This window comes from Leifsonia shinshuensis (assembly GCF_013410375.1).
In the GTDB taxonomy this organism is placed as follows: Bacteria; Actinomycetota; Actinomycetes; order Actinomycetales; family Microbacteriaceae; genus Leifsonia; species Leifsonia shinshuensis.
In genome coordinates this window covers 2,305,212-2,361,857 of record NZ_JACCFL010000001.1, presented here as the reverse complement: position 1 = coordinate 2,361,857, position 56,646 = coordinate 2,305,212, and the positions used below count along the sequence as shown (strand labels likewise).

The 56,646-nt window shown below is 70.3% G+C and carries 53 protein-coding genes and 1 pseudogene (2 of these 54 running past the window's edge); 22 read left to right on the top strand and 32 right to left on the bottom strand.

Features of this window, described 5'->3' with window-relative positions:
• Positions 1–1,030, bottom strand: the 5' portion of a protein-coding gene (locus tag HNR13_RS11465; protein WP_382312953.1) for a gamma-aminobutyraldehyde dehydrogenase. 428 nt of this gene lie to the left of the window's left edge; the window shows 1,030 of its 1,458 coding nt (coding positions 1–1,030); it begins with the start codon at positions 1,028–1,030; its stop codon lies beyond the left edge, outside the window.
• Positions 1,031–1,119: 89 nt separating this feature from the next.
• Between HNR13_RS11465 and HNR13_RS11460 the strand changes: the two genes are divergently transcribed.
• The 3 genes from HNR13_RS11460 to HNR13_RS11450 all read left to right on the top strand — a co-directional run bounded on the left by HNR13_RS11460 (position 1,120) and on the right by HNR13_RS11450 (position 4,498).
• Positions 1,120–1,602: an Lrp/AsnC family transcriptional regulator gene (locus tag HNR13_RS11460; RefSeq protein WP_179605872.1), complete on the top strand. Its 483-nt coding sequence runs from the start codon at positions 1,120–1,122 to the stop codon at positions 1,600–1,602.
• Positions 1,603–1,604: 2 nt separating this feature from the next.
• Positions 1,605–3,020 (top strand): aspartate aminotransferase family protein, encoded by a 1,416-nt coding sequence (locus HNR13_RS11455; protein ID WP_179605871.1) that lies wholly within the window; start codon positions 1,605–1,607, stop codon positions 3,018–3,020.
• An 89-nt stretch (positions 3,021–3,109) separates the two neighbouring features.
• On the top strand, positions 3,110–4,498 hold the full coding sequence (locus HNR13_RS11450; protein ID WP_179605870.1) for an FAD-dependent oxidoreductase: 1,389 nt from the start codon (positions 3,110–3,112) through the stop codon (positions 4,496–4,498).
• A gap of 16 nt (positions 4,499–4,514) precedes the next feature.
• Here the strand turns inward: HNR13_RS11450 and HNR13_RS11445 are convergent, their stop codons facing one another.
• From HNR13_RS11445 to HNR13_RS11435, 3 genes are read right to left on the bottom strand one after another with little or no spacing between them, the layout of a single operon-like run.
• A complete protein-coding gene (locus tag HNR13_RS11445; protein ID WP_179605869.1) occupies positions 4,515–5,294 on the bottom strand; it encodes an AMP nucleosidase in 780 nt (259 codons plus the stop codon).
• Positions 5,295–5,320: 26 nt separating this feature from the next.
• A complete protein-coding gene (locus tag HNR13_RS11440) occupies positions 5,321–6,043 on the bottom strand; it encodes a VIT1/CCC1 transporter family protein (RefSeq protein WP_179605868.1) in 723 nt (240 codons plus the stop codon).
• Positions 6,044–6,094: 51 nt separating this feature from the next.
• Positions 6,095–6,649, bottom strand: coding sequence for a DUF2127 domain-containing protein (locus HNR13_RS11435; protein WP_179605867.1), 555 nt, complete (start codon positions 6,647–6,649; stop codon positions 6,095–6,097).
• 97 nt (positions 6,650–6,746) lie between these two features.
• On the opposite strand from HNR13_RS11435, the pseudogene gdhA reads away from it, so the two are divergent.
• A pseudogene (gene gdhA / locus HNR13_RS11430) lies at positions 6,747–8,097 on the top strand (NADP-specific glutamate dehydrogenase).
• 55 nt (positions 8,098–8,152) lie between these two features.
• On the opposite strand, the gene HNR13_RS11425 reads toward gdhA, so the two are convergent.
• Entirely contained in the window at positions 8,153–10,060 is a 1,908-nt protein-coding gene (locus tag HNR13_RS11425) for a DEAD/DEAH box helicase (protein ID WP_246312748.1), read from the bottom strand.
• Positions 10,061–10,167: 107 nt separating this feature from the next.
• On the opposite strand from HNR13_RS11425, the gene HNR13_RS11420 reads away from it, so the two are divergent.
• The gene (locus HNR13_RS11420) at positions 10,168–10,962 is read left to right on the top strand and encodes an SGNH/GDSL hydrolase family protein (RefSeq protein WP_179605866.1); all 795 of its coding nucleotides are present in this window, start codon (positions 10,168–10,170) and stop codon (positions 10,960–10,962) included.
• 18 nt (positions 10,963–10,980) lie between these two features.
• Here HNR13_RS11420 and HNR13_RS11415 read toward each other — a convergent pair whose 3' ends face one another.
• The 4 genes from HNR13_RS11415 to HNR13_RS11400 all read right to left on the bottom strand — a co-directional run bounded on the left by HNR13_RS11415 (position 10,981) and on the right by HNR13_RS11400 (position 17,828).
• Entirely contained in the window at positions 10,981–13,215 is a 2,235-nt protein-coding gene (locus HNR13_RS11415; RefSeq protein WP_179605865.1) for an acyltransferase family protein, read from the bottom strand.
• A 97-nt stretch (positions 13,216–13,312) separates the two neighbouring features.
• Positions 13,313–15,523: an acyltransferase family protein gene (locus HNR13_RS11410; RefSeq protein WP_179605864.1), complete on the bottom strand. Its 2,211-nt coding sequence runs from the start codon at positions 15,521–15,523 to the stop codon at positions 13,313–13,315.
• A 168-nt stretch (positions 15,524–15,691) separates the two neighbouring features.
• The gene (locus tag HNR13_RS11405) at positions 15,692–16,951 is read right to left on the bottom strand and encodes a D-alanyl-D-alanine carboxypeptidase family protein (RefSeq protein ID WP_343063531.1); all 1,260 of its coding nucleotides are present in this window, start codon (positions 16,949–16,951) and stop codon (positions 15,692–15,694) included.
• Positions 16,952–17,021: 70 nt separating this feature from the next.
• On the bottom strand, positions 17,022–17,828 hold the full coding sequence (locus HNR13_RS11400) for a TrmH family RNA methyltransferase (protein ID WP_179605863.1): 807 nt from the start codon (positions 17,826–17,828) through the stop codon (positions 17,022–17,024).
• 81 nt (positions 17,829–17,909) lie between these two features.
• Between HNR13_RS11400 and HNR13_RS11395 the strand changes: the two genes are divergently transcribed.
• Positions 17,910–18,755, top strand: a complete 846-nt coding sequence (locus tag HNR13_RS11395) for a Sir2 family NAD-dependent protein deacetylase (protein ID WP_179605862.1) — start codon at positions 17,910–17,912, stop codon at positions 18,753–18,755.
• A gap of 32 nt (positions 18,756–18,787) precedes the next feature.
• Entirely contained in the window at positions 18,788–19,387 is a 600-nt protein-coding gene (locus HNR13_RS11390; protein ID WP_179605861.1) for a histidine phosphatase family protein, read from the top strand.
• A gap of 36 nt (positions 19,388–19,423) precedes the next feature.
• On the opposite strand, the gene HNR13_RS11385 is transcribed toward HNR13_RS11390, so the two are convergent.
• A complete protein-coding gene (locus HNR13_RS11385; protein WP_179605860.1) occupies positions 19,424–20,515 on the bottom strand; it encodes a glycosyltransferase in 1,092 nt (363 codons plus the stop codon).
• The gene (locus tag HNR13_RS11380; protein WP_179605859.1) at positions 20,512–21,531 is read right to left on the bottom strand and encodes an alpha/beta fold hydrolase; all 1,020 of its coding nucleotides are present in this window, start codon (positions 21,529–21,531) and stop codon (positions 20,512–20,514) included. Before HNR13_RS11380 ends, HNR13_RS11385 begins: the two co-directional genes overlap by 4 nt.
• Positions 21,532–21,706: 175 nt before the next feature.
• Between HNR13_RS11380 and treS the strand changes: the two genes are divergently transcribed.
• The 3 genes from treS (at position 21,707) to HNR13_RS11365 (ending at position 24,566) form a co-directional block, all read left to right on the top strand.
• Positions 21,707–23,416: a maltose alpha-D-glucosyltransferase gene (gene treS, locus HNR13_RS11375; RefSeq protein ID WP_179605858.1), complete on the top strand. Its 1,710-nt coding sequence runs from the start codon at positions 21,707–21,709 to the stop codon at positions 23,414–23,416.
• A gap of 54 nt (positions 23,417–23,470) precedes the next feature.
• Positions 23,471–24,169, top strand: a complete 699-nt coding sequence (locus tag HNR13_RS11370) for a 3'-5' exonuclease (RefSeq protein WP_179605857.1) — start codon at positions 23,471–23,473, stop codon at positions 24,167–24,169.
• Positions 24,170–24,242: 73 nt separating this feature from the next.
• The gene (locus tag HNR13_RS11365) at positions 24,243–24,566 is read left to right on the top strand and encodes a DUF4190 domain-containing protein (RefSeq protein WP_179605856.1); all 324 of its coding nucleotides are present in this window, start codon (positions 24,243–24,245) and stop codon (positions 24,564–24,566) included.
• Between the two features lie 97 nt (positions 24,567–24,663).
• Here the strand turns inward: HNR13_RS11365 and HNR13_RS11360 are convergent, their stop codons facing one another.
• The 3 genes from HNR13_RS11360 to glgA form a co-directional block, all read right to left on the bottom strand.
• Complete coding sequence (locus tag HNR13_RS11360; protein ID WP_090038270.1) at positions 24,664–24,915, bottom strand: type B 50S ribosomal protein L31; 252 nt, start codon at positions 24,913–24,915, stop codon at positions 24,664–24,666.
• Between the two features lie 134 nt (positions 24,916–25,049).
• Complete coding sequence (locus HNR13_RS11355) at positions 25,050–25,850, bottom strand: ABC transporter ATP-binding protein (RefSeq protein WP_179605855.1); 801 nt, start codon at positions 25,848–25,850, stop codon at positions 25,050–25,052.
• 19 nt (positions 25,851–25,869) lie between these two features.
• Positions 25,870–27,057: a glycogen synthase gene (gene glgA / locus HNR13_RS11350; protein WP_179605854.1), complete on the bottom strand. Its 1,188-nt coding sequence runs from the start codon at positions 27,055–27,057 to the stop codon at positions 25,870–25,872.
• Positions 27,058–27,104: 47 nt separating this feature from the next.
• On the opposite strand from glgA, the gene glgC reads away from it, so the two are divergent.
• A complete protein-coding gene (gene glgC, locus HNR13_RS11345) occupies positions 27,105–28,349 on the top strand; it encodes a glucose-1-phosphate adenylyltransferase (protein ID WP_179605853.1) in 1,245 nt (414 codons plus the stop codon).
• Positions 28,346–29,029, top strand: coding sequence for a phosphoserine phosphatase SerB (gene serB / locus HNR13_RS11340; protein WP_179605852.1), 684 nt, complete (start codon positions 28,346–28,348; stop codon positions 29,027–29,029). Before glgC ends, serB begins: the two co-directional genes overlap by 4 nt.
• A 10-nt stretch (positions 29,030–29,039) precedes the next feature.
• Here the strand turns inward: serB and fabG are convergent, their stop codons facing one another.
• On the bottom strand, positions 29,040–29,750 hold the full coding sequence (gene fabG / locus HNR13_RS11335; protein WP_179605851.1) for a 3-oxoacyl-ACP reductase FabG: 711 nt from the start codon (positions 29,748–29,750) through the stop codon (positions 29,040–29,042).
• 74 nt (positions 29,751–29,824) lie between these two features.
• Here fabG and HNR13_RS11330 point away from each other — a divergent pair, with 74 nt between their 5' ends.
• The 3 genes from HNR13_RS11330 to HNR13_RS11320 are packed head-to-tail and all read left to right on the top strand — an operon-like array spanning position 29,825 to position 31,283.
• Entirely contained in the window at positions 29,825–30,193 is a 369-nt protein-coding gene (locus tag HNR13_RS11330) for a DUF3099 domain-containing protein (RefSeq protein WP_179605850.1), read from the top strand.
• Entirely contained in the window at positions 30,190–30,408 is a 219-nt protein-coding gene (locus HNR13_RS11325; RefSeq protein ID WP_179605849.1) for a hypothetical protein, read from the top strand. The genes HNR13_RS11330 and HNR13_RS11325 overlap by 4 nt, the downstream gene beginning before the upstream one ends.
• Positions 30,405–31,283, top strand: coding sequence for an SURF1 family cytochrome oxidase biogenesis protein (locus HNR13_RS11320; RefSeq protein WP_179605848.1), 879 nt, complete (start codon positions 30,405–30,407; stop codon positions 31,281–31,283). Before HNR13_RS11325 ends, HNR13_RS11320 begins: the two co-directional genes overlap by 4 nt.
• Before the next feature lie 67 nt (positions 31,284–31,350).
• On the opposite strand, the gene HNR13_RS11315 is transcribed toward HNR13_RS11320, so the two are convergent.
• The 6 genes from HNR13_RS11315 to sufB all read right to left on the bottom strand — a co-directional run bounded on the left by HNR13_RS11315 (position 31,351) and on the right by sufB (position 37,156).
• Positions 31,351–32,949: an ATP-binding cassette domain-containing protein gene (locus tag HNR13_RS11315; RefSeq protein ID WP_179605847.1), complete on the bottom strand. Its 1,599-nt coding sequence runs from the start codon at positions 32,947–32,949 to the stop codon at positions 31,351–31,353.
• Positions 32,950–33,064: 115 nt separating this feature from the next.
• Positions 33,065–33,394, bottom strand: a complete 330-nt coding sequence (locus HNR13_RS11310; RefSeq protein ID WP_179605846.1) for a metal-sulfur cluster assembly factor — start codon at positions 33,392–33,394, stop codon at positions 33,065–33,067.
• Between the two features lie 23 nt (positions 33,395–33,417).
• Positions 33,418–34,212, bottom strand: coding sequence for a Fe-S cluster assembly ATPase SufC (sufC, locus tag HNR13_RS11305; RefSeq protein WP_179605845.1), 795 nt, complete (start codon positions 34,210–34,212; stop codon positions 33,418–33,420).
• Positions 34,213–34,216: 4 nt separating this feature from the next.
• Positions 34,217–34,546, bottom strand: coding sequence for a non-heme iron oxygenase ferredoxin subunit (locus HNR13_RS11300; RefSeq protein ID WP_179605844.1), 330 nt, complete (start codon positions 34,544–34,546; stop codon positions 34,217–34,219).
• On the bottom strand, positions 34,546–35,736 hold the full coding sequence (gene sufD, locus HNR13_RS11295) for a Fe-S cluster assembly protein SufD (protein ID WP_179605843.1): 1,191 nt from the start codon (positions 35,734–35,736) through the stop codon (positions 34,546–34,548). The genes HNR13_RS11300 and sufD overlap by 1 nt, the downstream gene beginning before the upstream one ends.
• 1 nt (position 35,737) lies before the next feature.
• Positions 35,738–37,156: a Fe-S cluster assembly protein SufB gene (gene sufB, locus HNR13_RS11290; protein WP_179605842.1), complete on the bottom strand. Its 1,419-nt coding sequence runs from the start codon at positions 37,154–37,156 to the stop codon at positions 35,738–35,740.
• Between the two features lie 326 nt (positions 37,157–37,482).
• Here sufB and HNR13_RS11285 point away from each other — a divergent pair, with 326 nt between their 5' ends.
• Positions 37,483–38,424, top strand: a complete 942-nt coding sequence (locus HNR13_RS11285) for a COX15/CtaA family protein (RefSeq protein WP_179605841.1) — start codon at positions 37,483–37,485, stop codon at positions 38,422–38,424.
• Here the strand turns inward: HNR13_RS11285 and HNR13_RS11280 are convergent.
• Both HNR13_RS11280 and HNR13_RS11275 read right to left on the bottom strand, forming a co-directional pair.
• A complete protein-coding gene (locus tag HNR13_RS11280) occupies positions 38,398–38,940 on the bottom strand; it encodes a GNAT family N-acetyltransferase (protein ID WP_179605840.1) in 543 nt (180 codons plus the stop codon). The genes HNR13_RS11285 and HNR13_RS11280 overlap by 27 nt on opposite strands.
• A 1-nt stretch (position 38,941) precedes the next feature.
• On the bottom strand, positions 38,942–39,865 hold the full coding sequence (locus tag HNR13_RS11275) for a heme o synthase (protein ID WP_179605839.1): 924 nt from the start codon (positions 39,863–39,865) through the stop codon (positions 38,942–38,944).
• 357 nt (positions 39,866–40,222) lie between these two features.
• Here HNR13_RS11275 and tkt point away from each other — a divergent pair, with 357 nt between their 5' ends.
• Genes tkt through pgl form a run of 6 tightly spaced genes read left to right on the top strand, consistent with a single transcriptional unit; the run spans position 40,223 to position 48,380 of the window.
• Positions 40,223–42,316 (top strand): transketolase, encoded by a 2,094-nt coding sequence (gene tkt / locus HNR13_RS11270; RefSeq protein ID WP_179605838.1) that lies wholly within the window; start codon positions 40,223–40,225, stop codon positions 42,314–42,316.
• A 34-nt stretch (positions 42,317–42,350) separates the two neighbouring features.
• Complete coding sequence (gene tal, locus HNR13_RS11265; RefSeq protein ID WP_179605837.1) at positions 42,351–43,496, top strand: transaldolase; 1,146 nt, start codon at positions 42,351–42,353, stop codon at positions 43,494–43,496.
• Positions 43,493–45,103: a glucose-6-phosphate isomerase gene (locus tag HNR13_RS11260; protein WP_179605836.1), complete on the top strand. Its 1,611-nt coding sequence runs from the start codon at positions 43,493–43,495 to the stop codon at positions 45,101–45,103. Before tal ends, HNR13_RS11260 begins: the two co-directional genes overlap by 4 nt.
• A gap of 9 nt (positions 45,104–45,112) precedes the next feature.
• Complete coding sequence (zwf, locus tag HNR13_RS11255) at positions 45,113–46,654, top strand: glucose-6-phosphate dehydrogenase (protein WP_179605835.1); 1,542 nt, start codon at positions 45,113–45,115, stop codon at positions 46,652–46,654.
• On the top strand, positions 46,651–47,613 hold the full coding sequence (locus HNR13_RS11250) for a glucose-6-phosphate dehydrogenase assembly protein OpcA (protein ID WP_179605834.1): 963 nt from the start codon (positions 46,651–46,653) through the stop codon (positions 47,611–47,613). Before zwf ends, HNR13_RS11250 begins: the two co-directional genes overlap by 4 nt.
• Positions 47,610–48,380 (top strand): 6-phosphogluconolactonase, encoded by a 771-nt coding sequence (pgl, locus tag HNR13_RS11245; RefSeq protein WP_179605833.1) that lies wholly within the window; start codon positions 47,610–47,612, stop codon positions 48,378–48,380. Before HNR13_RS11250 ends, pgl begins: the two co-directional genes overlap by 4 nt.
• 75 nt (positions 48,381–48,455) lie before the next feature.
• On the opposite strand, the gene HNR13_RS11240 is transcribed toward pgl, so the two are convergent.
• The 9 genes from HNR13_RS11240 to uvrC form a co-directional block, all read right to left on the bottom strand.
• Positions 48,456–48,821, bottom strand: a complete 366-nt coding sequence (locus HNR13_RS11240) for an RNA polymerase-binding protein RbpA (protein WP_179605832.1) — start codon at positions 48,819–48,821, stop codon at positions 48,456–48,458.
• A 27-nt stretch (positions 48,822–48,848) separates the two neighbouring features.
• Positions 48,849–49,094 (bottom strand): preprotein translocase subunit SecG, encoded by a 246-nt coding sequence (gene secG / locus HNR13_RS11235; RefSeq protein WP_179605831.1) that lies wholly within the window; start codon positions 49,092–49,094, stop codon positions 48,849–48,851.
• Between the two features lie 108 nt (positions 49,095–49,202).
• A complete protein-coding gene (gene tpiA / locus HNR13_RS11230; RefSeq protein WP_179605830.1) occupies positions 49,203–50,006 on the bottom strand; it encodes a triose-phosphate isomerase in 804 nt (267 codons plus the stop codon).
• Positions 49,994–51,211 carry a phosphoglycerate kinase gene (locus tag HNR13_RS11225; RefSeq protein ID WP_179605829.1) on the bottom strand — a complete coding sequence of 406 codons (1,218 nt, stop codon included), beginning with the start codon at positions 51,209–51,211 and terminating at the stop codon, positions 49,994–49,996. Before HNR13_RS11225 ends, tpiA begins: the two co-directional genes overlap by 13 nt.
• A gap of 15 nt (positions 51,212–51,226) precedes the next feature.
• Positions 51,227–52,231, bottom strand: a complete 1,005-nt coding sequence (gene gap / locus HNR13_RS11220; RefSeq protein ID WP_179605828.1) for a type I glyceraldehyde-3-phosphate dehydrogenase — start codon at positions 52,229–52,231, stop codon at positions 51,227–51,229.
• Positions 52,232–52,333: 102 nt separating this feature from the next.
• Complete coding sequence (locus HNR13_RS11215) at positions 52,334–52,960, bottom strand: superoxide dismutase (protein WP_179605827.1); 627 nt, start codon at positions 52,958–52,960, stop codon at positions 52,334–52,336.
• A gap of 115 nt (positions 52,961–53,075) precedes the next feature.
• Positions 53,076–54,056 (bottom strand): DNA-binding protein WhiA, encoded by a 981-nt coding sequence (whiA, locus tag HNR13_RS11210; protein WP_179605826.1) that lies wholly within the window; start codon positions 54,054–54,056, stop codon positions 53,076–53,078.
• 57 nt (positions 54,057–54,113) lie between these two features.
• Complete coding sequence (rapZ, locus tag HNR13_RS11205) at positions 54,114–55,001, bottom strand: RNase adapter RapZ (protein ID WP_179605825.1); 888 nt, start codon at positions 54,999–55,001, stop codon at positions 54,114–54,116.
• A 115-nt stretch (positions 55,002–55,116) separates the two neighbouring features.
• A protein-coding gene (gene uvrC / locus HNR13_RS11200; RefSeq protein WP_179605824.1) for an excinuclease ABC subunit UvrC crosses the window boundary here: on the bottom strand, positions 55,117–56,646 show its 3' portion. Its footprint extends 483 nt past the window's final position; only the last 1,530 of its 2,013 coding nucleotides appear in the window; the start codon falls outside the window, past its right edge — the gene reads right to left on this strand; its stop codon occupies positions 55,117–55,119.

The window sequence follows — 56,646 nt, the reverse complement described above, 5'->3', positions numbered from 1 at the left end:
CGCTCACCTGGGCGAGCTGGTTGGCGTTGTTCAGCGGGCCGTAGAGGATGCCGTCCTCGCGCGGCGCTCCGGTGCGGGCGTTGGCGCGGGCGTACTGGGCGAGTGCCGCGACGAACTCGTCGTGGACGCCCTCCTGCACCAGCAGCCGCGTCGCCGCGGTGCAGTCCTGACCGGCGTTGAAGTAGCCGGCGGCGACGATGCCCTCGACCGCCTTCTCGATGTCGGCGTCGTCGAACACGATCACCGGGGCCTTGCCGCCGAGCTCCAGGTGCACGCGCTTGAGGTCGTAGGAGGCCGCACGGGCGACCTCCATGCCCGCGCGCACCGAGCCGGTGATCGACACCAGCTGCGGCGTCGGGTGGTCGATCATCGCCGCACCGGTGCTGCGGTCGCCGAGCACGACATTGAGCACGCCGGCGGGCAGGAACTCGCTGGCGACCTCCGCAAGCAGCAGCGTGGAGAGCGGCGTGGTGTCGGACGGCTTGAGCACGGTGGTGTTGCCCGCGGCGAGGGCGGGGGCGAACTTCCACACCGCCATGTTGAGCGGGTAGTTCCACGGCGTCACCTGGCCGACGACGCCGATCGGCTCGCGGCGGATGATCGAGGTGTGGTCCGTCATGTACTCGCCCGCCGAGCGGCCCTCCAGGTTGCGGGCGGCGCCGGCGAAGAAGCGGATCTGGTCGACCGACAGCAGGATCTCGTCCTCCACCAGCGTGCCGCGCGGCTTGCCGGTGTCCTGCGACTCGGCGTCGGCGAACTCCTCGGCGCGCGCCTCCATCGCGTCGGCGATGCGGAACAGCGCGAGCTGGCGCTCGCCGGGGGTGGTGTTCCCCCAGACCTCGAAGGCGGCCTCGGCCGCCCGGTAGGCGTCGGCGACGTCCTCGGCGGTGGAGACGGGAGCGGTGGCGTACACGTCCTCGGTCGCCGGGTCGATCAGGGAGATGCTGTCGCTCCCGCGCGCGGCGGTGCGCGCTCCGGCGACGAAGTTGTGCAGTTCGGGTGCTGTTGTCGTGCTCATCGGTGAACTCATGCCGGGGAGTCTACTGATTTCGTCAGTGAATCGGGCAGGAATGTGCGGATTCGCTTGCTAGACCGCCTCGCCACTGACAGAATCGCTCCATGAGTACCCCTCGGGCAACGAACGGCACGAAGGCTGCGGTCATCGACGACGTCTCCAAGGCGATCATCGAGCAGTTGCAGGTGGACGGCCGGAAGTCCTACGCGGAGATCGGCAAAGCCGTCGGTCTCAGCGAGGCGGCCGTGCGTCAGCGCGTGCAGAAGCTGACCGAGTCGGGTGTGATGCAGATCGTGGCCGTGACCGACCCGATGCAGCTGGGCTTCTACCGCCAGGCGATGATCGGCGTGCGCGTCTCCGGCGACACGCTGGTGATCGCGGACAAGCTGGCGGCGATGCCCGCGGTGGACTACGTGGTCCTCACCGCGGGCACGTACGACATCCTCGCGGAGGTCGTGTGCGAGAACGACCTCGACCTCATCACGATGCTCAACTCCGAGATCCGGACGCTCGAGGGAGTGCTCTCCACCGAGACGTTCGTGTACCTCAAACTCCACAAACAGTTCTACAACTGGGGAACGCGATAACCATGACGACAACCGTTGAAACGTTCGGCGAGCCCATCACACCCGATGAGGCAGACCTGCAGGCGAAGGCACGCGACCATCTCTGGATGCACTTCGCACGCCAGTCGGTGATGGAGGAGGGCCACGGCGTCCCCATCATCACCCGCGGCGAGGGCCACCACATCTGGGACGACCACGGCAAGCGCTACATCGACGGGCTCTCCGGGTTGTTCGTCGTGAACGCCGGCCACGGTCGCAAGCGTCTCGCCGAGGTGGCCGCGAAGCAGGCGGAGCAGCTCGCCTTCTTCCCGATCTGGTCCTACGCCCACCCGAACGCGATCGAGCTCGCGGACCGCCTCGCGCACTACGCGCCGGGCGACCTCAACCGCGTCTTCTTCTCGACCGGCGGCGGCGAAGCCGTCGAGACCGCGTTCAAGCTGGCCAAGTACTACTGGAAGCTGCAGGGCCGCCCGACCAAGCACAAGGTGCTCTCCCGCGCCGTCGCCTACCACGGCACCCCGCAGGGCGCGCTGGCGATCACCGGCATCCCGGCCATGAAGGAGATGTTCGAGCCGCTGACCCCCGGCGGGTTCCGCGTCCCGAACACCAACTTCTACCGCGCCGGCGAGATGGGCGCGCCGACCGACGACGTCGAGGCCTTCGGCGTCTGGGCGGCGAACCGCATCGAGGAGATGATCCAGTTCGAGGGTCCGGAGACCGTCGCCGCGATCTTCCTCGAGCCGGTGCAGAACTCCGGCGGCTGCTTCCCGCCGCCTCCCGGCTACTTCCAGCGGGTGCGCGAGATCTGCGACAAGTACGACGTGCTCATGGTCAGCGACGAGGTCATCTGCGCCTTCGGCCGCATCGGCCACATGTTCGCCTGCGACCAGTACGGCTACGTGCCGGACATGATCACCTGCGCCAAGGGCATGACCTCCGGGTACTCCCCCATCGGCGCGACGATCATCAGCGACAGGGTCTACGAGCCCTTCAAGCACGGCAACACGTCGTTCTACCACGGCTACACGTTCGGCGGGCACCCGGTGTCCTCCGCCGTGGCTCTGGCCAACCTCGACATCTTCGAGGAGGAGCGTCTCAACGAGCGCGTCCGGGAGAACTCGCCGCTGTTCCGCGCGGAGCTCGAGAAGCTGCTCGACCTCCCGATCGTGGGCGACGTCCGCGGCGACGGCTACTTCTTCGGCATCGAGCTGGTGAAGGACAAGGCCACCAAGGAGACGTTCAACGACGACGAGTCGGAGCGCCTGCTGCGCGGCTTCCTCTCCAAGGCGCTGTTCGACGCCGGCCTGTACTGCCGCGCCGACGACCGGGGCGACCCCGTCGTCCAGCTCGCCCCGCCGCTCACCATCGGCCCGGACGAGTTCGTGGAGATCCGGCAGATCCTGGAGTCGGTGCTCACCGAGGCGACCAACCACCTGTAAACCGCACCACCGGAACGAGCCCGCGCACCGCACCACTCAGGCGGGGCGCGGGCTCGTCGGCGTATCCGGCGTGCTTTCGAAGGAGTGACGTGGACTACCGCAGTGTCGGTTACTGGTTCGATTCGATCGCGGAGGCCGAGGACGGCTTCCGGCCCCGCCCCGCACTGGCCGGGGACGAGACCGTCGACGTGGCGATCGTCGGCGCCGGGCTCACCGGCCTCTGGACCGCCTACTACCTGCAGGAGCTCGACCCCGGGCTGAGGATCCTGCTGCTGGAGCGGGAGGTCGCCGGCTTCGGCGCCTCCGGCCGCAACGGCGGCTGGTGCTCCGCGCTGTTCCCGTGGTCGGCCTCCGCTCTCGCCGCGCGGTACGGCCGGGACGCGGCCGTCGCGCAGCGCCAGGCGATGGTCGACACCGTCGACGAGGTCGGCCGCGTCGCCGCCGCGGAGGGCATCGACTGCGACTACGTCCGCGGCGGGACGGTCACCTTCGCCCGCGACCGGGTGCAGCTGGCGGCCGCGCAGGCGGAGTTCGCGGAATCCGAGGAGTTCGGCGTCGACCGGGTGTCGCTCGCCGGGACCGAGACCGTGCGCGCCCGGTACGGCGTGCCCGACGCCGTCGCCGCCACGCTCACGCCCGCCTGCGCGCGGGTGCACCCGGCCAAGCTGGTGCGCGGGCTGGCCCGCGCGGTCGAGCGCCGCGGCGCGACCATCGCAGAGGGCACCGAGGTGCTCGGCTGGCAGGACGGCGTGGTCCGGGTGCGGACCGGCGGCGTCGAGCGCACGGTCAGCGCGGGCACGGTGGTGAACGCGACGGAGGGCTACGGCTCGCAGCTCCCCCAGGTCGGCCGCCGCATCCTGCCGCTGTACTCGCTGATGATCGCGACCGAGCCGCTCTCCGACGCGGTGTGGGACCGCATCGGCATCGAGCACGGCCAGACCTTCGCCGACTTCCGCCACCTGATCGTCTACGGCCAGCGCACGGCCGACAACCGGATCGCGTTCGGCGGCCGCGGCGCCCGCTACCACCTCGGCAGCGCCATCCACACGTCCTACGACCGGTCGCCGCGGGTGCGCGACCACCTCGTCCGCACGCTCGGGGAGCTGTTCCCCGCGGTCGCGGGCGTCCGCATCACGCACCACTGGGGCGGCCCGCTGGGCGTCCCGCGCGACTGGCACGCGGCGGTCGGTCTCGACCGCGACGCGCGCGAGGCCTGGGCCGGCGGCTACGTGGGCGACGGCCTCAGTACCACGAATCTCGCCGGGCGTACGCTGGCCGACCTGATCGCGCACCGCAGCACCGGGCTCACGGCGCTGCCGTGGGTCGGGCACCGCTCGCCGCGCTGGGAGCCGGAGCCGCTGCGGTTCCTCGGGGCCAACGCGGGGCTCGTCGCGATGGAGGGCGCGGACCTGGAGGAGCGCGCCACGGGGCGCCGCTCGGTCATCGCGCGCGCGATGGCCCCCCTGACCGGCCACTGACCGCCGAGGCGCGGCGTCAGGCGTCCTCGAACCGCAGGTGCCTGACGCTGCGCCCGTTCCGGCGCACCAGCCGCAGCGACTCCACGCCGATCCGGATGTGCCGCTCGACGAACTGCGCCGTCACGCTGCGGTCGCTCTCGGCGGTCTTGACGCCCTCCGGGATCATCGGCTGGTCGGACACCAGCAGCAGCGCCCCGCTCGGGATGTGGTTGGCGAACCCGGCCGCGAACACCGTCGCGGTCTCCATGTCCACCGCCATGCAACGGGTCTGCCGCAGGTACGTCTTGAACGTGTCGTCGTGCTCCCAGACCCGCCGGTTGGTGGTGTAGACCGTCCCCGTCCAGTAGTCGTAACCGAAGTCGCGGATCGTCGTGGAGACACCGCGCTGGAGCTGGAAGGCGGGGAGCGCGGGGACCTCCGGCGGCAGGTAGTCGTTGGACGTGCCCTCGCCGCGGATTGCCGCGATCGGCAGCACCAGGTCGCCGAGCTGGTTCTTCTTCTTCACGCCGCCGCACTTGCCGAGGAAGAGCGCCGCCTTCGGGCTGACCGCGCTGAGCAGGTCCATGATCGTGGCGGCGTTCGGGCTGCCCATGCCGAAGTTGATCATGGTGATGCCGTCGGCCGTCGCGTTCGGCATCGACTTGTCGGTGCCGCGCACCTCGGCGCCGTACCACTCCGCGAACCGGTAGACGTAGTCGCCGAAGTTGGTGAGCAGGATGTGATCGCCGAACTCCTCCAGCGGCGTCCCGGTGTAGCGGGGCAGCCAGTCCCGGACGATCTCCTGCTTCTCCTTCATCGCTCCCCCTCCCGCGCGCCGGCGGGTCAGCCGATCTTCGTGCCGAGCAGCGCACCGATCGCGAACGTGGCCGCCAGCGCCAGCGCGCCGCCGATGACGACGCGTATCATCGCCTTGCCGCGCGAGGCGCCGCCGATCCACGCCGCGACGTAGCCGGTGGCGGCCAGCGCGATCAGAACGATCACGAACGTGAGCGGGATGCGGATCTCCGGCGGCGTCAGGATCGTCAGAAGCGGCAGGATGCCGCCGATCGTGAACGAGATCGCCGAGGCGATCGCCGCGTGCCACGGGCTGACGACGTCGTCCATGTCGATCCCCAGCTCCGCGGAGAGGTGCGCCCGGAGGGCGTCGTGCTCGGTGAGCTCGAGCGCCACCTGGCGTGCGGTCTCCGGCTTCAGGCCCTGCGACTCGTAGAGGCCGGCGAGCTCGGCGAGCTCCTCGTCCGGCATCTCGGCCAGCTCCGTGCGCTCCTTGGCGATGAGGGCGTGCTCGCTGTCGCGCTGGCTGCTCACCGACACATACTCGCCGAGCGCCATCGAGACGGCGCCACCGACCAGGGCGGCGAGGCCGGCGGTCAGGATGGCCGGGATGGAGGGCGTGGCCCCCGCGACACCGACGACGACCGCCGCGACGGACACGATGCCGTCGTTCGCGCCGAGCACGCCGGCTCTCAGCCAGTTCAGTCGTTGCGAGAGCCCCTCGCGGTGCGGCTCGTCGGGGTGCTTTCCGTTCACGGTCTCCGCGGTCATAGCGCAAGCCTAGGAACGTTGGGCTCCGGTTTCCAGCAAGCGCAGCCGAACCTAACCCGTTGCTGCCTGCGCCCCTTCGGCGGCAGCGGCGCGCCTCGCCTCCCGCAGCCTCCGCTGCACGCGGTACTCGTGCACGGTCAGGACCACGATCAGCACGTCGAACGCGGTCAGGGCGAGCAGGCCCCAGGAGAAGTGCCTGGCCAGCTCCCAGCCCTGCCAGCCGATGAACACGGCGAGGAAGCCGATCATCCACGGGTACGCCCAGAGCTGCTCCTTCAGCACCGCCCAGACCAGCACGACCTTCACCACGCCGTGGAGCAGCAGGTAGACCGCGCCGAACAGCGTGGCCGAGCCGGTGAGGGTGTGGCCGAAGTGGACGATCCAGTTGGAGACCGGGTCGTTCGGATCGTCGCCGAGCTCGTGCTGGGTGAGGAAGACCACGACCGCGTTCAGCCGCTGCGGAGTCAGGAAGAGCAGCAGGACGCCGCCGAGCAGCTCGAGCACCCCGTCGGCGCCCTTCAGCACCAGGGTGATCCGGAAGAGGACCTCCAGGAACCGTTCCCGGCGGTCGACGGTCCCGTGTTCGGCGTCGCGCTCCGTGCTCATCACCCCATCGAACCACCGAAGCCGCACGCCACCCGGCGAGGGCGGAGATTTCCATGAGAGTAGACTCAGAAATCTTACGTAAGAGAAAGGCCCCCGTGTGACCCCCGTGCTCTCCTCCCTCCTCGACGACGTCCTCCGCCGCAACGCCGGCGAGCCGGAGTTCCACCAGGCGGCGCGGGAGGTGCTCGGCTCGCTGGGGCCCGTCATCCAGGCGAATCCGCGCTACGCCGAGCACGCGGTGCTGGAGCGCATCACCGAGCCGGAGCGCCAGCTGATCTTCCGGGTGCCGTGGACGGACGACGAGGGGAACATCCGCGTCAACCGCGGGTTCCGGGTGGAGTTCAATTCCGCTCTCGGGCCGTACAAGGGCGGTCTGCGCTTCCATCCGAGCGTCACGCTCGGCACCGTGAAGTTCCTCGGCTTCGAGCAGATCTTCAAGAACGCGCTCACCGGCCTGCCGATCGGCGGCGGCAAGGGCGGCAGCGACTTCGACCCGAAGGGCCGCTCCGACGCCGAGGTGATGCGGTTCTGCCAGTCGTTCATGACCGAGCTGTACCGCCACCTCGGCGAGTACACCGACGTGCCGGCGGGCGACATCGGCGTCGGCGGCCGGGAGATCGGCTACCTGTTCGGCCAGTACAAGCATCACGAACCGGTACGAGTCGGGTGTGCTCACCGGCAAGGGCGTCGGCTGGGGCGGCTCGCTGGTCCGCACCGAGGCGACCGGGTACGGCGCGGTCGTGTTCGCGCAGCGGATGCTGGCCACCCGCGGCCGCTCCTTCGACGGCGCGCGGGTCCTCGTCTCCGGCTCGGGCAACGTCGCGCTGTACGCGATCCAGAAGGTGCACCAGCTCGGCGGCACCGTCGTGGCGTGCTCGGACTCCTCCGGCGTGGTCTACGACCGCCACGGGCTCGACCTCGACCTGCTCCGGCAGCTCAAAGAGGTGGAGCGTGCCCGCCTGTCCGAGTACGTCTCCCGCCGCGGCCCGTCCGCGGAGTACCGCGCGAACGGCGACATCTGGGCGCTCGCGGCCGAGACCCCGATCGACGTCGCGATCCCCTGCGCCACCCAGAACGAGCTGGACGCCACCGCTGCGACCACGCTCGCGGGCAACGGCGTCGCGGCCGTGGTCGAGGGCGCCAACATGCCCTGCACGCCGGAGGCGGTCCACGTGCTGCGCGCCGCGGGCGTGCTGTTCGCGCCGGGCAAGGCGGCGAACGCGGGCGGTGTGGCGACCTCCGCCCTGGAGATGCAGCAGAATGCGTCGCGCGACGCCTGGACGTTCGAGTACGCCGAGCAGCGCCTCGACGAGATCATGACCTCCATCCACGACAGCTGCGCCGAGACCGCCGAGCAGTACGGAGCGCCGGGCGACTACGTGCTGGGCGCGAACGTGGCCGGCTTCGTGCGCGTGGCGGACGCGATGCTCGCGCTCGGGGTGATCTGAGCCGGGGTGATCTGAGCCGGGTGGGCTGACCGCGCGACCTGATCCGCGGGGCGGCCTAGCGCCCGATCCGCTTGCGCAGCCACTCGATGCGCGCCTGGAGCTGCGTCACGCTCGCCTGGGCCACGGCCGGGCCGCCGCATACGCGGCGCAGCTCGGCGTGGATGAGGCCGTGCGGCTCCCCCGAGTTCTTCGAGTACAGGCCGACCAGGCTGTTGAGCAGCTGGCGCTGCTCCTTGAGCGTGCGGTGCAGCGGCGCGGGCGGATGCCCGTCGGCAGCGGCGGGACGGGACGCGTGCCGCCGGGCCTGCCGCTGCTGGCGCTGCATGAGGAGGTCGTGCACCTGCTCCGGCTCCAGGATGCCGGGAAGGCCGATGAAGTCGAGCTCCTCGTCGGTGCCGGGCTGGGCGAAGCCGCCGAACTCGCGGCCGTCGTACACGACGCGGTCGAAGTTCGCCTCCGAGCCGAGCGCCTCGAACGCGAACTGCTCGGTCAGCGCCTCCGAGGCCCGGCCCTCCTTGTTGGCGTCGGCGACCAGGGCGTCCTCCGGATTCCAGAGGTCGCCCTCGCCGCCCTCGGCCGACGGCCGGTCGAGCGCGTGGTCGCGCTCCAGCTCCAGGGCGTTGGCGAGCGCCATCAGGGTGGGGACGTTCGGCAGGAACACCGAGGCCGTTTCGCCGCGGCGCCGGGCGCGCACGAAGCGGCCGATCGCCTGCGCGAAGAACAGCGGCGTGGAGGCGCTGGTCGCGTACACGCCGACCGCCAGCCGCGGCACGTCGACGCCCTCCGACACCATGCGCACGGCGACCATCCAGCGGGAGTCGCCCGCCGAGAAGTCGGCGATGCGGTCGCTGGCCTCCTTCTCGTCCGAGAGCACCACGGTGACGGGCTCGCCGCTGATCTGCTGCAGCAGGTCGGCGTAGGCGCGGGCCGCGTAGTGGTCGGTGGCGATCACCAGACCGCCCGCGTCCGGGATGGAGTGGCGGACCTCGGTGAGCCGCCGATCGGCCGCGCTGAGGACGGCGGGGATCCACTCCCCGCGCGGGTCGAGCGCGGTGCGCCAGGCCTGCGAGGTGATGTCCTTGGTGTTGCCCTCGCCGAGCCGCGCCTCCATCTCGTCGCCGGTCTTGGTGCGCCAGCGCATCTGCCCGGCGTAGACCATGAAGATCACCGGGCGGACGACGCCGTCGCTCAGCGCGCGCCCGTAGCCGTAGTTGTAGTCGGTGACCGAGGTGCGGATGCCCTGCCGGTCCGGCAGGTAGGAGACGAACGGGATCGGCGCGGTGTCCGACCGGAACGGCGTCCCCGTCAGCGACAGCCGGCGGGTGGCGCGCTCGAACGCGTCGCGGATGCCGTCGCCCCAGCTGAGGGCGTCGCCGCCGTGGTGCACCTCGTCGAGGATGACCAGGGTGCGGTGGGCTTCGGTGATGTCCTTGTGCAGGCTCGGCCGCATGGCGACCTGGGCGTACGTGACCGCCGCGCCCTTGTAGTGCCGGGCGTAGCGGCCGTCGGCGTTGCGGAAGTCCGGGTCGAGGTGGAGGCCGACGCGGGCCGCGGCCTCCGCCCACTGCCGCTTGAGGTGCTCGGTCGGAGCGACCACGGTGACCCGCTCGACGACCCGCCGGGACAGCAGCTCGGTCGCGAGCCGGAGGGCGAAGGTCGTCTTGCCGGCGCCGGGGGTCGCGGCGGCGAGGAAGTCGCGGGGCTCGTTCACGAAGTAGGCGTCCAGGGCTTCGGCCTGCCAGGCGCGCAGCTTGCCCGCGGTTCCCCAGGCGGCACGCTCGGGGAAGGACGGCGACAGGTGCTCGGCGGCGAAGCTGCCCGCCCGGGCGCCGACGCCGTGCTCTGCGGTGTCGGGGTCTGCGTTGTCGGGGTCTGCGGCGTCGGGTTCTGTGGCGTCGGGCTCTGCTGCGCCGACGCCGGGGATGTCGAGTTCGGCGGCTCCAGCGGGTACGACTGCGCCCATCCCGTACTCGTCGGGCGGGGGTGCTGCTGTCGTCTCCACTTGGATCGAATCTACCCGAGCCTCCTGACAATCGTCGTCGGGTCGGCGGCGCGAGGCAGAATGGTGGAATGGTCGAAGCTCAGCATCCGTGGTCCCGTTACGTCGCGCTCGGCGACTCGTTCACCGAGGGCATCGGTGACCCGGAGCCGCTCAGCCCGGGCGGCCACCGCGGCTGGGCCGACCGTGTTGCGGAGGTGCTGAGCAGCAAGACCGACGACTTCGCGTACGCGAACCTGGCCGTGCGCGGCAAGCTCATCAAGCAGATCCTGGACGAGCAGGTGGACGCGGCGGTCGCCCTCCACCCCGACCTCATCACGATCTCGGCGGGCGGCAACGACGTGATCCGCCCCGGCACCGACCCCGATGTGATCGCCGCCCTGTTCGACGAGGCGGTGGGCCGGCTCAGCGCCGACGGCGCGACGGTGGTGGTCTTCACCGGCGTGGACGTCGGCTTCTCCCCCGTCTTCCGCGGCATCCGCGGCAAGGTGGCGATCTACAACGAGAACGTGCGGGCGGTGGCCGCGAAGTACGACGCGATCGTGGCGGACCAGTGGTCGCTCACCGAGATCCAGGACGTCCGGATGTGGGCGCCGGACCGCCTCCACTTGGCGCCGCTCGGCCACCACACGGTCGCTCGCATGGTCCTGGCGGCCCTGAACGTCGAGAACGACCTCCAGCCGCTGGAGCCCGAGCCGCTGCCCGCGCGGACCTGGCGGCAGGCCCGGGCGGAGGACCTGTCGTGGGCGCGGGAGTACCTGGTGCCGTGGGTGCTGCGGCGGATCCGGCACCAGTCGTCGGGCGATCACGTGCTGCCGAAGCGGCCGCAGGCGGGGCCGTTCGTGATCGAGATGGAGGAGGACTGAGGGCCGAGCACGCCGTCGTCACGACGCCGGCGGCGGCTCCGTTGCTTCGCCTCCCGTCAGGGAGACCCCGCTCTCAGCGAGAAGAGCCACCACTGCCGGGGCGATGTGCCGGCCGTATTCGTCCGTAATGTGCGTGCTGTCGAACTTGATAGGGATGCCGTCCGCGAACGCCGGGCAGCGATCGGATACGCAGAAGAGCGGCCTCGAGTCGATGCGGACGCCGTCGAACGCGGCAGCCGTCTTCGCATCCGCCGCGCCGAACGTCTTCCACCGATCGGGCACCGTTGTGACGCATTCCGCCGGTGAGGTGCGCGGCGAATAGCACTCGCGTACGTCCTTGTCGGAGGGCGGTGCAGCGAGGAAGACCACCTTCCCGACATTCGACGCCACGTGCTCGATCGAGCGCTTGAGCCCCGCCTGATACTCGGCGACGCTGATCTCCTTACCCGTCTCGGTGTTCTTGTACGGCGCCGGCGCGTTCGTGACGAACAGCACCTCCGGTCTCAGCGTGGCGAGGTTGGCGATCTCGAGTTCCTTGCGTGCCGGACATGCGGCTTGAAGCGCCGGGTCGGCACTGCTCGTCGGGAGGTCGACGAACGGGCAGCTGTACATCCCGAGCGCGGTGAACCGGAGTTGTCCTCCAGACACCTCGGCGAGCGCCCGGAGCATGGCGACGTAGGCGACCGACGTGGAGTCGCCGACGATGGCCATCGAGTGCGGCGCATCCGCGGCACCCCAGGTGCAGGACTCGACGCCCGGGTACTTGGCGATGGCGCACGCGTGGGTCGCCGGGTCGTGCTCGTAGCCGGCGACGACGCTGTCCATGCTCGGGTTCAGCTCAGGCCAGCTCTTCTCGCCGAGGGCCGTCTTGATCCCGGCGGAGAGCGATTCGAGGGCTGCCCGGTCGCCGCCACCGTCCAGCACGTCGTCCGGAGCCGGGGATGCGGTCTTGCCGGCCGACGCTTCGGGACGCGTCGCGTTCCGGTCCACCGTGAAAGCGAGTACCAGCGCGCCGGCCGTCACCGCCGCCACCGTTCCCAGCGCGATGGCTTTCGCCCGGGAACCCTGCGCGGTCCGCCGCCGTCGCCGCGTCTGCGGCTCCAACCAGGAGGACCGACGCACGGGCTCCTCGATGAAGCGGTACGACAGCGCCGCCAGCACAATGGAGAGCGCGATGGACTCCATCGCAGGAAGGGGCGTCCCATAGACGGACGTCCCGCGCGCGAGCTCCGTGACCAGGATCAGCGCGGGGAAGTGCCAGAGGTACAGCGAGTACGAGATGTCGCCGATGTAGCTCAGGACCGGGTTGTCCAGCGGATTGAGCCACGAGCGCTTCGGCTGCCAGGGGAAAGCGATGAACGCCGCAGTGCTGAGCACGGCGAGCGCCGCCCACGGAGCCGGGAAGCCGGCACCGGAGGGGGTGATCGCGCTCGCGAGGACCATGCCCGCCAGTGCGAGCAGGGCGATGGCCGGACGGAGCGCCGCCGGGAGCTTCGAGAACCACGGCATGCAGAGCGCCACCGCCGCGCCGACCGAGAGCTCCCACAGCCGGGCCGGCGTGATGAAGTAGGCCGTTGCGCTGTCGGCCTGGGTGAGTTGCAGGGACAGTATGAAGAGGGCGACCGTGATCGCGAAGGTGATCAGCGCAGCCAGCACACGCGGCCTCCGCCCGCGCGCGACGACGAGGGCGATGAGGAGGATCGCCGCCGGCCAGACCAGGTAGTACTGCTCCTCCAGGCTGAGCGACCAGTAGTGCTGCAGCGGGGAGGTCTGGGCGCCCTGGGCGAAGTAGTCGGTCTGAACGGCCGCGAACCGCCAGTTGGAGACGAAGAACAGCGACGCAAGGGCGTCCCACGCGGTGGACACGAAACGGCCTGTGGTGAATAGCGCCCACGCACCTACCACCGTGGCGACGAGCACCGCGACCGAAGCGGGGATCAGGCGCCGGATGCGCCGGCGGTAGAACGCGAGGAACCGGATGCGCCCGGTCCGCTCGTACTCGCGGTGCAGCACGGAGGTCATCAGGAACCCGGAGATGACGAAGAAGATGTCGACGCCGACGAACCCGCCGGCGGGCCACTCGAAGGCGTGGTTGAGGACGACGAGTCCGACCGCGAGGGCACGCAGGCCCTGAAGGTCGAGGCGGAATTTCGTAGGCGCGGGGCCGGGTTGTCCGAAGCGGGCGCCGGAGGCGCCGGATCTGCGTCCGTCAGGCCCTGTGCTGCGTGCGCTCCTTCGTGACGAGTCGCTCATTGCTCGCTGCCCTTCTGTTCGGCTGCCTGCGTGATTTGACGGTGCGGCGCCGCGCGCGTTCGGTGGGTCTGCCAGGCCCGCGCCGTCCCCAGGGGCGTCACGACGTCGCGGCCGGTACGCCGTCGCCATCGAGGGTCACGCCCGCCTCGGCGAGCAAGGCGACGAAAGCCGGAGCGATGTGACGTGAGTACGCCTCGGTGAGATGGGTGGCGTCGAACTTCACGGGGATCCCGTCGGCGAACGCCGGGCATCGATTGGAGACGCAGAACAGCGGGCGGGTGTCGATGTGCACGCCGCCGACGCCCTCCACTGCCCGGGCGCCCGAGCTCGCGAAGGTCTTCCACCGCGCGGAGACAGTGCTCACACAGCCGGCCGGGGAAGTCCGCGGAGAGTAGCACTCCCGGATATCGTCGCCAGGTGGCGGCGGCGCCAGGACCACGACTCTACCGACCTCGCCAGCGACTCGTTCGACGGACCGCTGCAGGGCCTGTTGGTACTCCGACGCCGTGATCTCCTTTCCGCTGTCGAGGTCGACGTACGGGACGACCCCGTTCGCGACGAAGAGCACGTCCGGTCTCACGCTGGCGAGACTCTCGACGGCGAGTTCTTTGCGTGCAGGGCAGGCATCGGCGAACTCCGGGTTGAGACTGTTGGTCCGAAGATCGATGAACGGGCAGCTGTACTGCCCGAGGGCCGTGAATCGGAGCCGCCCCTCTGAGCCTTCGGCGATCGTCCGAAGCATCGCGACGTACGCGACCGACATCGAGTCGCCGACAATGGCCATCGAATGGGCCGCGTCCGCCGCACCCCATGTGCACCGCTCCACCCCGGGATATGAAGGGCTGGCGCACGCGTGCGTTTCCGGTTCGAACTGGTACTGGGCGACCACTCTGTCCATGCTCGGATCGAGCTCCGGCCAGCTCTTCTCCGAGAGCGCCGTCGTGATTGCGCTGGAGAGCGCGTCCAGGGAGGTGCGATCGCCCTGGCTCTCAAGTGCGTTCCCCGCGGGTGGGGTCTTCTTCCCAGCCGCGCCTTCGAGGCTCGGTGTCCGGTCGTCCGTCGTGAATGCGAGCAGCAGAAGCGCAGATGTCGCCGTTGCCAGCGATCCGAGCGCGATGGCCTTCGCCTTCGACCCTCGAGCCGGCCGTCGTCGCGTCTTCTTCGGCTCCAGCCACGCCGACTTCCGCACCGTCTCCTCCACGAACCGGTACGTCACCTCCGACAGCCCGAACGCGACCACGATCGACACCACCGCGGGCAGAGCCGTCTTCTCCCCCGGCAGCCCGCGGAACGCCTCCGTGATGAGGATCAGCGCCGGGAAGTGCCACAGGTACAGCGAGTACGAGATGTCCCCCACGTGCGTGAACACCGGGTTGGCGAGCGGGTTCAGCCACGTGCGCTGCGGCTGCCACGGGAACGCGATGAACACCGCCGCGCTCACGACCGCGACCAGCGCCCACGGCGCAGGGAAGCCGGCTCCCGACGGCGTGATGACCGACGCGACCACCATCCCCGCCAGCGAGGCAAGCATGAGGAAAGGCCGCCACACGGCAGGCAGCCGGTCGAACAGCGGCATGCAGAGCGCCACCGTCGAGCCGACCGAGAGCTCCCACAGGCGTGCCGGGGTGATGAAGTAGGCGGTCGCGCTGTCCGTCAGGGTGAGCTGCAGCGACACGACGAACAGGCCGGCCGTGATCACGAGGCACAGCGCGGCGGCCAGCACGCGCGGGCGATGCCGCCCCGCCGCGAGCAGCGCCAGCACGAGCACCGCGACCGGCCAGACCAGGTAGTACTGTTCCTCCAGGCTGAGCGACCAGTAGTGCTGCAGCGGCGACGTCTGAGCGCCCTGTGCGAAGTAGTCCGTCGACACCGCCGCGAACCGCCAGTTGGACACGAAGAACAGCGCCGCGACGCCGTCCCATACCGTCGAGAGGAATCGTCCGGGCCCGAACAGCGCGAAGGCGCCGGCGATCGTCACCGCGATCACCGTCGCGGAGGCCGGGATGAGTCGGCGGATGCGGCGGCGGTAGAACGCCAGGAACCGGATCGTCCCCGAGCGCTCGTACTCCCGGTAGAGCAGCGACGTCATCAGGAAGCCCGAGATGACGAAGAAGATGTCGACGCCGATGAAACCGCCGGCGGGCCACTCGAAGGCGTGGTTGAGGATCACCAGGCCGACGGCGAGGGCACGCAGGCCCTGGAGGTCGAGCCGCTTGACGGTGGGCGGGGTCGCCGGGCGGTTCGTCGTGGTGGTGGAGCGGCGGCCGCGGGATTCGGCGCGCGTGAAGGGCTGGGTGTCAGACGTCATGTGATGTGGGGCCTCAGCGGGTGTGGGTGAACCTCATCACGCTAAGGGGAGGCGCGCCGCCATCCCACCGGTGGCGATCACGAAGCCGCGTGGTCGCGCGGGATCGCCGGATGCCGCCTCACCCCGAGTCTCACCCGCGCGGTCAGCGCGGGCCCGCAGTTGCGGGGATCAGGTCCCCAGTCCCCCCGGATGCGCCAGCCGCCACCCGAACCCCGGGTCTGGCACGTCCTTCGCGAGGGCCAGGTCCACTGTCTTGGTGTCGCCGTTCACCGTGAAGCTGATCCGGCCGACGATGTCGCCCTTGAACCCGGACTGCAGCCGCTGCGTGGTCAGGTCGACCGTGACCGGTGTGTCCGACCACACCACGAAGCTCTGGCCCGAGGTCGCCACTACGTTGGAGGCCGCGCCCCACTTGGTCGTGTACGACCCGAAGACCTCGCCGCTCGTGGCGGCCGTCACCTCATGGAAGCCCGCCTGCATGCTCGTCAGCAGCCCGGAGACGCCGGCCCACAGCGTGTCATGGTCGGGGGCGCCCAGCACGACGCCGAGGACGCGCACCTTCTCCGTGCCGACCGGCACCTGCGCCGAGAAGAGCAGGCAGAATCCCGCCTGGTCGGTGTTGCCGGTCTTGATCCCGTCGACGCCGTCCACGCCGAGCAGCGCGTTCGTGTTGTCCTGCGCGCCCGCTCCCGGGAGAGTGGCCGACTTCTGCGACACGATCGCCGAGAGCGCGGGCGAGGCGAGCACGAGCTTGCCGAGGCCGATCAGGTCCTTCGTCGTGCTCACGTTGCCGGGGTCGAGGCCGTCCGGGGTGACCACCTTCGTGCCGGTGAAGCCCTTGTCCTTGAGCCATCCGTTCGCCGCCTTGAGGTAGGCGCCGGTGGACCCGTAGGCCCAGTTCGCCAGCGAGATCGCGTAGTTGTTCGCGGACGGCAGCAGCATCGCGGTGAGCGCCTGCTTCTCGGTCATCGACGTGCCCGCCTGGACGGGCGCCCACGAGCCGCCGTCGGCGACCACCTCGTGCCAGATGTCGACGTCCTTCTGGGTGAACGAGATCGACGGGCCGTCGGCGTTGCCGTCCAGCGGCTTGGCCTGAAGGACGACCAGCGCCGTGATCGTCTTGGTCATGCTGGCAATCGGCATGCTCGCGTCGCTGCCGTGGTACTCGGTCGCGCCGGGATAGTCCGGAGCGGTGATCGCCGCCGATCCGTAGCCCGGCCAGTTCAGCTGGGCGGCGGCCTGCGTGAGCGGCTTCTGCGGCTCGGTGACCGCGGCGGTGGCCGGCACCGGTGTGACGATCGAGGCGAACACGTAGAGCACGGCGAGCAGCAGCACGCCGCCGACCCCGAAGACGACGATCCGGCGGCGGCGGTAGACCTGCTTGCGGTTCAGACTGCGCGGCGGATCGGCGAGGACTTGCTGGGGCACCCTCGGATTCTAGGGGTGCCCACTGAGGCATCCGCTGAGAACGCGCCAGCGCCCGCGGATGCGGAACCCCTCACCGCACCCGCATCGCCCACAGCACCACGGCGCTCGCGGACGCCACATTCAGCGAGTCCACCCCGTGCAGCATCGGGATGGTCACCACCGTGTCCGCGGCCGCCAGCGCGCGGCGGCTGAGCCCGTCGCCCTCCGAGCCGAACACGAGCGCCGCGCGCTCCGGCGCGCGGGCGGCGTACTCGTCGAGCCCCACCGCGTCGTCCGCGAGCGCCAGGGCCGCGATCTCGAACCCGGCCTCGTGCAGCAGCGGCCCCGCCTCGTCCCATTCGGGGATGCGCGTCCACGGCACCTGCAGGACCGTCCCCATGCTCACCCGGACACTGCGCCGGTACAGCGGGTCGGCGCAGCGCGGGCTCACCAGCACGGCGTCCGCGCCGAGCCCCGCGACGCTGCGGAAGATCGCGCCGACGTTCGTGTGGTCGACGATGTCCTCCAGCACGACGACCCGGCGCGCGCCCGCGAGCAGCGCGCGCGGGTCGGGCAGCTCCGGCCGGTGCATCGCGGCCAGCGCCCCGCGGTGGAGGTGGTAGCCGGTCAGCTGCTCCAGCAGCGCGGACTCCCCCACGAACACCGGCACGTCGGGGAAGTCCGTCAGCAGCGGCGCGACGTCGTCCAGCCACTGCTCCTGCAGCAGCACCGACCGCGGCCGGTGGCCTGCCGCGAGCGCGCGCGTGATGACCTTGGTCGACTCCGCGATGTAGAGGCCGCCCTCCGGCTCGGTCACCCGCCGCAGCGCGACATCGGTCAGGCGGGAGTAGTCGGCGAGGCCGTCGGCGGTCAGGTCGGTCACGCGATGGATCTGCACCCGTCCAGATTGCCAGTAGCCGGAAACAAACTCGAAAAGCGGCCGGTTTAGACTTCGTGAAGGACCGACCGGGAGGTGCCTGTGACCACGCTGACGACCGAGCTCTCGCCCGAGCTCTCGCGCGGCATCGACGAGGTCGAGGGGCTGCTCGCCGGGCGCGCGTTCGCGGTGCTCACCGGCGCGGGCGTCTCCACGGACTCCGGCATCCCCGACTATCGCGGCGAGGGCGCGCCGAAGCGCACGCCGATGACGTTCCAGCAGTTCCTCGCCGATGACCGCTACCGCAGGCGGTACTGGGCCGGGAGCCACCTCGGCTACCGCCGTTTCGCCGCGGCGCACCCGAACGCCGGCCACCGCGCCCTCGCGGCACTGGAGGCGGCGGGCGCGGCGAACGGCGTCATCACGCAGAACGTCGACGGCCTGCACAAGCAGGCGGGAAGCCGCCGGGTGGTCGACCTGCACGGCTCGATGGACCGGGTGGTCTGCCTGGTCTGCGGACAGATCTTCGCGCGCGAGGCGATCACGGCGCGCATCGACGAGGCGAACCCGTGGCTGGAGGCCGAGGGCGCGGTGGAGATCGCGCCGGACGGCGACGCGATCGTCACCGACGTCGACTCCTTCATCGTGCCCGACTGCACGGTCTGCGGCGGACAGCTGAAGCCCGACGTGGTGTTCTTCGGCGAGTTCATCCCGGCGGAGAAGTACCGGGAGGCGAGCGCCCTCGTGCGCGGAGCCGACGCGCTCGTCATCGCGGGCTCCTCGCTGGTGGTGAACTCGGGCATCCGGCTGCTGGAGGAGGCGCGGCGCAAGCGCCTCCCGATCGTCATCGTGAACCGCGGCGAGACCAAGGGCGACGCGCGGGCCACCGTTAAGCTGGACGGCGGGACCACGGAGACGCTGGTCGAGCTGGCACGCCGGCTCGCCTAGACCGCCGCGCGTCCTGCGACGAAAGGACGCGCGTGACCTTCATCTCCCTCGTTCGGCACGGCCAGACCGACTGGAACCTGACCAAGCGCATCCAGGGCTCCAGCGACATCCCGCTCAACAGCACGGGGCGCGCGCAGGCCGACGCGACCGGACGCGCGCTCTCGGGAGGCCGGTTCGACGCCGTGTTCGCGAGCCCGCTCAGCCGCGCGCTCGACACCGCCCGGATCATCTCCGGTCACCTGGGGCTCGGCGAGCCGGCCCAGCTGGCCGCGGTGGCCGAGCGGCAATACGGCGAGGCCGAGGGGCTGACCGGCGCCGAGATCCTGGAGCGCTGGCCGGAGGGCACGCCCGTGCCCGGCCGGGAGACCCGCGAGGAGGTCGTCGGCCGCGCCCTCCCCGCGCTGCTGGAGCTGGGCGACGCGCACCCCGGGCAGAACCTCATCGTGGTCAGCCACGGCGGCGTGATCGGCTCGCTCGTCCGGCACGTGACGGGCCACGCCCTCCCCGGGCCGGGCGAGGTCATCCCGAACGGCTCGGTGCACCGCTTCAGCTACGACGACGGACGGCTCACCCTCGACCGATTCAACCTGGGACCGGAGGACCACGACCTGTTCACGGCATCGGTGCTCTGAACGTCCGCGCTCCGAACCGCTCTGGCGACCAGCCGCTCAGCCCTGCCGCCGCGACGACCGGGCCGCCGTCGCCGTGAGGACCGTGAGCAGGTGCTCAGCCGACGCGGCCCAGGTGAACCGCCCGGCCTCCCGACGCGCCTCCGCCGACCGCTGCGCCCAGACGCCCGGCTGCTCCAGGTGGCGCACCCGGGCCACGAGCGCGTCGGCGTCGTCGGCCGGGAAGTACAGCGCCGACTCGCCGCCGATCTCGCGGAAGATCGGGATGTCGCTGACGACCACCGGCGTCCCGAGCGTCATCGACTCCACCAGCGGGATGCCGAAGCCCTCGTCGCGCGAGGCGGTAACGAGCGCGGTCGCCCGGGCGAGCGTCTCCGCATAGTCCTCGTCGGTAGCCCCGTCGTGGAAGACCAGCCGGGCCGCGGGCGCCAGCGCGGCGAGCCGGTCGCGCTCGGCCGGCGTGACGCGGCTCATCAGGTGGAGCTGGTAGTCGGGGAGCATCCCCGCCGCCCGGACGAGCGTGTCCACGTTCTTGTACGGCATGAACGAGCCCATGTAGACGAGGATCTTGGACTCCGGAGCCTGCCGCGTCGCGCGCTCCTCCGGGATGGCCGGCATGTCCGCCGCGTTCGGCACGACGTAGACCGGACGCCGGGTCAGGTGATGCTCCTCGATCAGCTGCTTCGTCGTCTCCGACACCGTGACCACCGCGTCCGAGCGGTTGAGCAGCATCCGCTGCGGCCACCAGGCCAGGTGGTACAGCCGCCAGAGCCCGCGCACGAACGCCGGCAGGTCGCGCGGCGGCGTCGGGTGGCGATAGTAGATCAGGTCGTGCACGGTGAGGACGAGCCGGTAGCGGCGGCCGAAGCCGCCCATCGTCTGCATCGGCGTGAACACGATGTCCGGCTTCAGCTTGTTCACCCGGCGGGCAACCCACGGCTCCCGCACGGACGTCGGCGGCGACGCCAGCTCCCACGGCAGGTCGGGCAGCAGCTCCAGCTGGCGGTGGTCGCTGATCAGCATGGTCACGGCGTGCCGCCGGGCGAGCGCGCCGACCAGGCCCGCGGTGAACCGGCTGATGCCGTCGTGGCGCCCGATGCGCGTGTAGCGGCAGTCGAAGACGATCCTCACGCGCGGCCCTCCCGGTCCGTGGTGCCGCGGTCGCCGGCGTCCGGGCCGGTGGCACCGTGCTCGGCCGCGGCCCGCTCGGCCAGGAACGCCTCGATCGCCCGCGCGGCCTCCACCGGCTTCTCGTAGTGGATGAGGTGGCCGACGCCGTCGATCTCGACCAGCCGGGCGTCCGGGAACAGCCCGCGCAGCACACGCTCGGCGGCGATCGGCGTGATGTCGTCGTCGACGGCCGCGACCAGCAGCGTCGGCTCCGGGATCCGCGCCGCGTACTCGCGGACGTCGTGCGCGACCGAGGCGCGGAACGCCTGCAGCACGACCCGCCGGTCGCTGAAGGCGGAGAAGTAGCTGTCGTGCTGGCCGTGGATCCACGCCCGCAGCGACCGGTCGCGGGTCTTCGCCATCGCCTCGCTCATGACCCGGACGATGATCCGGTTGCGCAGCAGCGCGAAGCCGAGCCGCTCCGGCAGTACGGCCGCCAGCCAGTAGTAGAAGATCGCGAGGCGGGTGAGCACGCCGCGCGGACCGGCGAGCGCGGGCTGGCCGATCGGGTTGACCAGGACGACCGCGTCCGGGCGGGCCACCGGCGCCGCTCCCGAGCCCTCGGCCAGCGTCGCGGCGACCACGATCGAGCCGAACGAGTGCCCGAGCAGCACGACGCGCCCCGACAGCTCCAGCCCGGACACGAACGCCCGCAGCCACGCCGAATACCCGTCGATGTCGTGGTCGCGCTCGGTCAGCGGTGTGGACTCGCCGAAGCCGGGGAGGTCGGGCGAGATCAGCCGCAGGTCGCCGCCGAGCTGCGCCACCACCGGCTCCAGGCCGTGGTGGTCGCCGCGGAACCCGTGCACCAGCACCAGCGTGGTGGCGGCGTCCGGATCGCCGTAGTCCCAGTACCGCGTCATCCCGCCCAGCAGCGGGAGCTCGGCGCGGCGGACCGGGACGCGGCCCAGCGCTTCCGCGTACGGAGAGGCGGCTTCCCGGTACGGCGAGGCGGCGTACCGTGTCGAGGAGGTCATCGTCGTCCAGTCTAGGCCGGGTCGTCATCCGAACCCGGTGAATGCGGCTTCGGGACTGGACAGCCCACCGCCCGCAGGTCCTAGACTTCTCTGGATGTAATCGCTTGCATGACCCCACCGTGCACGACCCCCGAGCTCGCTGCCCCGACGGCGTGGCCGCTCGAGAAGGAGAACCGTGAGTTTCACCGCGCCCATCACGCTGCCCGGGCTCACCCTCGACCCGCAGTGGTACCGCCGCGCCGTGTTCTACGAGGTGATGGTCCGCTCCTTCGTGGACAGCAACGGCGACGGGTCCGGCGACATCGCGGGCCTGACCTCCAAGCTCGACTACCTGCAGTGGCTCGGCATCGACGCCCTGTGGCTGCCCCCGTTCTTCCAGTCGCCGCTGCGCGACGGCGGCTACGACGTGGCCGACTTCAAGGCGATCCTGCCCGAGTTCGGCACCATCGAGGAGTTCCGCGACCTGGTCACCAAGGCGCACGAGCGCAACATGCGCATCATCATCGACCTCCCGATGAACCACACCTCGGACCAGCACGAGTGGTTCCAGCAGTCCCGCAGCGACCCGGAGGGACCGTACGGCGACTTCTACGTGTGGAACGACACCGACGACAAGTGGCCGGACATCCGGATCATCTTCGTCGACACCGAGGACTCCAACTGGGCGTTCGACGAGGCGCGCAGGCAGTTCTACTTCCACCGGTTCTTCTCGCACCAGCCCGACCTCAACTTCGAGAACCCGGCCGTGCACGACGCCATGTTCGATGTCGTCCGGTTCTGGCTCGACCTCGGCGTCGACGGCTTCCGGCTGGACGCCATCCCCTACCTGTACGAGTCGGACGAGGGCAACGGCGAGGGCGAGCCGCCCACGCACGAGTTCATCAAGAAGCTCCGGATGATGGTCGACCGCGAGTACCCCGGCCGGATGATGATCGCCGAGGCGAACCAGTGGCCCCGCGAGGTCGCGGCGTTCTTCGGCTCGGAGGACGAGCCGGAGTGCCACATGGCGTTCGACTTCCCGGTGATGCCGCGCATCTTCTACGCGCTCCGCAGCCAGCAGGCCTCCGAGCTGATCCGAGTGCTGTCGGAGACGACCGACGTCCCGGACGGCTCGGCGTGGGGCGTGTTCCTGCGCAACCACGACGAGCTCACGCTGGAGATGGTCAGCGAGGAGTACCGCCAGGCCATGTACGGCTGGTACGCCTACGACCCGCGGATGCGCGCCAACATCGGCATCCGGCGCCGCCTGGCGCCGCTGCTCGACAACTCCCGGGCGGAGCTGGAGCTGGCGCACGCGCTGCTCTTCTCGCTGGAGGGCAGCCCGTTCCTCTACTACGGCGACGAGATCGGGATGGGCGACAACATCTGGCTGCCCGACCGCGACAGCTCCCGCACGCCCATGCAATGGACGCCGGACCGCAACGCCGGCTTCTCGACGGCGGACCCCGGCAAGCTGTTCCTCCCGGTCGTGCAGTCGCTCGTCTACCACTACAACCAGGTCAACGTGGAGGCGCAGCTGGCGCAGTCGCGGTCGCTGCTGCACTGGATCCGCAACGTCATCCACGTCCGCAAGGCGCACCCGGTGTTCGGGCTCGGCGACATGCGCGTGCTCCCGACCGACCACGAGTCGGTCCTGGCGTTCGTCCGCAGCTACGCGGGCAGCGGGACGCACTTCGGCGACCAGCCGGAGGACGTGCTGTGCGTGTTCTCGTTCGCGCACAACCCCGTCTCGGTGACGCTGGAGGCGCCCGAGTTCGCCGGCAGCGCGCTCTACGACCTGTTCGGCGGCGCGGAGTTCCCGACGGTGGCGGAGGACGGCCGGTTCACGCTGACCCTCGGCACCCAGAACTTCTACTGGCTGCACATCGAGCCGCGCCGGCCGTGAGTTCTCTCGGCGTGTTTCGGCGGGACTGACGGAGGTCGTTCCTACGCTGGCTGCATGAGCGATTGGCATCACGAACTCGGCGTCTTCGATCTGGAGACCACGGGCGTGGATGTCGAATCGGCGCGGATCGTCACCGCCCACGTCGGACTGCTCGGGGCGAACGGCGAGGTGAAGCACGGTCGCTACTGGCTGCTCGACCCCGAGGTGGAGATCCCGGCGGAGGCCACGGCCGTGCACGGCATCACCACCGAGCTCGCGCGCGAGAAGGGCATGGACGCCGGCGCGGGCGTGGAGGCGATCGTCGACCAGCTCCGCCGGCTGTTCGACCGCGGAATCCCGGTGGTCGCCTACAACGCGCCCTACGACTTCACGCTCCTCGACCGGGAGGCCCGCCGGCACGGCATCGAGCCCCTGTCCTCCCCCGGCCCGATCATCGACCCGCTGGTCATCGACCGCGCCGTGGACCGGTACCGTCCGGGCAAACGCACGTTGACCGTGACCGCGACGCACTACGGCGTGGAGCTGATCGCCGCCCACGACGCGGCCGCCGACGCCATCGCCGCCGGCCGCCTCGCGCAGGCGCTGGCCCAGCGGCACGGCGAGGAACTCGCCATCGGCGCCGTCGAGTTGCACAGCAAGCAGGTGGACTGGTGCCGCGAGCAGGCCGCCGACTTCCAGGAGTACATGCGCCGCGTCCGCGACCCGGAGTTCACCGCGTCGGGGGCCTGGCCGGTGCACGCCTGGCCGGCGTGACCTGTCCTCCCCCGCCCGCGCCCCGCAGGCTGGGGACTGCTGCGAGCGGCGTGGGGTCGCTAGTGTCTGAGACATGAGTGACTCCGACCTGAATCCGCAGCCCCTCCCGCCGCAGCAGCCGCAGCCGCAGTACGGGGCCTACCAGCCGCCCGCGCAGCCCGGCTACAACACGATGTCGATCGTGGCGTTCATCCTCGCGTTCTTCGTGAGCATCGTCGGCATCATCCTGGGCTTCGTCGCCCTCTCCCAGATCAAGCGCACCGGCGAGCAGGGCCGCGGCCTCGCCCTCGCCGCCGTCATCATCGGCTTCGTCGAGGTCGCGATCGGCATCCTGGTCTTCATCCTGGTCCTCGTCGGCCTCGGCATCGCCGCCTCGCACGGCTACCGGAACTACTGAGCGCCACGCACAGACAGGCCCCCGTCGACGACGGGGGCCTGTCCCACGGCACGCGAAAAGGCCCCGCCCTCTCGGAGCGGGGCCTTTTCGGTGCGGCTTACTTGCCGAAGTTCTTGTAGCGCGTGTTGAACTTCTCGACGCGGCCGGCCGAGTCGAGGATCCGCTGCTTGCCCGTGTAGAACGGGTGCGACTCCGAGGAGATCTCGACGTCGATGACCGGGTAGGTGTTGCCGTCCTCCCACTCGATGGTCTTGTCGCTGCTCACGGTGGAGCGGGTCAGGAAGGTCGCACCCGAGGCCAGGTCGCGGAAAACCACGGGGGCGTAGTCGGGGTGGATGCCAGTCTTCATGAGGACTTCCTTGTTGCGTAGTGTTCGGTCGGTCGTGTCCGCGCGCGTCAGCGCGATGACGGGAAGCTTTGCGGTCCGCACCTGCCAGATCGACGGATCGTGCGGGGAACCAGCTATCGAGTTTAGCAGATACCTCAGTCGCTCGTGGCCTGACGCGCCCGGGCGGTGAAGCGGCCCTCGGTCTCGGTGAGCTCCACGTCGACACCGAAGGTCTCGCTGAGGGACTCGCTCGTCAGCACCTCGGCGATCGGGCCGGCGGCGGTGACGCGGCCGTCCTTGAGCAGGAGCGCGCGGTTGAAGCCGAGCGGGATCTCCTCGACGTGGTGGGTGACCATGACGATCGCCGGGGACTTGGGGTCGCTCGCGTAGCCGCCGAGCAGCTGCACGAGCTCCTCGCGTCCGCCGAGGTCGAGGCTGGCGGCCGGCTCGTCGAGGAGCAGGATCTCCGGGTCGGTCATGACCGAGCGGGCGATCTGGACGCGCTTCTGCTCGCCGTCGCTCAGGCTGCCGAAGGTGCGCTCGGCGAGGTGGTCGAGGTGCCACTCGGAGAGCACCCGGCGGGCGCGGCGCTCGTCGATGTCCTCGTAGAGCTCGTTCCAGCGGCCGGTCACCGCGTACGCCGCAGTCATGACCACGTCGAGCACGCGCTCGGTGCGCGGGATGCGCCGGGCCAGCGCGGTCGACGCGAAGCCGAGCAGCGGGCGCAGCTCGGACAAGTCGCTGTGGCCGACCGTCTCGCCGAGGACCACGGCCTCGCCCGACGACGGGTGGATGGCCGCGGCGGCGACCTGCAGCATCGTGGTCTTGCCTGCGCCGTTCGGGCCGAGGATGACCCAGCGCTCATCCGGCTCCACCGTCCAGTCGACGCCTTGGAGGACGGGGTTGCCGTCCCGGACTACGGACACGTCGTGAAGTCGGAGAACACTGCCTGCCATGCGCTCTAGCCTACCGGCGTCAGGAGGAGGTCACGGACCGGTAGATCGCGCGGGTCTGCTCCGCGATCGCCGTCCAGCTGAACTCCCGCTCGGCCCGCTCGCGACCGGCGGCGCCCATCCGGGCCGCGCGCTCCGGGTCGGAGACCACCTCGGTCAGGGCCGCGGCGAGGTCGCGGACGAACGCCTCCGGGTCGGTCGGCGTGCCCGTGCCGTCCTGCAGCTGCTGGATCGGCACCAGCCGGCCGGTCACGCCGTCGACGATGACCTCGGGGATCCCGCCCGTCGCGGTTCCGACGACCGGGAGGCCGCAGGCCATGGCCTCCAGGTTGACGATCCCGAGCGGTTCGTAGATCGAGGGGCAGACGAACACGGTGGAGGCCGTGAGGGCCGCGCGCAGCTCGTCGTTCGGGAGCAGGCGGTCGATCCACACGACGCCGTCGCGCTCGGCCTGCAGTCCCGCCACCAGCTCGGTCACCTCGGCGAGGATCTCCGGGGTGTCCGGGGCGCCGGCGCACAGGATGACCTGCACCTTCGGCGGCAGCATCCGGGCGGCGCGCAGGAGGTACGGCAGGCCCTTCTGCCGGGTGATCCGCCCCACGAAGATCACCGCGGGACGGTCCGGGTCGATGCCGAGCGCCCGCGCCTTGTCCGCGTCGTGCAGCGGCGTCCAGCGCTCCAGGTCGATGCCGTTGTAGACCACGGTGACCTTCTCCGGGTCCAGCGCCGGGTAGGAGGCGAGGATGTCGCGGCGCATGCCGTCGCTCACCGCGATGACCATGTCCGCCGCCTCGAACGCGGTCTTCTCGATCCAGCTCGAGACCCGGTAGCCGCCGCCGAGCTGCTCGGCCTTCCACGGCCGCAGCGGCTCCAGGCTGTGCGCGGTGACGACGTGCGGCACGCCGTGCAGGAGCTTGGCCAGGTGGCCGCCCGCGTTGGCGTACCAGGTGTGCGAGTGGACGACGTCCGCTCCCCCGCAGTCCTGCGCCATCTGCAGGTCGACGCCGAGCGTCGTGATGGATCCGTTGGCCGCCGCGAGCTCCGCCGGCACCCGGTACGCGAACGTGTCCGCCTCGTCCCTCGGCTCGCCGAAGCAGCGGACCAGCACCTCTGTGTCGGTCCTCAGCGCGCGGACCAGCTCGGTCACGTGCACCCCGGCGCCGCCGTAGATGTCCGGCGGGTACTCCTTGGTCAGAAGATCAACGCGCATGTCGAGAACGCTAGTACAGCCCCCCGGTTGCCTCTACTGTGGTGCCTATGGCAGCAGGCAAGAAGATCTTCGGCATCGTGCTCGCGGGCGGGGAGGGGAAGCGGTTGATGCCGTTGACCGCCGACCGCGCCAAGCCCGCGGTGCCGTTCGGCGGACAGTACCGGCTCATCGACTTCGCGCTGTCCAACCTGATCAACTCGCAGCTGCGCCAGGTCGTCGTGCTCACGCAGTACAAGTCGCACAGCCTCGACCGCCACGTCTCGCAGACCTGGCGGCTCGACGGCATGCTGAACTCCTACATCGCGTCCGTGCCCGCGCAGCAGCGCCTCGGCAAGCGCTGGTTCAGCGGCTCGGCCGACGCCATCCTGCAGAGCCTCAACCTTCTGCGCGACGAGCGGCCCGACATCGTCGTCGTCGTCGGCGCCGACCACGTCTACCGCATGGACTTCGGGCAGATGCTGCAGGCCCACATCGACTCCGGGGCGCCTGCGACGGTCGCCGCGATCCGCCAGCCGATCTCGCTCGCCGACCAGTTCGGCGTGATCGAGGTGGACGCGGACAGGCCGGACCGGATCGCCGCGTTCCGCGAGAAGCCGAAGGACCCGGTGGGCCTGCCGGACTCCCCCGACGAGGTGCTCGCCTCGATGGGCAACTACGTCTTCGACGCCGACGCGCTCATCGACGCGGTGATCCGCGACGGCGACCGCCCCGACTCCAACCACGACATGGGCGGCGACATCATCCCCGACTTCGTGTCGCGCAACGAGGCGGCGGTCTACGACTTCAACAACAACGACGTGCCCGGGTCCACCGACCGCGACCGGTACTACTGGCGGGACGTGGGGACGATCGACTCGTTCTTCGAGGCCCACCAGGACCTCATCTCGGCGCTGCCGGTCTTCAACCTCTACAACCGGGAGTGGCCGATCTTCAGCCAGGTGCTCAACTCGCCCCCGGCGAAGATCGTCCGGGACGGCCGAGGAGCCCTCGGCACGACCATCGACTCGATCGTCTCGCTGGGCTCGGTGATCTCCGGGTCGCACCTGGAGCGCAGCGTGCTCGGCCCGTGGGCCACCGTCGCCTCCGGCGCCAAGGTGGTCGACTCCGTCGTGTTCGAGCGCGCGGTCATCGAGCCGAACGCGTTCGTCGGCCGTGCGATCCTCGACAAGGACGTCGTCGTGGCCGAGGGCGCGCGGATCGGCGTCGACCCCGAGCGCGACCGCGCCCGCGGCTTCACCGTCACCGAGTCCGGGATCACCGTCGTCGGCAAGGGAGTGCACGTCGTCCCATGACGTCAGGACATCAACGCGAGGGCATCCGCCCCACCGAGCGGGCCGCCCGCTTCCTCGTCGTCCTCGACGCGGACTCCACGCTCATCCATGACGAGGTGATCGAGCTGCTCGCCGAGGAGGCCGGCTCGCGCACCGAGGTCGCCGACATCACCGAGCGGGCCATGCGCGGCGAGCTGGACTTCGAGGAGAGCCTGCGCGAGCGCGTCCGCACGCTGGCCGGCCTCCCGGTCTCGGTCTTCGAGCGCGTCGGTGAGCGCATCCGCGTCACCGACGGCGTCCCGGAGCTCGTCGCGGGCGTCCAGGCCGCAGGCGGCGAGGTGGGGGTCGTCTCCGGCGGCTTCCACGAGCTGCTTGACCCGCTCGGCGAGCGGCTCGGGCTCGACCACTGGCGCGCCAACCGGCTGGCCGTCTCGGACGGCGTCCTGACCGGCGAGGTGGACGGCCCCGTCGTAGACGCCGCCGCGAAAGCCCAGGCGCTGCTGTTCTGGGCCGCCGAGGCCGGCGTGCACCTGCGTCAGACCGTCGCGATCGGCGACGGCGCCAACGACCTCCGGATGATGGCGGAGGCCGGCCTCGCCGTCGCGTTCAACGCCAAGCCGCGGGTGCGCGCTGAGGCCGACCTGGTCATCGACCGGCAGGACCTGGCCCAGGTGCTGCCGCTCCTGGGCCTGCGGGGCTGACGGCCGCCGCTCAGTGCCCCATCCCGAGGCCGCCGTCGACCGGGATGACCGCGCCGGACACGTAGCCCGCGTCGTCGCCCGCGATCCAGGTGACGACGCGCGCCACCTCGTTCGGCGACGCGAAGCGGCCGGCCGGGATGTTCTTCTTGTACTCGGCCTGCTGCGCCTCCGGGAGGGCGGCGGTCATGTCGGTCTCGATGAAGCCGGGGGCGACGACGTTCGCGGTGATCCCGCGGGCGCCGAGCTCGCGCGTGATCGAGCGCGCCATGCCGACCAGCCCGGCCTTGCTGGCCGCGTAGTTGACCTGGCCTGCGGAACCGTACAGCCCCACGACGCTGGAGATCAGGACGATGCGGCCCCAGCGCGCCTTCAGCATCCCCTTGGACGCGCGCTTGACGACGCGGAACGCCCCGCCGAGGTTGGTCTCCACGACGGTGTCGAACTCCTCGTCGCTCATCCGCATCAGCAGCGTGTCCTTGGTGATGCCCGCGTTGGCCACGACCACCTCGACGGGGCCGAGTTCGGCCTCCACCTGGCTGAAGGCGGCGTCCACCGAGGCCGCGTCCGTGACGTCCGCACGCACCGTGAGCGCGCCGGCCGGACCCTCGCCCGAGCGCGCCGTCACCGCCACCCGGTGCCCCTGAGCGAGGAACTCCTCGGCGATCGCGTAGCCGATCCCCCGGTTCCCTCCGGTGACGAGCACAGTGCGCGGCGTGGTCATGCAGGATTCCTCTCGACGATTCGGTCCGTGGCGGACCCGTACCAGTTTATGGACGTACTCTGGAGTCAACGAACATGAAGCAGCCACGCCCGTCCATCACCAATCTCCCGCTCTCCCCGGACGAGGAGCGCAAGCGCCGGATGATCAAGTACTCCGTCGCCATGGGGATCCGCGTGGTGTGCCTGTTCGTGGCGATCATCGTCGGCTGGCCGTGGGGCGCGATCCCGCTCATCGCGGCGGTGTTCCTGCCGTACTTCGCGGTGGTGATCGCGAACGTCGGCGCCGAGCCGCATGAAGCGGAAGCACAGCGTCCAGGCAATATCCTTCCGATGGCGCCTCCGCCGATGGCGCCTCCGTCCGGGGGCCGCCGCGAGGACGCCGGCGCGCCGCCCGCGAGCGACCCGCGCGCCGACGGGAAGCGCCCGGATGAGGAGGACACGTGATCGGACTGGGCGAGCCAGAGCCGCTCACCTGCTCCCGCGCCGGCTGCCGTGCGACCGCCTCCTGGCGGATCGAGTGGCGGAACCCGCGCATCCACAGCGCCGACCGGGTGAAGGTGTGGCTGGCGTGCGGTGAGCACGTCGACTACCTGCGCGAGTTCCTCGCCGCGCGGGAGTTCCCCGTTGCGGTCGTCCCTGTCGAGAGGACGAGCGCGTGACCGCCGACGAGCCGGCGCCGGAGCAGAAGCCCGTCGGCTGGAGCTTCGCGTTCTCCCGCCGCTGGTTCGGCTACCTCGCCTTCGCGATCGTCTTCGCCATCGCCTGCGGCTTCCTGTCCAACTGGCAGCTGGCGCGCAGCAAGGAGGCCGCGGCCGCGAACGCGCTGATCTCCGCGAACTTCTACTCGCACCCGGTCCCGCTCCACCAGGAGCTCCCCTCGCTCACCGCCTACTCCCCCTCCCAGGAGTGGACGCGCGTGACCGTCACGGGCACCTACGAGAAGGACAAGGAGATCCTGGCGCGGAACCGCCCGTTCAACGGCAACCCGGGCTTCGAGGTCCTCACCCCGCTGCGCACCGCCGACGGGTCGCTCTTCATCGTGGACCGCGGCTGGGTGCCCACCGGCAACAACACCGACTCCCCCGACCACATCCCGCCCGCGCCCTCCGGAACGGTGACGGTGATCGCCCGGCTCAAGGCCAGCGAGCCGGCCATCCAGGGCCGCACCGGCGTGGGGATGCAGGTGGGGACGATCCAGCTGTCCGTCGTCAAGCAGAAGCTCGACGGCGCGGACGTCTACACCGGCGCGTACGGGCTCCTCGCCTCGCAGAAGCCGAGCCCGGCGAGCGCACCGACGCCGACCGTGACCGACCCGCCGACCCAGGACGAGGGCCTGCACTGGTCGTACATGATCCAGTGGATCATCTTCGCCCTGATCGGCTTCTTCGGTCTCGGCTACGCTCTGCGCACCGAGTACCGCAAGCGCAACGAGCACGATCCCGCCGAGCAGGCCCGCGCGGCCGAGCGGGCCCGCCGCCGGGCGCTCAAGCGCAGCGACGCCGACGTCGAGGACGAGCTGCTCGACGCACGCTAGGCCTGACATTCGTCACGAATCGCGACTCTGAGCGCGTCAGAGCCGCGATTCGTGCCGAATGTCGCGGCTAGGCCAGCGAGATCAGGTCGAGGTAGTCGCGGTTCCAGTGGTCCTCGACGCCGTCGGGGAGGATGAGGACGCGCTCGGGGTTGAGCGCCTCCACGGCGCCCTCGTCGTGGCTGACCAGCACGACGGCGCCCTCGTAGTGCGCGAGTGCGTCGAGGATCTCCTCGCGGCTGGCCGGGTCGAGGTTGTTGGTCGGCTCGTCCAGCAGCAGGACGTTCGCGCCGGAGACGACGATCATCGCCAGCGCGAGCCGGGTCTTCTCACCGCCGGAGAGCACTCCGGCCGGCTTGTGCGCGTCGTCGCCGGTGAACAGGAACGAGCCGAGCACCTTGCGCGCCTCGGTCTCGGTCAGGTTCGGTGACGACGACACCATGTTCTGCAGCACGGAGCGCTCGACGTCGATGGTCTCGTGCTCCTGGGCGTAGTAGCCGATCCGGAGGCCGTGGCCCGGCTCCACCATGCCGGTGTCGGGCTTGTCCACGCCCGCGAGCATCCGCAGCAGCGTGGTCTTGCCGGCGCCGTTCAGGCCGAGGACGACGACCTTGGACCCGCGGTCGATCGCGAGGTCGACGGCGGTGAAGATCTCCAGCGAACCGTAGCTCTTGGACAGGTCGGAGGCCGCCAGCGGCGTCCTGCCGCACGCCGCCGGGGTCGGGAAGCGCAGCTTGGCCACCCGGTCCACCTGGCGCACCTCGTCCAGCCCGGCGAGCAGCTTCTCCGCGCGGGCGACCATCTGGTGCGCGGCCGCGGCCTTGGTGGCCTTCGCGCCGAACTTGGCGGCCTGCAGCTGGAGGGCGCTGGCCTTCTTCTCGGCGTTGGCGCGCTCCTTCTTGCGGCGCTCCTCGTCCGCGGCGCGCTGGCGCTGGTAGTTCTTCCAGCCCATGTTGTAGATGTCGATGACCTGGCGGTTGGCGTCCAGGTAGAAGACGCGGTTGACGGTCTCGCCGACCAGCTCCACATCGTGCGAGATCACGATGAAGCCGCCGGAGTAGTTCTTGAGGAAGTCCCGCAGCCAGACGATCGAGTCGGCGTCGAGGTGGTTCGTCGGCTCGTCGAGGATCATCGTGCGCGCGTCGGAGAACAGGATGCGCGCCAGCTCGATCCGGCGGCGCTGACCGCCCGAGAGGGTCTTCAGCGGCTGGTCGAGGATGCGGTCCGGCAGGTTGAGGTTGGACGCGATGGACGCCGCCTCCGCCTCGGCGGCGTACCCGCCGTGCATGTGGAACTGCTCCTCCAGCCGGCCGTACTTCTTCATGGCCGCCGCGGAGACCTCGGCGTCGTCGCTCGCCATGTCGTGCGTGGCCTGCTGCATGCCGAGGACGATCGAGCCGAGGCCCCGGGCGTCGAGGATGCGCGTGCGCGCGAGGTCTTCGAGGTTGCCGGAGCGCGGGTCCTGCGGGAGGTAGCCGAGCTCGCCGGAGCGGTCGACCTTGCCCGCGGTCGGCAGGAGGTCGCCGGCGAGCACCTTGGTCAGGGTGGTCTTGCCGGCGCCGTTGCGGCCGACCAGCCCGATCTTGTCGCCGTCGGCCACGCGGAAGCTGACGTCCTCCATCAGCAGGCGCGCTCCCACACGCAGTTCAAGATCGTGCACGGCAAGCACAGTGGTGGTCCTTACGTTCAGAAGCCATCCGTTCCGGAGTTCTGCACGCGACACGCCGAGGCGACGCGTACGTTTCTCCGGAACGGATGGCGGGGGGTTGGGGGTGTGCGGGAAGTCAGATGGCGAAGCCGAGGGCTCGCATCATGTCGCGGCCGTCGTCGGTGATCCGCTCGGGGCCCCACGGCGGCATCCACACCCAGTTGATGCGGAACGCCTCCACGATGCCGTCGAGGCTCTCGGCGGTCTGCTCCTCGAGCACGTCGGTGAGCGGGCAGCCGGCGCTCGTGAGCGTCATCGAGATGATGAGGGCGTTGTTCTCCTCGTCCCAGGCCAGGTCGTAGATGAGGCCCAGGTCGACGACATTGATCCCGAGCTCCGGGTCCATGACGTTCTTCAGCGCCTCTTCGACCTGGTCGAAGAGCGCCGGGCTCAGCGTGGCGGGCATGATCGGATTCTACCCTGCGGTCCTCAGGCCTCGGCCAGTTCGGCCGCGGCGGCGGACGCGGACTCGGGGGCGTCGACGAAGCGGTCGTAGCCCTCCTCCTCCAGGCGGTCGGCGAGCTCGGGGCCGCCCTCCTCGGCCACGCGGCCGGCGACGAAGACGTGCACGAAGTCCGGCTTGATGTAGCGGAGGATGCGCGTGTAGTGGGTGATCAGCAGGATGCCGAGGCCGGTGTTGGCCTTGGCCCGGTTGACGCCCTCCGAGACGACCTTGAGCGCGTCGACGTCGAGGCCGGAGTCGGTCTCGTCCAGAACCGCGAACTTCGGCTTGAGCAGCTCGAGCTGCAGGATCTCGTTGCGCTTCTTCTCGCCGCCCGAGAAGCCCTCGTTGACGTTGCGCTCGGCGAACGAGGAGTCCATCCGGAGCTGGCCCATCGTCTCGCGGACGTCCTTCACCCAGGTGCGGATGGCGGGCGCCTGGCCGTCGATCGCGGTCTTGGCGGTGCGGAGGAAGTTGGTGTTGGTCACGCCGGGGATCTCGACCGGGTACTGCATCGCGAGGAAGAGGCCGGCGCGGGCGCGCTCGTCGACGGTCATCGCGAGGACGTCCTCGCCGTCGAGCGTGATGGTGCCGCCGGTGACCGTGTACTTCGGGTGGCCGGCGATCGTGTACGCGAGGGTGGACTTGCCCGAGCCGTTGGGGCCCATGATGGCGTGGATCTCACCCTCGCGGATGGTCAGGTCGACACCGTTGAGGATGGGCTTGGTGCCCTGGTCCGTCTCGACGGTGACGTGCAGGTCGCGGATCTCGAGGACTGACATGTTCTTAGTGAATCTCTTTCGTGACGGTCGGGTCGATGTAGACGTCTCCGTCGATGACCTCGACCTGGAAGACGGGGACCGGCTCGTAGGCCGGCAGGTTGAGCGGCTTGCCCGTGAGGAGCGAGAACTGGGAGCCGTGCGCCCAGCACTCCAGCGTCTCGCCCTCGATGAAGCCCTCGGCGAGGGAGATCTCGCCGTGCGTGCAGGTGTCGCCGATAGCGTGGATGTCGCCGGCGGAGTCCTTGACGATCGCGATCGGGACGCCGTCCACGACCACGCGGGTGGCCTGGTTCTCGACCAGCTCGGCCACCGAGGCGACGCGGGAGCCCGCCATCAGCTCGCCGCCGTGACGGACACCGCGAGCTCGGCCTCGATCGCGGACTGCAGGCGCTCCTGGAGCGCGGGCGAGCCGATCTGCTGGACGATCTCGAACAGGAAGCCGCGGACGACCAGGCGGCGCGCCTCGTCCTCCGGGATGCCGCGCGACTGCAGGTAGAAGAGCTGCTCGTCGTCGAAGCGTCCGGTGGCGCTGGCGTGGCCGGCGCCGACGATGTCGCCCGTCTCGATCTCGAGGTTGGGCACCGAGTCGGCGCGGGCGCCGTCGGTGAGCACCAGGTTGCGGTTCTGCTCGTAGGTGTCGGTTCCGACGGCCTTCGGGCCGATCAGAACGTCGCCGATCCACACCGTGCGCGCGCCCTCGCCCTGCAGCGCGCCCTTGTAGGTGACGCGGCTGCGGGTCTCCGGGCCGTCGTGGTGGACGTAGACCTGCTGCTCCAGGTGCTGCGAGGCGTCGGCGAAGTACGCGCCGAGCAGCTCGGCGTCGGCCCGGGCGCCGGCCAGGTGCGCCGACGGGTTGAGCCGGACGACGCCGCCGCCGAGCGTGACGGCGACGTGCTTGATGCGCGCGCCCTCGGCCAGTTCGGCGAAGTGCGCCGCGACGTGCAGCGCGTCGTCGTCCCACTCCTGCACCGAGACGACGGTGAGGTTCGCGTTCGCGCCGAGCAGGAACTCGACGTTCTCGGTCAGGTGCGCCGGACCGCTGTTCTGCAGGATGAGCGTGGCGTGGGCGCCGGGGGCGACCTCCACGACGGTGTGCGCCGCACGGGCGGGACCGCCGAGCGCAGCGCGCGTGAGGGTGGCCTCCTTGACGTCGTCGCCGGAGACGGACACGAGCAGCGCCTGCTCGAAGTTCGTCCAGGCGTTCGCCGAGGCGCGGTCCTCCGGGATGCCGGCGGCGCCGATGCGGGCGTCGTCGCGGGCGATCCACGAGGCCGTCACGCCGGGAGCCGGGGTGAGGTCGAAGACGTACGGCGAGCCGTCCAGCTCGCCCGAGATGAGCTCGGCGAGGCGGGCGACCGGGGTGTGCTTCCACATGACCTCGCGGCCGGTCACGTCCGGGAAGTCCGCGACCTGGGTGGAGGTGAACCGCTCGGAGCGGGTCTGCACCGGGACGGGCGCGCGCATGTGCGTAGGAGCCGGCGCGGGCGAGTCCTGGGTCTGCGTCGGTGTGCTGGGGGTCGTCATATCAGCCGACAGAGCCTTCCATGCCCATCTCGATGAGCTTGTTGAGTTCGAGTGCGTATTCCATCGGGAGCTCGCGAGCGATCGGCTCGATGAAGCCGCGGACGATCATCGCCATGGCCTCGTCCTCCGGGAGCCCCCGGGACATCAGGTAGAACAGCTGCTCCTCGCTCACGCGGGAGACCGTGGCCTCGTGGCCGAGCTGCACGTCGTCGACGCGGATGTCGATCGCCGGGTACGTGTCGGACCGGGAGATCGTGTCGACCAGCAGGGCGTCGCAGCGCACGGTGTTGGCGGCGTGGTGCGCGTTGGCGTCCACCCGGACCTCGCCGCGGTAGCCGGCACGGCCTCCGCCGCGGGCGATCGACTTGGAGACGATCGAGGACTGCGTGTACGGCGCCATGTGGATCATCTTCGCGCCGGCATCCTGGTGCTGGCCGGGGCCCGCGAAGGCGACCGAGAGGGTCTCGCCCTTGGCGTGCTCCCCCATCAGGTAGATCGACGGGTACTTCATCGTCACCTTGGAGCCGATGTTGCCGTCGATCCACTCCATCGTCGCGCCCTCGGCGGCCGTGGCGCGCTTGGTGACGAGGTTGTAGACGTTGTTCGACCAGTTCTGGATCGTCGTGTAGCGCACGCGGGCGTTCTTCTTGACGATGATCTCGACGACCGCGGAGTGCAGCGAGTCGGACTTGTAGATCGGGGCCGTGCAGCCCTCGATGTAATGCACGTAGCTGCCCTCGTCGGCGATGATCAGCGTGCGCTCGAACTGGCCCATGTTCTCCGTGTTGATCCGGAAGTACGCCTGCAGCGGGATCTCGACGTGGACGCCCTTGGGCACGTACACGAAGGAGCCGCCGGACCAGACGGCCGTGTTGAGCGCGGCGAACTTGTTGTCACCGGCCGGGATGACCGTGCCGAAGTACTCCTGGAAGATCTCCGGGTGCTCGCGCAGAGCGGTGTCGGTGTCGAGGAAGATGACACCCTGCTCCTCCAGGTCCTCGCGGATCTGGTGGTAGACGACCTCGGACTCGTACTGCGCGGCGACACCGGCGACGAGGCGCTGGCGCTCGGCCTCGGGGATGCCGAGCTTCTCGTAGGTGTTGCGGATATCCTCGGGCAGGTCCTCCCAGCTCTGGGCCTGCTTCTCCGTGGAGCGGACGAAGTACTTGATGTTGTCGAAGTCGATCTCGGAGAGATCGGCGCCCCAGGTCGGCATCGGCTTGCGCTCGAAGAGCTGGAGGGCCTTGAGGCGGCGCTGCAGCATCCACTCGGGCTCGTTCTTGAGATGGGAGATGTCGGTCACCACCTCGGGGCCGAGCCCTCGACGCGCGGACGCTCCCGCCGCGTCGGAGTCCGCCCAGCCGAACTCGTACTGCCCGAGGCTCGCGAGTTCCGGCCGGTCGATCAGGATGTCTGACATATCTACCTCGTTTCCTACCACTCTCAACCGGATATCAGTCCGGCTCATTCCTCCCCCGGCGTGCTTCTGCCGTGCGCCGGGAGCGTCCTGATTGTGCGGGTGGCTTCGTTGCGTGCTGCAGATGCTGCATATCGGTTCAGCACCTACCTAGACTGATCGAGGACACGGGCGACAGCGCCCCGGCCGCAGGCGAGGAAACGCCTGCGAGCACGCGCAGGGTCGCGCGTTTCTCGAACCCACCAATTCTACAGGTGCGAAGCGGTAATAGTAGAGGCGCGCCTGCACGTTGGCCGAGTATCGATCAGATCTGAGGAACCCAGGAACTTATGAAGCGCATCATCGCGTGGCTGCCCGACCGTGTCGATCGACGCACGAAGGTGGTCGCCTGGCTCTACCTCGCGGCTCAGATCCTGCTCGTGACCACCGGCGGCGCCGTCCGGCTCACCTCCAGCGGCCTCGGCTGCCCGACCTGGCCCAAGTGCACGGCCGACTCGTTCGTGAACACGCCGGAGATGGGCATCCACGGCGTGATCGAGTTCGGCAACCGGATGCTCGGCGGCGTGCTCGCGATCCTCGCGATCCTCGCGTTCCTGATGGTCGTCAAGCTGCTCCGCTCCCGGCGCGACCTGTTCTGGCTTGCGTTCGTCGCCGGCCTCGGCGTGCCCTTCCAGGCCGTCCTCGGCGGCATCACGGTGCTCACCGGCCTCACCTGGTGGGTGGTCGGCCTGCACTTCGTCACCTCCATCGTCCTGGTCGTCCTGACGACCGTCCTGCTGGTGCGGGTGTACGCCGTCCCTGGGCCCCGCGTCCGCGCGGTCCCCGGCTGGTATGCGGCGGTCGCCTACGTCACGAGCGCCGTCGTGGGCGTGACGATCCTCTTCGGGATCGTCACCACCGGCACCGGCCCGCACGCGGGCGACGCCAAGACCCCGCGCACCGGCCTGAACCCGGAGCTCATCGAGCACGTCCACGCGATCCCGGCCTACGCGACGTTCGCCCTGACGCTGGTCCTCGTGGTCGGCGCCTGGCGGATCACCGGGACGCCGGTGCGCCGCTTCACGCTCCTTCTGCTCGGCGTCGAGCTCGTGCAGATCGCCGTGGGGCTCATCCAGTCGAACACCGGCCTGCCCGGGGTCCTCGTCGGCATCCACATGACGCTGGCGGCCACGCTCGCCGCGATGATGACCGCGGTGGTCATGTCGCTCACGGCCGCCCGGCGGCCCGCGACGGTCGAGGCCGGCTCAGCCGCGGAGGCCGTCTCGGCGTAGCTCGCCGGTCAGCGCCTCGCGCTGTTCGCCGCGGAAGTCCACCAGGTGCGGGCGCACGCCCCTGAAGTCGAAGCCGACCGCCTCGGCGACGCGTCTGCTCGCCTCGTTGCCCGGCAGGTACTCCCAGTGCAGCCGCTCGAAGCCCATCCCGTCCGGCGCGACGGCGTGGGCGCAGACGGCGCCGAGCGCCTCGGACATCACTCCCTCGCGCCGCGCCGAGGGCGTCAGCCAGCAGCCGAGCGAGGCAGACCCCGGCGCCTCGTCGCGACGCACCTCCACGGCCCCGACGAGCGGGAGCGCGTCGCCCTCGCGGATCGCCCAGACGGTGTACTGCCCGCTCGCCAGCCCGTGCGGGCAGTAGGAGCGCACGAAGTACTCCGCGCTCTCGCGCGTGTACGGCTCGGGCAGCGGGATCCAGCGCAGGGTCTCCGGATCGCTGCAGGCTTCGAGCACGGCCGGGACGTCGCTCTCCAGCGGCTCGTCGAGGACGAGCCGGGCCGTCCTCAGCGCCTGCACGTCAGAACGGTAGCAGCGGATCGATCGCGACGGCGAGGAAGATGAGCGTCAGGTAGGCGATCGAGCCGTGGAACACCCGCATCGGCGAGACGTGTTCGTGCCGGATGGCGAGGTTGTAGAGGCGGTGCGACTCGTACAGGAACCAGCCGCCGGCGCCCAGCGAGACCACCGTGTAGAGCAGCCCCATGTGCCCCACCGGGATGAGCAGCAGCGAACAGGCGACCATCGCCCACGCGTAGAGGATGACCTGCAGGCCGACCACCGTGCGGCCGCGGACCACCGCGAGCATGGGGACGCCGGCCTCCTTGTAGTCCTCGCGGTACTTCATCGACAGCGGCCAGTAGTGCGGCGGCGTCCACAGGAAGATGATCCCGAACAGGATGACGGGCGCCCAGGCGAGCGAGCCGGTCACGGCGGCCCAGCCGATGAGCACGGGCATGCAGCCGGCCACGCCGCCCCAGACGATGTTCTGGGCGGTGCGGCGCTTGAGGATGAGCGTGTAGAAGACCACGTATAGCAGGATCGCCGCCACGGACAGCGCGGCCGCGAGCCAGTTGGTGAAGAAGCCGAGCACCAGCACGGACGCGATGCCGAGCACCCAGGCGAATACGAGCGCCTCGCGGTCGCTCAGCTCGCCGGTGACCAGCGGCCGGTTCTTGGTGCGGCGCATCACGCGGTCGATGTCGCGGTCGATGTAGCAGTTGAACGCGCCGGCGGAGCCCGCCGACATGTAGCCGCCGACCACCGTGGCCAGCACCAGCCAGAGGTTCGGGATGCCGCGCGCGGCGAGGATCATCGTGGGGACGGTCGTGACCAGCAGCAGTTCGACCACGCGCGGCTTGGTGAGGGCGAGGTACGCCTTCGCCTTGCGCGCGACGCCGATGCGGTCCGCCGGTTCGACACGGCTCTCTACAGCGACGTCCATTGCTCCTCGGTAGTACTGGGTTAAAGCGGCCCCGGGACGCCGGTCTCACGGAGTGTCCCGGCGACTGTGCGGATTGTTACAGACCTCGACCAGTCTACGACACCGGTGCAGTTCCGCAGTCTTCCGCGGCGGTGCGCAGGGTGGTAGCGCACGGACCTGCGGGAAGACCCCGTGTTTCGTGCGCGTTACCTATACTTGGAGGTGCTCGCCAGCCGGTGCCCCTTCCCACGGACCTCGATTTGTAGGACTGTGACGGAGAAGCGCCACCGGCGCCGATGACGTCCACGGCGCGCACTACCTCAACCGGTGCGGGTTACACGACGACCCTCACCACCTCTAGGAAGGGTCAGTTTTCACGTGGCAGCTCTGCAGTGGGATCCCATTGACAACAAGGCAGTCGACACGGTGCGCGTCCTCGCGGCCGACGCGGTGGAGAAAGTGGGCAACGGGCATCCCGGCACCGCGATGAGCCTCGCCCCCGCCGCGTACCTGCTCTTCCAGAAGGTGATGCGCCGCGACCCGCACGACGAGCACTGGCTCGGCCGCGACCGCTTCATCCTGTCCGCAGGCCACAGCTCGCTGACCCAGTACATCCAGCTCTACCTCGGCGGCTACGGCCTCGAGCTCGACGACCTCAAGGCGCTCCGCACCTGGGGCTCGCTCACCCCCGGCCACCCGGAGTACCGCCACACCAAGGGCGTCGAGATCACCACCGGCCCGCTCGGCCAGGGCATCTCCTCCTCGGTCGGCTTCGCCTACGCGCAGCGCTTCGAGCGCGGCCTGTTCGACCCGGACGCCGCCCCGGGCACCAGCCCGTTCGACCACTTCGTCTACGTGATCGCCAGCGACGGCGACCTGGAGGAGGGCGTCAGCTCGGAGGCCTCGAGCCTCGCCGGCCACCAGCAGCTCGGCAACCTGATCGCCATCTACGACGCCAACCAGATCTCGATCGAGGACGACACGAACATCGCCTTCACCGAGGACGTCAAGGCCCGCTACGAGGCCTACCACTGGCACGTGCAGGTGGTCGACTGGAAGAAGACCGGCGTCTACGAGGAGGACGTGCAGGAGCTGCACCAGGCCATCCTGAACGCCCAGGCCGTCACCGACAAGCCGTCGCTGATCGTCCTGAAGACCATCATCGGCTGGCCGGCCCCCAAGAAGCAGAACACCGGCAAGATCCACGGCTCCGCGCTCGGCGCCGACGAGCTGCGCGCCGTCAAGGAGGTGCTCGGCTTCGACCCCGACCAGACCTTCGAGGTCGCCGAGGACGTCATCGACCACACCCGCAAGGCCGTCGAGCGCGGCGCCCAGGAGCACGCCGAGTGGCAGAAGGGCTTCGACGCCTGGGCCGCGGCGAACCCGGAGCGCAAGGAGCTCCTGGACCGCCTGCTCGCCGGCGACGTGCCCGCGGGCTTCGAGGAGGCCCTCCCGGTCTTCGAGGCCGGCAAGGACGTGTCGACCCGCGCGGCCAGCGGCAAGGTCCTCAACGCCATCGCGGGCGTCATGCCCGAGCTGTGGGGCGGCTCGGCCGACCTCGCCGAGTCGAACAACACCACCATCGAGGGCGCCGCGTCGTTCGTGCCCGCCGAGCACTCGACCCACGAGTGGACCGGCAACCCGTACGGCCGCGTGCTGCACTTCGGCATCCGCGAGCACGCGATGGCCGCGATCCTCAACGGCATCGTGCTGCACGGCCCGACCCGGCCATTCGGCGGCACGTTCCTGATCTTCAGCGACTACCAGCGCCCGGCGATCCGCCTGGCCGCGCTCATGCAGGTGCCGTCGATCTTCGTCTGGACGCACGACTCCGTCGCCCTCGGCGAGGACGGCCCGACGCACCAGCCGATCGAGCAGCTGTCGACCCTCCGCGCCATCCCGCACCTCGACGTCGTCCGCCCGGGCGACGCCAACGAGGTCGCGTACGCCTGGAAGACCATCCTGGAGCGCCGCGGCGGCCCCGCCGGCATCGCGCTGACCCGCCAGAACATCCCGGTGTTCGAGCGCGGAGACGGCGAGGCCTCCGGCGACACGCTCGCCTCGGCGGCCAACGTCGCCAAGGGCGCGTACATCCTGGCCGAGGCCCCGGGCGGCACCCCCGACGTGCTGTTCATCGCCACCGGCTCCGAGGTGCAGATCGCGCTCGAGGCCCGCGAGGTGCTGCGCGGCGAGGGCATCAACGCCCGCGTCGTCTCGGCCCCCTGCCTCGAGTGGTTCTCCGAGCAGGACGCCGCCTACCAGGAGAAGGTCCTCCCCGCCGCCCTCAAGGCCCGCGTCTCGATCGAGGCCGGCCTGGCGCTCGCCTGGAACAAGATCGTCGGCGACCACGGCCGCAGCGTCTCGATCGAGCACTTCGGCGCCTCGGCCGACTACAAGACGCTGTTCCGCGAGTTCGGCATGACCACCGAGCACGCCGTCGCCGCAGCCAAGGAATCGCTCGCGTCGCTCTGAGCGCGGGCACGGAAGAAGAGAAGAAGAAACCACGATGACCGACACCACTTCCACCACCGCCTCCCCCACGGCCGCGCTCTCCGCCGCCGGCGTCAGCATCTGGCTCGACGACCTGTCCCGCGAGCGCATCACCACGGGCGGACTCCAGAAGCTGATCGCCGAGCGCAACGTCGTCGGCGTGACCACCAACCCGACGATCTTCGCCGCCGCCCTCGCCAAGGGCGAGGCGTACGACGCGCAGGTCAAGGAGCTCGCCGCCGCCGGCGTCAGCGTCGAGGACGCGATCTTCGAGATCACGACCGACGACGTCGCCGACGCCAGCGACATCTTCCACGAGGTCTTCGAGGCCAGCAACGGCGTCGACGGCCGCGTCTCCATCGAGGTGGAGCCGGGCCTCGCGCACGACGCGAAGGCCACCATCGAGACGGCGAAGAAGCTCGCCGCCAAGGTCGACAAGCCCAACGTGCTGATCAAGATCCCGGCGACGGTCGAGGGCCTGGAGGCCATCACCGAGACCATCGCGGCCGGCATCAGCGTCAACGTCACGCTGATCTTCAGCCTGGAGCGCTACCGCCAGGTGATCGACGCCTACCTGACCGGTCTGGAGAAGGCCAAGGCCGCGGGCATCGACCTCGCCGGCATCCAGTCGGTCGCGTCGTTCTTCGTGTCCCGCGTGGACACCGAGGTCGACAAGCGCCTGACCGCGATCGGCACCGACGAGGCCCTCGCCCTCAAGAGCAAGGCCGGCATCGCGAACGCGCGCCTCGCCTACGAGCTGTACGAGCAGGAGTTCGCCACCGACCGCGCCAAGGCCCTCGTGGCCGCCGGCGCGAACGAGCAGCGCCCGCTCTGGGCCTCCACCGGCGTGAAGGACCCGAGCCTGCCCGACACCCTCTACGTCACCGAGCTGGTCGCGCCGAACACGGTCAACACCATGCCGGAGAAGACGCTGGAGGCGACCTTCGACCACGGCGAGATCACCGGCGACACCGTCACCGCCAACTACGCCGACGCGAAGGGCGTCCTGGACGCGCTGGCCGGCCTCGGCGTCGACTACGACGACGTCACCGCCACCCTCGAGCGCGAGGGCGTCGACAAGTTCAACGTGTCGTGGGGCGAGCTCGTCGAGACCGTCACCAACGCCCTGGAGGCCGCCACGGGCTCGGAGGCCGCCAAGTGACCTTCCGCATCCACGTGACCGGCCCGGCGGCCCAGGCCGTCGCGTCGGTCGTGCCGCAGCTCGTCGCCGACCGGGTCGCCTCCGGCATCACCGCGCAGGACCCGACCCTCTGGGGTCCTGAGGCCGAGGCCGAGGCGTCCAAGCGCCTCGGCTGGACCGAGGCCGTCGCGATCTCCCGTCCGCTGGTCCCCGAGATCGTCGCGCTGCGCGAGCAGCTGCACGCCAAGGGCGTCAACCACATCGTCCTCGGCGGCATGGGCGGCTCCTCACTCGCGCCGGAGGTCATCACGCGCACCGCGGAGGCCGAGCTCACGGTCCTCGACTCGACCGACCCGGGCCAGGTGCTCTCGGCACTGCGCGACCGCCTCGCCCAGACCGCCGTCGTCATCTCCTCCAAGTCCGGCTCGACCCTGGAGACCGACAGCCAGAAGCGCGTGTACGAGAAGTGGTTCCGCGACGCCGGGATCGACCCGGTCGAGCGCATCGTCGTCGTCACCGACCCGGGCTCGCCGCTCGACCAGTCGGCGCGCGAGGCGGGCTACCGCGTGTTCAACGCCGACCCCAACGTGGGCGGCCGCTACTCGGCGCTCACCGCGTTCGGGCTCGTCCCGTCCGGCCTCGCCGGCGTGGACATCTCCGAGCTGCTGGACGAGGCGGAGGCGACCCTCATCGAGCTCGCCGTCGACAACGACGCCAACCCGGGCCTCGTGCTCGGCGCGGCGATCGCCGGAACCAACCCGCTCAAGGACAAGCTGGGCCTCGTCGCCGACGGCACCCACATCGTCGGGTTCCCCGACTGGGCCGAGCAGCTCATCGCGGAGTCCACCGGAAAGAACGGCACCGGCCTGCTGCCCGTCGTGCTCGACACGCTCGCTCCCGAGCTGTCGTCGAAGCCGGCCGACCTCCAGGTCGTGCGGCTCGTCGCCAACGCGGAGGCGCACCACCTGTTCCCGGCCGACCGCCACGAGGGCGAGATCCTCGTGTCCGGCAGCCTGGGCGCCCAGCTGATCGTCTGGGAGTACGCGACCGCGGTCGCCGGGCGCCTGCTCGGCATCAACCCGTTCGACCAGCCCGACGTGGAGGCCGCCAAGGTCGCCGCCCGCGCGCTGCTCGAGAACCGTCCGGAGCCCGTCGCCCCCGCGTTCACCGCGGGCGGCATCGAGGTGCGCACCACCGGCTCGTTCCTCGGCGACGCGTCGACGCTCGACGGCGCGGTGGACGCCCTCCTCGCCCAGCTCGGACCGGACGGCTACGTCTCGGTCCAGGCCTACGTCGACCGGCTGGCGCTGCCGCAGCTCGCGGGCATCCGCGACCTGCTCGCCGCCAAGGCCGGCCGTCCCGTCACGTTCGGCTGGGGCCCGCGCTTCCTGCACTCGACCGGTCAGTTCCACAAGGGCGGCCCCGCCGTCGGCGTGTTCCTGCAGATCACCGCAGTCGCTCCGGAGGACCTGGAGATCCCGGACCGCCCGTTCACCTTCGGCCAGCTCATCCAGGCCCAGGCCGCCGGCGACGCCAGCGTCCTCGGCGAGCACGGCCGTCCGGTCCTGACCCTGACCCTCACGAACCCCGAGGCCGACGTCGTCTCGCTGTTCGAGGCCGTCAACTAGAGGAGCCAGATGTCACCGGTGGAGATCACCCCGGAGTTCAATCCCCTGCGGTTGCCCTCCGATCGTCGCCTCAACCGCATCGCGGGGCCGAGCAGCCTCATCATCTTCGGCGTGACAGGCGACCTGTCCCGCAAGAAGCTGATGCCGGCCGTCTACGACCTGGCGAACCGCGGCCTCCTGCCGCCCGGGTTCTCGCTCGTCGGGTTCGCCCGGCGCGACTGGGAGGACCAGGACTTCGAGAAGGTCGTCTACGACGCGGTCAAGCAGTACGCGCGCACCCCGTTCGACGAGGACGTGTGGAAGCAGCTCGCCCAGGGCGTGCGCTTCGTCCCCGGCGAGTTCGACGACGACGACGCGTTCCAGCGGCTGAAGGAGACCGTCGAGAAGCTGGACGCCGAGCGCGGCACGATGGGCAACCACGCGTTCTACCTGTCGATCCCCCCGAAGGCGTTCCCGCTGGTCACGGCGCAACTCAAGAAGTCGGGGCTGGCCGACCAGTCCGGCACCGGCTGGCGGCGCGTAGTCATCGAGAAGCCGTTCGGCAGCGACCTGAAGTCGGCGCGCGAGCTCAACAAGGTCGTGGAGTCGGTGTTCCCGCCGGACTCGGTGTTCCGCATCGACCACTACCTCGGCAAGGAGACGGTCCAGAACATCCTGGCGCTGCGCTTCGCGAACGAGCTCTACGAGCCGATCTGGAACGCCAACTACGTCGACCACGTGCAGATCACGATGGCCGAGGACATCGGCGTGGGCGGCCGGGCCGGCTACTACGACGGCATCGGCGCGGCCCGCGACGTCATCCAGAACCACCTGCTGCAGCTCCTCGCCCTCACGGCGATGGAGGAGCCGATCTCGTTCGACGCCGCCGATCTGCGCGCCGAGAAGGAGAAGGTGCTCGCCGCCGTCCGCCTGCCGAAGGACCTCGCCAAGGCTACGGCCCGCGGGCAGTACAGCAGCGGCTGGCAGGGCGGCGAGAAGGTCGTCGGCTTCCTGGAGGAGGACGGGATGAACCCCGAGTCCACCACGGAGACCTACGCGGCGATCAAGCTGGAGATCGGCACCCGCCGCTGGGCCGGCGTGCCGTTCTACCTGCGGGCGGGCAAGCGCCTGGGCCGCAGGGTCACCGAGATCGCCGTCGTGTTCAAGCGCGCGCCGCAGCAGCTCTTCGCCGAGTCGCAGACCAGCGCGCTCGGCCAGAACGCGCTCGTCATCCGCGTCCAGCCCGACGAGGGCGTGACCATCCGCTTCGGCTCGAAGGTCCCCGGCGCCGGCATGCAGGTGCGCGACGTGAGCATGGACTTCGGCTACGGCCACGCCTTCACCGAGGCGAGCCCCGAGGCCTACGAGCGGCTCATCCTGGATGTGCTGCTCGGCGACCCGCCGCTGTTCCCGCGGCACGAAGAGGTCGAGCTGTCCTGGAAGATCCTCGACCCGATCGAGGAGTTCTGGGCCACGCTGGGCCAGCCCGAGCAGTACCGCCCCGGAACCTGGGGCCCGACATCCGCCGACGAGCTCCTCGCCCGCGACGGCCGCGTCTGGAGGCGTCCATGATCGTCGATCTCCCCGACACCACGACGAGCAACATCTCGAAGGCGCTCGTCAAGATCCGCGAGGAGGGCGGCGCCGTCGCCCTCGGCCGCGTGCTCACGCTCATCATCGCGACCCACCTCGGTCAGGAGGAGGAGGCCATCGAGGCCGCCAACGACGCCTCCCGCGAGCACCCGATGCGCGTCATCGTGGTCTCGACCGAGGAGGAGCGCAGCCACACGGACTCCGGGCGCCTCGACGCCCAGATCCGCGTCGGCGGCGACGCGGGCGCCAGCGAGGTCATCGTGCTCCGCGCCTACGGCGAGACGGCGAGCGACGAGGAGGGCCTGGTCACCGGCCTCCTGCTGCCCGACGCCCCCGTGGTCGTCTGGTGGCCGGGGATCGCGCCGGCCAAGGTGTCGCACTCCCCGCTCGGCCGGATCGCCACGCGCCGGATCACCGACGCGTCGGCCCAGCCGAACCCCCAGGAGGCGCTCTTCCACCTGGCCGACACGTACGCCCCGGGCGACACCGACTTCGCCTGGACGCGGCTCACCCTGTGGCGCGCGCAGCTCGCCGCGGTGCTCGACCAGCCGCCGTACGAGCCGATCACCGCGGTGGAGGTCGCCGGCGCCGCCGACTCGCCCTCCACCCTGCTCCTCGCCGCCTGGCTGCGCCTGCAGCTGCAGGTGCCCGTCCAGTACGACCTGGCGTCGCGCGCGATCGGCTCCGGCGGCATCCACGGCGTGAAGATGGAGCGCGCGTCCGGCACGATCGAGCTGGAGCGCGAGGTTCCGAACGTGGCCCGCCTCTCCCAGCCGGGCCAGCCGACGCACGACCTGGCGCTGCCGCGCCGCAACCTCCGCGACTGTCTCGCCGAGGAACTGCGTAGGCTGGACCCCGACGACCTGTACGGCGAGGTCATCACGAAGGGCCTCGGGCTGCTCGAGGCCTCCGACGAAGGAGCGGTCGCGACAGCATGACGAACGAACGGCGGGTGCTCGTCCACCCTGACAAGGAGGCCCTCGCCGCGTCGGTGGCCGCGCGTTTCCTCACCAAGACGATCGACATCCTCGACGACCTGGGCGCGGCCAACATCGCGCTCACGGGCGGCACGATGGGGATCGCGGTGCTGGAGGCCGTGAACGGCTCGCCGGCGCGCGACACCATCGACTGGTCGAAGGTGCACTTCTGGTGGGGTGACGAGCGGTTCGTCGAGAAGTCGAGCGAGGAGCGCAACGAGCGCCAGGCGCGCGAGGCGCTCCTCGACCACCTCCCGGTGCCGCCGGAGAACATCCACCCGTTCCCGGCGTCGGACGAGATCCCCGACATCGAGGAGGCCGCGAGCGTCTACGCCGCCGAGCTGCAGGCGTTCGCCCCGGAGGGTCAGGCCTTCCCGAAGTTCGACATCACCTTCCTGGGCGTCGGGCCGGACGGCCACATCGCGTCGCTGTTCCCGGACCGCGCGGGCATCCGCGAGACGGAGGCCACGGTCATCGTCGAGCGCGAGTCGCCCAAGCCGCCGCCGCAGCGCCTCAGCCTCACCCGGCCGGTGCTCAACGCCTCCGACCGGATCTGGCTGGTGCTGTCGGGCAGCGACAAGGCGAGCGCTCTCGGGCTCGCCCTCGCCGGCGCGAGCTACACGGAAGTGCCGGTCGCCGGCGCCAAGGGCCGCAAGCGCACCGTGTTCTTCGTGGACAAGGACGCCGCGGTAGACGTGCCGGAGAACCTCATCGCTCCGAGCTACTGAGCCCGAACCTACAAAGCGCAGACACACGAGAAGCCCCGCCGGTCATCGACCGGCGGGGCTTCTTCGATTGATGCTCTAGTTGCTGGTGGGCTTGCCGCGGCGGGCGCGCAGCTGGTTGAGGGCGTCCTCGAGCAGCTGCTCCGCCTCCTCCTCCGAGCGGCGCTCCTTCACGTAGGCCAGGTGCGTCTTGTAGGGCTCGGTCTTCGCGACCGACGGCGGGTTCTCCTTGTCGCGGCCGGCCGGGAGGCCGGTGGACGGCGAGTCGATCACGTCGGGGATCTCCTCGTCGGGCAGGTTCGCCGCGAAATAGCGGACGGTCTCGTTGCCGAGGGCGTCCCAGTACGAGATCGCCACGCGCTCGGCGTGGAAACCCCGGTCCTGCTCCCCCATCGGGCCTGCGCCGACGCGCGAGCCACGGATTGCGCTTCCTCCGGATGCCATGTTTCTCCTCTGGTGAAGGCGCGCCGGCTAGGCGCTGAACTTGGTGATGAGGCCCAGGACGACGATGCAGGTGATCCAGATGAGCCCGAGAATGACGGTGATCCTGTTGAGGTTACGCTCCGCGACGCCCGACGCGCCGAGGTTGGAGGTGACGCCGCCGCCGAACATGTCGGAGAGGCCGCCGCCGCGTCCCTTGTGCAACAGGATGAGGAGGGTCAGCAGGAGGCTGGTGATCCCCAGCAGGACCTGGAGGATGACCGTGAGAATCTGCACGCTTGACCTTTCGATGCGACCGGGCCCGCGCCCGGCAAAACCAACGACCAGTATAACCGCCGGAGGGCGCGGCGGCTCACCCCGGTTGCGGGGAGCCGCCGCGCGCCGTCAGAGTCCGACGTGCTTCTGGTAGCGGATGATGGCCGAGAACTCGGCCACGTCCAGGCTCGCGCCGCCGACGAGCGCACCGTCGACATTCGGCTCGCGCATGAAGCCCGCGATGTTGCCCGACTTCACCGAGCCGCCGTAGAGGATGCGCGTCTTGGCCGCGACGTCCTCGCCGAGCAGCTCGACGATGACCCCGCGCAGCGCCGCTGCGACCTGCTCGGCCTGCTCCGGCGTCGCCGCCTGACCGGACCCGATGGCCCAGACCGGCTCGTACGCGACGACGAAGTCCGCCGCCGAGTCGACGGACGCCAGGGCGGCGCGCAGCTGCGCCACCGGGACGGCGCTCGCGCCGTGCGTCTCCAGGTCCTCCGCCGTCTCGCCGACGCAGATGATCGGCGCGATGTTGTTCTTGATCGCCTGCGCGACCTTCGCCGCGACCTGCTCGTCGGTCTCGTTGTGGAGCGTCCGGCGCTCCGAGTGGCCGATGATCACATAGCGCGACTCCAGCGCCGCCAGGAACGACGCGGCGATCTCGCCGGTGTACGCGCCCGAGTCGTGCTCGGACACGTCCTGGCCGCCGAAGGCGATCGGGAGCTTGTCGGCCGAGACCAGCGTCTGCACGCTGCGCAGGTCGGTGAAGGGCGGGAAGACGGCGACCTCGACGGCCGAGTAGTCGTGCCCCGCGTCCTTCAGCGTCCACGCCAGCTTCTGGACGACCGCGATCGCCTGCAGGTGGTCGAGGTTCATCTTCCAGTTGCCCGCGATCAGCGGGACGCGCCGCACGGAACCGTTCACTGCTGCCATCCCAGGACCTCCAGACCCGGCAGGCGCTTGCCCTCGAGGAACTCGAGGCTCGCGCCGCCACCGGTAGAAATGTGACCGAACTGATCGTCGGAGAAGCCGAGCGCGCGCACGGCGGCCGCGGAGTCTCCCCCGCCGACGACGCCGAGGCCGTCGACCTCGGTGAGCGCCTGCGCGATCGCCTTGGTGCCTGCCGCGAACGGCGCCAGCTCGAAGACGCCCATCGGGCCGTTCCAGAACACCGTGCGGGCGCCGCGGATGTACTCCGAGAACAGCTCGCCGGTGGCGGGGCCGATGTCGAGGCCGAGCCCGGAGGCGCCCCAGTCGGTGTCCTCGATGCCGTCGATCGGGCGCACCACGTGCTCCGCGTCCGCGCCGAACTTCGAGGCCACGACCACGTCGCGCGGCAGCACGATCTCGACGCCGAGCTCCTCGGCCTTCGCCAGGTAGCCCTTCACGGTGTCGAGCTGGTCGGCCTCCAGCAGGCTGGAGCCCACCTTGTGGCCGAGCGCGGCGAGGAAGGTGAACAGCATGCCGCCGCCGATGAGCAGCGAGTCGACGCGCGGGAGCAGGTGGCCGATCACGCCGAGCTTGTCCGACACCTTGGAGCCGCCGAGCACGACCGCGTAGGGCCGCTCGGGGTTCTCGGTGAGCCGGTCGAGCACGTCCAGCTCGGTCGCGATGAGCGTGCCCGCGGCGCTCGGGAGCGCCTTGGCGAGCTCGTACACGCTGGCCTGCTTGCGGTGGACGACGCCGAAGCCGTCCGACACGAACGCGTCGCCGAACGCGGCGAGCTTGGCGGCGAAGGCCTCGCGCTCCGCGTCGTCCTTGGCGGTCTCCCCCGGGTTGAACCGGAGGTTCTCCAGCAGGGCGACGTCGCCGTCCTTCAGGCCGGCGACCGCCGACTCGGCGCCAGCGCCGACGGTGTCCTGCGCGAAGGTCACCGGCTTCCCCAGCAGCTCCGAGAGCCGCTGGGCCACCGGGGCCAGGCTGTACTTCGAATCCGGCGCGCCGTCGGGGCGGCCGAGGTGGGAGATCACGACCACCCTGGCGCCCTGATTGATCAGGGCGTCGAGGGTGGGAATCGACGCTCGCACGCGACCGTCGTCCGTGATCTTCCCGTCCTGGAGGGGGACGTTCAGATCACAGCGGACGACGACGCGTTTTCCCGCGAGCGAACCGAGTGAGTCGAGGGTGCGGAGCGTCACGTCGGTTCCCGGCCCTTAGAGACGCTCGGCGACGTACTCGGTCAGGTCGACCAGACGGTTGGAGTAGCCCCACTCGTTGTCGTACCAGCTCGAGAGCTTGACCTGGTCGCCGATGACGCGCAGCAGCCCGGAGTCGAAGATCGACGAGTGCGGGTCGGAGACGATGTCGGAGGAGACGATCTCGTCCTCGGTGTACTTGAGGATGCCCTTCAGCGGTCCCTCTGCGGCCTTCTTGTACGCGGCCTTGACCTCGTCGACGGTGACCGGGCGCGAGGCGGTGACGGTCAGGTCGGTGATCGAGCCGGTGGGGACCGGGACGCGCAGCGCGAAGCCGTCGAGCTTGCCCTTGAGCTCCGGGAGCACCAGGCCGATCGCCTTGGCGGCGCCGGTGGAGGTCGGGACGATGTTGATCGCGGCGGCACGGGCGCGGCGGAGGTCGCTGTGCGGGCCGTCCTGCAGGTTCTGGTCGGCGGTGTAGGCGTGGACCGTGGTCATCAGGCCGCGCTCGATGCCGAACTCGTCGTTGAAGACCTTGGCCAGCGGCGCGAGGCAGTTGGTGGTGCACGACGCGTTGGAGATGATGTTGTGCTTCTCCGGGTCGTACAGGTGCTCGTTCACGCCGATGACGAACGTGGCGTCCTCGTCGGTCGCCGGAGCGGAGATGATGACCTTCTTGGCGCCCGCCTCGATGTGCTTCTTGGCGTCGGCGGCCTTGGTGAACCGGCCGGTGGACTCGATGACGATGTCCACGCCCAGGTCGCCCCACGGGAGGTTGGCCGGGTCGCGCTCCTCGAGGACCTTGATCGGCTTGCCGTTGACCACGATGCTGTCGCCCTCGAGCTCCACCGTCGCGTCCAGGCGGCCCGTGATCGAGTCGTACTTGAGCAGGTGCGCGAGCGTCTTGTTGTCGGTGAGGTCGTTCACCGCGACGATCTCGAGGTCGCTGCCCTTGGCGAGGGCCGCGCGCAGGTAGTTGCGACCAATGCGACCGAACCCGTTGATTCCGATCTTTACGGACACAGATGTCTCCCGTTGCTTGATGGGGCGCCGGACGGCGCCATGTGGGTGTTTTCAGGCGGACGGCGGCGTCCCGGGAAGGCTCCCTCCCGGGACGCCTTTCCGCTACGACAGTAGCAGCAGACCGGAGGTCTTCTCGCGGGCCTTCTCGAAGCGGTCGTTGACGTCCGCCCAGTTGGTGATGTTCCAGAACGCCTTGACGTAATCCGCCTTCACATTGACGTAGTCGAGGTAGAAGGCGTGCTCCCACATGTCGAGCAGCAGCAGCGGGATGGTGGCCGCCGCGAGGTTGCCCTGGTGGTCGTAGAGCTGCTCGATGATGAGCTTCTGGCCGAGCGAGTCCCACGCGAGGATCGACCAGCCGGAGCCCTGGATGCCGAGCGCCGACGCCGTGAAGTGGGCGCGGAACTTGTCGAACGAGCCGAAGAACTCGTCGATCGCCGCGGCGAGCTCGCCGGTCGGCTTGTCGCCGCCCTCCGGGGACAGGTTGTTCCAGAAGACCGTGTGGTTGACGTGGCCGGCGAGGTTGAACGCCAGGTCCTTCTGCAGCTTGTTGACGTAGGTCAGGTCGTCGGCGTCGCGGGCCTCGGCCAGCTTGGCGAGGGCGGTGTTGGCGCCGTCCACATACGCCTTGTGGTGCTTGTCGTGGTGCAGCTCCATGATCCGGCCGCTGATGTTCGGCTCCAGGGCCGAGTAGTCGTACGGAAGGTCGGCGAGCGTGTAGTCAGCCATTACTCATCTCCACAGTTGTTCTTCTTCGAGACCCGAATCGGGCGACTTGTCCAGTCTAGTGAGGGCAACCCGGCCGGTCGCGGGTTCCTTCCCGGCCGCACGCCCACTGCGGAAACTACACCTCATCCAGGTCGGCCGGGAGGTTGGCGTCGGTGCCGGGGATGTCCAGCTCGGAGGCCTTCTTGTCGGCCATCGCCAGGAGGCGGCGGATGCGGCCGGCGACGGCGTCCTTGGTCATGGGCGGGTCGGCGTGGTGGCCGAGCTCGTCGAGGCTGGCGTCGCGGTGCGCCAGGCGGAGCTCGCCCGCGTAGCGCAGGTGCTCGGGGACGTCCGGGCCGAGGATCTCCAGGGCGCGCTCGACGCGGGCGCAGGCGGCGACGGCGGCCTGGGCGGAGCGGCGCAGGTTGGCGTCGTCGAAGTTCACCAGGCGGTTCGCCGTCGCGCGCACCTCGCGGCGCTGGCGCAGCTCCTCCCAGTTGGCGACCGTCTCTGCCGCGCCCATCTGCACCAGCATCGCGCTGATCGCCTCGCCGTCGCGGATGACGACGCGGTGCACGCCGCGCACCTCGCGCGCCTTGGCCGGCACGCCCAGGCGGCCGGCGGCGCCGACCAGGGCCATCGCGGCCTCGTTGCCGGGGCAGGTGACCTCCAGCGCGGCGGAGCGGCCGGGGTCGGTCAGCGAGCCGTGCGCGAGGAACGCGCCGCGCCAGACCGCCGCGAGCTCCTCGCGGGAGCCCGTGGTCAGCCGGTTCGGGAGGCCGCGGATCGGGCGGCGGCGGGCGTCCAGCAGGCCGGTCTGCCGGGCGAGCGTCTCGCCGCCCTCGAGGACGCGGACCAGGTACTGGCTGCTGCGGCGGACGCCGGAGGCCGAGATGACGGAGACGTCGCTGCGGACGCCGTACAGCTCGGCGAGGTCCTTGCGGACGCGGCGGGCGAGCTCGGGCGTGTCCAGCTCGCTCTCCACCGCGATCCGGCCGCCGATCAGGTGCAGGCCGCCCGAGAACCGCAGGATGGTCGCGAGCTCCGCGGCGCGGACGGTCGTCTTGCTGACTTCGACCTTCGTGAGTTCGTCTTTGACGTCGGCGGTGAGAGCCAATCGGATTCCTAACTGTGAAAGACGGCGCGGGTCACGCCGTGAAGTGGGCGGCCGGCATCATTCACGGCCCAGGTCGCGGTGCTTGGTGTTGACCGCGACGCCGGGGAAGCCCCTCAACCGGGCCGCGAGCTCTTCGGCTATCGCGACGGACCGGTGCTTCCCTCCCGTGCAGCCTATCGCGATCATCGCGTGCCGCTTGTTCTCCCGCTGGTATCCGGCGAAGATCGGGCGCATCGCGGCGACGTAGCCGGTAATGAACTCCTCCGCGCCGTCCTGTTCGAGCACGTAGTCGCGCACGATCTCGTCCAGTCCCGTGTGCGGGCGCAGCTCGGGATTCCAGAACGGGTTGGGCAGGAACCGCGCGTCGGCGACCAGGTCGGCGTCGGGCGGCAGGCCGTACTTGAAGCCGAAGCTCATCACGGTCACCTGCACGCCGGCCGTGTCCTCCGCCGCGAAGGTGTCGGTGATGTTGGTGGCGAGCTGGTGGATGTTCAGATCGGTGGTGTCGACGATGATGTCGCTCGCCTCGCGGATCTCGCGCAGCCGGGCGCGCTCCGCGTCGATGCCGTCGAGGATGGTGCCGTTGCCCTGCAGCGGGTGCGGGCGGCGCACCTGCTCGAAGCGGCGGACGAGCACGGCGTCGGAGGCCTCCAGGAACAGCACGCGCACCTTGGTGCCCTCGCGCAGGCTCTGGATCATGGACTGCAGGTCCTCGAAGAAGTTGCGGCCCCGGACGTCGACCACCGCGGCGATCCGCGGCAGCCCGGACTCCGCCCGGTTCGCCAGCTCGATGAGCGGCCGCAGCATCTGCGGAGGCAGGTTGTCGACCACGTACCAGTCGAGGTCTTCGAGGGCGTTCGCGACCGTCGACCGGCCCGCGCCCGACATCCCGGTCACGATCAGCACTTCCTGCTGTTCGGCGTTCGTGTCGATGTCGGTCGCCACGTGCTCTCCTTCTCTGAACCGCGTGCGACCAGCCTACCGACTGACCCGCCGGCCCGAGACGGTTTCCCGTGCCGGTGCGCGCTTGCGCGGTCCCCTCTTCGCGGGTGGGCCGCGCTCAGCCGGCGGCGAGGCGCTCGTGGACGGCGGCGGCGAGGGTCGGGCCGACGCCGCGCACCTCGGCGATCTGCTCGGGCGTGGCCTGGCGCAGCTGCGCCACGGAGCCGAAGTGCTTGAGCAGCTCCTTCACGCGCGCGGGGCCGAGGCCGGGGATCTCGCCGAGCACGGTGGAGATGTCGCGCTTGCGCCGCGCCCGCTGGTAGGTGATCGCGAAGCGGTGCGCCTCGTCGCGGATGCGCTGCACCAGGAAGAGCGCGTCGCTGTTCCGCGGCAGGATGACCGGGAAGTCGGAGTCGGGCAGCCAGATCTCCTCCAGCCGCTTGGCGATGCCGGCGAGCTGGATGCCGGTGACCCCGGACTCCTCCAGGGCCCGCTGCGCGGCGGCGACCTGCGGCTGGCCGCCGTCGACGATGAGCAGGTTGGGCGGGTAGGAGAACTTCCGGCGCCGGCGCTCGGCGGCCTCCGCGAGCTCGGCGTCGACGTCGATCCGCGGGTCGTCGCCGTCGCTGTCGGGCTGCTCGATGTCGGGCTGCTCGCTGTCGGGCTGCTCGGTGCCGGTGTCCTCCGGCTGGTCGCCGCCGTCCCTCAGGTACGCCAGCCGGCGCGAGATCACCTGGTAGATCGACTCGGTGTCGTCGGTGGACTCCGGGATGCTGAACCGCCGGTACTGGTCCTTGCGCGGCAGGCCGTCCTCGAACACGACCATCGACGCGACGATGTTCGTGCCGCTCAGGTGCGAGACGTCGAAGCACTCCATGCGCAGCGGGGCCTCAGCCATGCCGAGGGCGTCCTGGATGTCGTTGAGCGCCTTCGACCGCGCGACGAAGTCGGAGCTGCGCCGGGTCTTGTAGAGGATGAGCGCGTTCTTCGCGTTCATCTCCGCGGTCTGCGCGAGCGCGGCCTTGTCGCCGCGCTGGGCGACCCGCAGCTCGACGCGGCCGCTGGACTTGGGGCCGCGCCGCACCGGGCCGGCCTCGTCGGCCTCCACGCGCCGGGCCATGAGCCACTGCTCGAGCTCCGTGGCGTCCTCCGGCAGCTCGGGCACGATGATCTCGCGCGGCGGGGCGTCGGCGCCCTCGTACGCGTTCTGCAGCACGGTCTCGACCAGCTCGCCCAGCGAGATGTCGAGCTCCTTGTCGACCACCCAGGAGCGCACACCGCGGATCCGGCCGCCGCGGACGATGAACTGCTGCACGGCGGCGGCCAGCTCGTCGTGGGCGATGCCGAAGGCGTCGAGGTCGACGTTCTCCTGGAGGACGACCGCGCTCTTGCCCATGGCCGCCTCGAGCGCGCCGATCGCGTCGCGGTGCCGCGCGGCGGCCTCGTAGTCGAGCGTGCTCGCCGCCTGCTTCATCTTCTCGGTGAGGTCGCGGATGTACTTGCTGTCGTTGCCCGCCATGAAGGAGACGAAGTCCTCGGCCAGCTCGCGGTGGTCCTCCGGGCTGATCCGGCCGACGCAGGGCGCGGCGCACTTGCCGATGTCTCCGAGCAGGCACGGCCTCCCGGTGAGCTCGGCGCGGCGGTACAC

Excerpts from the sequence above, each read along its gene's own strand:
- tal (WP_179605837.1), top strand. The coding sequence starts at position 42,351 with ATGACCGACACCACTTCCACCACCGCCTCCCCCACGGCCGCGCTCTCC.
- HNR13_RS11435 (WP_179605867.1), bottom strand. The coding sequence starts at position 6,649 with ATGAGCACGGAGCGCGACGCCGAACACGGGACCGTCGACCGCCGGGAA.
- pgl (WP_179605833.1), top strand. The coding sequence starts at position 47,610 with ATGACGAACGAACGGCGGGTGCTCGTCCACCCTGACAAGGAGGCCCTC.
- HNR13_RS11215 (WP_179605827.1), bottom strand. The coding sequence starts at position 52,960 with ATGGCTGACTACACGCTCGCCGACCTTCCGTACGACTACTCGGCCCTG.
- zwf (WP_179605835.1), top strand. The coding sequence starts at position 45,113 with ATGTCACCGGTGGAGATCACCCCGGAGTTCAATCCCCTGCGGTTGCCC.
- glgC (WP_179605853.1), top strand. The coding sequence starts at position 27,105 with ATGGCAGCAGGCAAGAAGATCTTCGGCATCGTGCTCGCGGGCGGGGAG.
- HNR13_RS11285 (WP_179605841.1), top strand. The coding sequence starts at position 37,483 with ATGAAGCGCATCATCGCGTGGCTGCCCGACCGTGTCGATCGACGCACG.
- HNR13_RS11360 (WP_090038270.1), bottom strand. The coding sequence starts at position 24,915 with ATGAAGACTGGCATCCACCCCGACTACGCCCCCGTGGTTTTCCGCGAC.
- HNR13_RS11420 (WP_179605866.1), top strand. The coding sequence starts at position 10,168 with ATGGTCGAAGCTCAGCATCCGTGGTCCCGTTACGTCGCGCTCGGCGAC.
- sufD (WP_179605843.1), bottom strand. The coding sequence starts at position 35,736 with ATGACGACCCCCAGCACACCGACGCAGACCCAGGACTCGCCCGCGCCG.
- HNR13_RS11355 (WP_179605855.1), bottom strand. The coding sequence starts at position 25,850 with ATGGCAGGCAGTGTTCTCCGACTTCACGACGTGTCCGTAGTCCGGGAC.
- HNR13_RS11240 (WP_179605832.1), bottom strand. The coding sequence starts at position 48,821 with ATGGCATCCGGAGGAAGCGCAATCCGTGGCTCGCGCGTCGGCGCAGGC.
- HNR13_RS11365 (WP_179605856.1), top strand. The coding sequence starts at position 24,243 with ATGAGTGACTCCGACCTGAATCCGCAGCCCCTCCCGCCGCAGCAGCCG.
- HNR13_RS11275 (WP_179605839.1), bottom strand. The coding sequence starts at position 39,865 with ATGGACGTCGCTGTAGAGAGCCGTGTCGAACCGGCGGACCGCATCGGC.
- HNR13_RS11445 (WP_179605869.1), bottom strand. The coding sequence starts at position 5,294 with ATGAAGGAGAAGCAGGAGATCGTCCGGGACTGGCTGCCCCGCTACACC.
- HNR13_RS11460 (WP_179605872.1), top strand. The coding sequence starts at position 1,120 with ATGAGTACCCCTCGGGCAACGAACGGCACGAAGGCTGCGGTCATCGAC.
- HNR13_RS11370 (WP_179605857.1), top strand. The coding sequence starts at position 23,471 with ATGAGCGATTGGCATCACGAACTCGGCGTCTTCGATCTGGAGACCACG.
- sufC (WP_179605845.1), bottom strand. The coding sequence starts at position 34,212 with ATGTCAGTCCTCGAGATCCGCGACCTGCACGTCACCGTCGAGACGGAC.
- HNR13_RS11455 (WP_179605871.1), top strand. The coding sequence starts at position 1,605 with ATGACGACAACCGTTGAAACGTTCGGCGAGCCCATCACACCCGATGAG.
- glgA (WP_179605854.1), bottom strand. The coding sequence starts at position 27,057 with ATGCGCGTTGATCTTCTGACCAAGGAGTACCCGCCGGACATCTACGGC.
- serB (WP_179605852.1), top strand. The coding sequence starts at position 28,346 with ATGACGTCAGGACATCAACGCGAGGGCATCCGCCCCACCGAGCGGGCC.
- HNR13_RS11440 (WP_179605868.1), bottom strand. The coding sequence starts at position 6,043 with ATGACCGCGGAGACCGTGAACGGAAAGCACCCCGACGAGCCGCACCGC.
- tpiA (WP_179605830.1), bottom strand. The coding sequence starts at position 50,006 with ATGGCAGCAGTGAACGGTTCCGTGCGGCGCGTCCCGCTGATCGCGGGC.
- HNR13_RS11425 (WP_246312748.1), bottom strand. The coding sequence starts at position 10,060 with ATGGGCGCAGTCGTACCCGCTGGAGCCGCCGAACTCGACATCCCCGGC.
- fabG (WP_179605851.1), bottom strand. The coding sequence starts at position 29,750 with ATGACCACGCCGCGCACTGTGCTCGTCACCGGAGGGAACCGGGGGATC.
- HNR13_RS11380 (WP_179605859.1), bottom strand. The coding sequence starts at position 21,531 with ATGACCTCCTCGACACGGTACGCCGCCTCGCCGTACCGGGAAGCCGCC.
- HNR13_RS11300 (WP_179605844.1), bottom strand. The coding sequence starts at position 34,546 with ATGGCGGGCTCCCGCGTCGCCTCGGTGGCCGAGCTGGTCGAGAACCAG.
- sufB (WP_179605842.1), bottom strand. The coding sequence starts at position 37,156 with ATGTCAGACATCCTGATCGACCGGCCGGAACTCGCGAGCCTCGGGCAG.
- HNR13_RS11410 (WP_179605864.1), bottom strand. The coding sequence starts at position 15,523 with ATGACGTCTGACACCCAGCCCTTCACGCGCGCCGAATCCCGCGGCCGC.
- HNR13_RS11250 (WP_179605834.1), top strand. The coding sequence starts at position 46,651 with ATGATCGTCGATCTCCCCGACACCACGACGAGCAACATCTCGAAGGCG.
- HNR13_RS11310 (WP_179605846.1), bottom strand. The coding sequence starts at position 33,394 with ATGCCCGCCACGCTGAGCCCGGCGCTCTTCGACCAGGTCGAAGAGGCG.
- HNR13_RS11415 (WP_179605865.1), bottom strand. The coding sequence starts at position 13,215 with ATGAGCGACTCGTCACGAAGGAGCGCACGCAGCACAGGGCCTGACGGA.
- HNR13_RS11330 (WP_179605850.1), top strand. The coding sequence starts at position 29,825 with ATGAAGCAGCCACGCCCGTCCATCACCAATCTCCCGCTCTCCCCGGAC.